Here is a 56836-nt window from a genome sequence, read left to right as displayed (position 1 = left end):
CACCCAGACGATCGTCACCGCCTCCGGCGCCGACTGGCGAGCCACCGACACCGGCCCCTACCGCACCGACGACATCTACGACGGCCAGCTCTACGACGCCCGTAAGGAACTCCCGGGCTGGACGGCGAACGGCTTCGACACCTCGGCCTGGTCGCCCGTCGAGGCTCAAGACCCCTTCCCTGAAGCCCAGTTGGTCGCCTATCCCGGCGAGAGCGCCCGCCTGATGCCCGAGTGGGACCGCAAGCCGCGCTCCGTCACCGTCTACACGGGAGTCACCGGCGTCACGGTAGTCGCGGGCGAGGAGGGCAGCGCGAACGGCAAGGGCCGTATCGTCGTCGACCCCGCCCGCACGGTCACCGATCCCACCCGGGCGTCCACCGTCTCCGTCACCCTGCACCCCGGCGACACCGCCGTCATCGACCTCGGCCAGAACCTCGTCGGCGTGCCCCGCTACACCCTGCGCGGCCCGGCGGGCGCCCAAGTCGCCTTCAGACCGGGGGAGATGCTCAACGACGACAGCGCGGGCGCCGACGGACCCGAGGGCTCGGTCTACCGCGCGAACCTCCGCACCGCCGAGGCCACCAGCACCTACATCCTGAAGGGCGACCCGGCGGGGGAGACCCACCAGGACTCGCTGACGTTCTACGGCTTCCGGTACGTCTCCGTCACCACGACCGAGACCGTCACCCTCGTCGAGCTCACCGGCAAGGTCGCCACCTCCGCCCTCCACGACATCGGCACCATCACCACCGACGACACGGACGTCAACCAGCTGATCAGCAACGTCCGTTGGGGCCAGCGCGGCAACTACCTCTGGATACCCACCGACTGCCCGCAACGCGACGAACGCCTCGGCTGGACCGGCGACACCCAGCTCTTCTCCGGTACCGGCCTGTACAACACCGACGCGGTCTCCTTCCTCAGCCACTTCCAGGACACGCTGATCGACTCGCAGCACAACTACGGTGCGGGGAAAGCCCAGTTCCCGTGGGTCGCCCCCGGCCACCGCTTCAGCCAGCCGCTCCCGGCGAGCGGTTGGTCGGACTGCGGGGTGGTCGTGCCGTGGACGGTGTGGCAGATGTCCGGCGACACCACGATCATCGACCGCAGTTGGGCGTCGATGACCAGGTACCTGGACTGGATCCGCGGTCGCACCGGCGACACCTACGCGGGCCAGGGTGCGATCTTCGGCGACTGGCTCGCCTTCCAGATCACCAGCACCCAGCTCATCAGCGACGTCTACTACGGCTACAGCGCCCACCTCATGGCGGACATGGCCCGCGCCACCGGCCGCACCGCCGAAGCAGCCACCTACGAGCGGCTGTTCACCCACATCAAACGGGCCTTCATCGCCAAGTACTTCGCCACCGACGCCCTCACCGGGCAACTGACCGTCCGCTCCAGCCTCGGCGACCCACCGCCCCACACCCCCGGCAACAGCACCGGCAAGACCGAGGACGACACCCAGACCGCCCTGCTCTGGATCCTCAAACTCGGCTTCTACGACACGGAGTCGCAGCACCGCCAACTGGTCACCCTGCTCACCGACAACATCGGCAACAGCCCGGCCTACAAGGCGGCCCGCCCCGACAGCACCCGCGCGGAGTACCCGGAGAACACCCTCGCCGTGGGCTTCCTCGGCGTGAACGTCATCGCCCCCGTCCTCACCGACGAGGGCCGCGCCGACCTCGCGTACCGCCTCCTCCACCAGAACGCGATGCCGTCCTGGCTGTACTCGGTGGCCAACGGCGCCACCACGGTCTGGGAGCGCTGGAATTCGTACTCGAAGCGGGACGGTTTCGGCCCGGTCGACATGAACTCCTTCAACCACTACTCCTACGGCGCGATCATGGAGTGGATGTACGAGAGCATGGCCGGCATCGCCAAGGCCCCCCAACACCCGGGCTTCCAGCACTTCTTCCTCCGGCCGCACATCGACCCGACCGGCCGGATCACGAAGGTGCGCGGCTCACACGTCTCTCCCTACGGCGAGATCGTCAGCGAATGGACCGCGCGGGACGGGAAGTTGACGTACCGGGCGGTCGTCCCCGCGAACAGCACGGCGACCCTGCGCATCCCCACCACCGATCCGTCGACCGTCCACGAGGCCGGGCAACCCCTGGCCGAGGCGCTGGGCGTGGACTTCCTCGGCTTCACGGACGGCACCGCCTCCTACCAACTGCCGTCCGGCACCTACGAGTTGACCTCCACGCTCGCCTGACCGCTCACGAGAACCACCTCAAGGGTGCGCGGACCGTGCACCCCCTCGACCCGGTCCAGCTCGATGTCGCTGGTCGCGGAGGGACCGGAGATCCAGGTCAACGGCCGTGCGGGATCCAGGCGTTGGAGCGCCTGCGGGACCGAGGACACCACCTGGTCCGGCACCCGTACGACACAGATGTGATGGTCGGGGACGAGCGTGATCCGGCGACGGCCCTGGTCCGGGCCGCCGCCCAGGACGATGGTGCCGGTCTCGGCGACGGCCACCGCACACGCCGTGACCACACTGTCGACCCGGTCCAGCTCGGCGGGGGTGCTCTCGGCCCGGTCCGCGACCTGTTCGGCGTCGGCCGCAGCGAGCCAAGAGGGCTCTAGCCCCGGCGGTACGACGACGGTCTTCGAGCCCCGATCGGCGAGCAACCCGGCGATCACGGCGGCCAGTTCGGTCTCCGTGCACCGGTGCACGAGCGCCCGGTAGTCGGCGAGATTCTCGGCGAGCAGCTCCACCGTCTGCTCGACACTCTGGTCCCCGTGCTCGCGCAGATAACCGCGCTCGAAGGTCTGGTCGTAGGGCGTGTCGTCCTTCGGCGCATCCGCGAGCGCGCGCTCCACGCGGCCCAGGATCCGTTCCCTGCTGCTCACTTGGCCTCGTCCTTTCCACCGTGCGTGCGCTGCCACCAGTCGCGGAACGGCTCCGCCGGTACGGCGGGCAGGTCCCGGGTGCCGCTCCACGCTTTGCCGGGTCCCGGCAGGGTCCGTGGATGGAAGCGCCGGGTGCGGGACGCGAGCCGTTGGCCGGTGCGCAGGGCGCCGGGGTGGGTGAACGTCCAGCGGGCCGCCCGCATGGCCGCGCGCTCGGCGGCATGCCCCTTGGCGGGTTGCAGGACGACCTTGTTGCCCTCGCGGGTCACCGGCCCGCCCTCCACGATCCGTTCCCGCAGATGCACCAGCACCTCGGGGATGTCGATGGCGACCGGGCACACCTCGTAGCAGGCACCGCACAGGGAGGACGCGTACGGCAGTGAGGCGTCGATCTCGCTTGCCGTGCCACGGAGTTGGGGGCTGAGGATCGCGCCGATCGGGCCCGGGTAGACCGAGCCGTAGGCGTGACCGCCGGCCCGCTCGTACACCGGGCAGACGTTCAGGCAGGCCGAGCAGCGGATGCAGCGCAGGGCCTGCCGGCCGACCTCGTCGGCGAGGGTGTCGGTACGGCCGTTGTCGAGCAGGACCAGGTGGAAGGCGCGCGGCCCGTCGCCGTCGGTCGTGCCCGTCCAGGTGCTGGTGTACGGGTTCATGCGCTCGGCGGTCGAGGAGCGGGGGAGGGTCTGCAGGAACACCTCCAGGTCCTGCCAGGTGGGCACGATCTTCTCGATGCCGACGACCGAGATCAGCGTCTCGGGGAGAGTGAGGCACATCCGGCCGTTGCCCTCTGACTCGACGACGACGAGTGTGCCGGTGTCCGCGACCATGAAGTTGGCGCCGGAGACGCCGACTTTGGCCCGCAGGAACTTCTCCCTCAGATGCAGGCGGGCGGCCTCGGCGAGTTCGGCGGGCGTGTCGGTCAGCCCGTCCGGGGCCGGGCGGCCCCACTCGCTCATCTCGCGGGCGAAGATCTCCCGGATCTCCCCGCGGTTGCGATGGATCGCCGGGACCAGGATGTGCGAGGGCCGGTCCTTGCCCAACTGCACGATCAGCTCGGCGAGATCGGTCTCGTAGGCGCGGATGCCCGCCGCCTCCAAGGCTTCGTTGAGCCCGATCTCCTGCGTGGCCATCGACTTGACCTTCACGACCTCCGACTCGCCCGTCTCCTGGACGAGACGCGTCACGATCCGGTTGGCCTCGTCCGCGTCTGCGGCCCAGTGGACGATGCCACCGGCGGCCGTCACCGACTCCTCCAACTGGACCAGATACCGGTCGAGATGTCGGAGCGTGTGGTCCTTGATCTGCTTGCCGGCCTCGCGCAGGGCCGCCCAGTCCGACAGCTCCGCCACGGCCTTGGCCCGTTTGGCGCGGATCGTGTGGGTGGCGTGGCGCAGATTTCCGCGCAGGGTCTGGTTGTTGACGGCTTCGTGGGCCGCTACCGGGAAGGCCGGGAACGCCGGCATCCCGACGAACGTCTCGCTCATGCGCCCGCCTCCTCTTCCGTCTCCGTCGCGGCCAGGATCTCGGCGATGTGCACGGGCCGCATGTCGGTGTGCAGCCGGGCCATCGTGCCCCCGATGTGCATGAGGCAGGAGTTGTCCGCAGCGCACAGCACCTCGGCGCCCGTCGACTCGGCGTTGCGCACCTTGTCGGCACCCATCGCGGCCGAGACATCGGCGTTCTTCACGGCGAACGTCCCGCCGAACCCGCAGCACTCATCGGCACCCGGCAACTCGACCAACTCCAGCCCCTTGACGGCCTGGAGGAGCTTGAGCGGCCGGTCACCGAGCCCGAGGCTGCGCAGCCCGTGACAGGTGGGATGGTAGGTCACCTTGTGCGGGTAGTAGGCGCCTACGTCCGTCACGCCAAGCACGTCCACGAGGAACTCGGTCAGCTCGTACGTCTTCGGCACCACCGGCGCCAACGTGGCCGCGAGGGTGTCCCCGCGCCCCTCGGCCCGCGCCCTTTCCCCCATCCGCGGATACAGCTCCCGCACCATCGCCCCGCACGACCCGGACGGCGTGACGATCGCCTCGTACTCCCCGAAGACATCGGAGAAATGCCGGGCGAGCGGCTCGGCCTCATGGCGGTAACCGGTGTTGTAGTGCGCCTGCCCGCAGCACGTCTGCGCCATCGGGAAGTCGACCTCGACGCCCAGCCTGGTCAGCAGTTTCACCACGGCGCGCCCGGTGTCCGGATAGAGCGTGTCGTTGACGCAAGTCAGGAACAGAGCGACACGCATCGCGGCTCCTTAGTGGTCGATCATCGGATGGATGCAGCGTAGTCGGAGGTCACCGTCTCGGGGAGCCCCTGGTTCACAGCGCGGCGATCCGGGCGTCCGAGCCGGAAGTCAGGTCCCGGGTTGTCGCGCGGCGAGCCGGGCCTCCGCCGCCCGCCACCGGGCGGTGTCGCCCTGAGGCTCGTAACGGGTCGACGGCTGGGTACGGGCGAGCAGCCTCCGCATCCCGGCGAGGTCACCCACCAGCCCGTGGGCCCGCGCCTGAACGAGCACGTTTCCCAGCGCGGCCGCCTCCGTGGGCCCCGCCACCACCGGCAACCCGCAAGCATCGGCGGTCAGTTGGCACAACAGCGCGTTGCGGGTACCGCCCCCGACGATGTGCACGACATCGACCGGCTGCCCGGCGAGTTCCTGGGCGTCGCCGACCGCCCGCCGATGGGCGAGCGCTAGGGAGTCGAGAATGCAGCGCGTGATCTCGGCCCGGGACTCCGGCACCGGCTGCCCGGAGCCGCGACACGCGTCGGCGATCCGCTCAGGCATCCGCCCCGGTGCCAGGAACGCAGAGTCCCCCGCGTCCACGACCGACCGCAGCGCCGGCACCCGAGCGGCCCCGCGCAGCAACTCGCCCAACTCCGGCTCGCCCCAGGCTCGTACGCACTCCTGAAGCAGCCACAGCCCCATGATGTTGCGCAGATACCGGACCGTACCGTCGAGCCCCAGCTCATTGGTGAAGTTGGCGGCACGACTGGCCTCGCTGAGCACGGGCGAGTCCAGCTCCAGCCCGGCCAGGGACCAGGTGCCGGTGCAGATATAAGCGAACCGCTCCTCAACTGCCGGAACAGCGGCGACAGCTGACGCCGTGTCATGCGACCCGACCGCAGTCACCGGCACAGGCCCTCGAAGCCCCGTCTCCTCCAGCACCTCGTCCCGCAACACCCCGGCAGGATCGCCCGGTTGCCGCAACGACGCGAACAGCCCCAGGTCGATACCGAGCCGCGAGGCGATGTCGTACGCCCAGTCGCGCGTCCGGGGATCTATGAGTTGGGTGGTGGAGGCGTTGGTCAGCTCGGTGCCCTGCTCACCGGTGAGCCAGTACGACACCAGGTCAGGGACGAGCAACAGCCGCTCAGCCCCCGCCAGTTGGGCAGAGTCGCGAGCGGCGGTCAGCTGATACAGCGTGTTGAACGGCGCGTACTGCAACCCGGTCGACGAGTACAACTCATTCACCGGCACGGTCGCCCACACCTTCTCGGCGACCCCCTCCGTGCGGGCGTCCCGATAGTGCACGGGATTGCCCAGCAAGGCCCCGTCCGCGTCCAACAGCCCGTAGTCCACGGCCCAACTGTCGATACCGACCGAGTCGAGCAGCCCGCCGGTGAGCACACCTGCGGCCCGGAGCCCGTCCAGGACACCGGCGTACAGCGAGAGGATGTCCCAGCGCAGGCCCTCAGGCGTACGAACGGGCCGGTTGGGAAAGCGATGGGCCTCCGCCAACTCCAGGGAGTCGGGCCCGACACGGCCGACCATGACGCGCCCGCTGGACGCGCCGAGGTCGACCGCGGCGTACACGTTCACGTCAGCGCTCACCGAAGGAAGGCGGCCGCAACGCCGGCGTCGACCGGGACGTGCAGCCCGGTGGTGTGGGTCAAGTCCCCACCGGTGAGGGCGAAGACGGCGTTGGCGACATGCTCCGGCAGCACCTCGCGCTTGAGGATGGTGCGCTGGGCGTAGAACTCGCCGAGCTTCTCCTCCTCGATCCCGTAGGTCGCCGCCCGCTGCGCCCCCCAACCACCCGCGAAGATGCCCGAACCACGCACGACACCGTCCGGGTTGATCCCGTTGACCCGGATACCGTGCTCACCCAACTCGGCCGCGAGCAGCCGTACTTGATGGGCCTGGTCGGCTTTGGTGGCCGAGTAGGCGATGTTGTTGGGCCCGGCGAACACGGCGTTCTTGGAAGCGATGTAGAGGATGTCGCCCCCGAGCCTCTGCGCGATCATCGCCCGGGCAGCCTCACGCGAGACCAGGAACGACCCGCGGGCCATGATGTCGTGCTGCAGGTCCCAGTCCCGGGCCGAAGTCTCCAACAGAGGCTTGGAGATGGAGATCCCCGCGTTGTTGACGACGAGATCGACCCCACCGAAGGCGAGCAGCGCGGCCTTGAAGGCAGAGGCGATCTGCTCTTCCGAAGTCACATCAACAGTGACGGCGACGGCCTTGTCAGGCCCGCCCAGTTCCTCCGAAACGGCCTGCGCACTCTCGGAGTTGAGATCGGCGACAACGACACAGGCGCCCTCATCGACCAGCCGCCGGGCGATGGCCTTCCCGATCCCGCTCCCCGCACCGGTGACGAGCGCGACCCGAGTGGCGAGCGGCTTCGGCTTGGGCATCCGCTGAAGCTTGGCTTCCTCCAACGCCCAGTACTCGATACGGAACTTCTCCGACTCCTCGATCGGCGCGTACGTGGACACGGCCTCGGCCCCACGCATCACGTTGATGGCGTTGACGTAGAACTCACCGGCCACCCGCGCCGTCTGCTTGTCCTTGCCGAAGGAGAACATGCCGACGCCCGGGATCAACACGATCGCCGGGTCGGCACCACGCATCGCGGGGGAGTCCGGCAGCGCGTGCCGCTGGTAGTAGGCGGCGTACTCCTCGCGATAGGCGGACTGCAGCTCCTTCAGCCGCGCGATGGCCTCGTCCAGCGGAGCGGTGGGCGGCAGATCGAGAACGAGCGGCCTGACCTTGGTCCGCAGAAAGTGATCGGGGCACGAGGTACCGAGCGCGGCAAGCCGGGGATGCTCGGCCCGCGCGAGAAAATCAAGCACGACCTCGGAATCGGTGAAGTGCCCCACCTGCGCCCGGTCTTGAGAGGCGACAGCACGGACGTACGGCGCGAGCGCGGCCCCCCGCTCCCGCCGCTCGGCCTCGGGCAGCGCACCGTACCCCTCGACGACGGGCCCGAAGGGCTCCGGCTTCCCGCGCTCGACGAGGAACGCCTCGGCGGTCCGGATGATGTGCAGCGAATTCCGCTCACACTCCTCGGAGCTGTCACCCCAGGCGGTGATCCCATGCCCCCCGAGCACACAGCCGATGGCCTGCGGATTGGCGGCCTTGACGGCGGCGATGTCGAGCCCCAACTGAAACCCGGGCCGCCGCCAGGGCACCCACACCACGCTGTCCCCGAAACACTCGGCGGTCAGCTTCTCCCCGTCGGCCGCACAGGCGAGCGCGATCCCGGAGTCAGGGTGCAGATGATCGACATGAGCAGCGTCCACAAGCCCATGCATGGCGGTATCGATGGAAGGCGCCGCACCCCCCTTACCGTGCAGGCAGTAGTCGAACGCGGCGACCATCTCGTCCTCGCGGTCCACACCCGGGTACACATCGACAAGCGCACGCATCCGGTCGAGCCGCAACACGGCGAGCCCACCCTCGGTGAGCGTCCCCAGGTCCCCTCCGGACCCCTTGACCCACATCAACTCGACATCCCCACCGGTGACGGGATCAGTGTCGGTGCCCTTCGCAGACGTATTCCCGCCGGCGTAGTTGGTATTACGAGGATCGGAGCCAAGCAGATTGGAACGAGCAAGCAGAGCATCAGCTGCGGGGTGCGGAGCCATGAACTTCCAGTCCTTTTCGAGAGAGGTGAGCTTTATCCCCTAGGGGCGCGGGGAACTGCGCGACCAGCCACATACGGCCCGCACCCCGCAACAAACAGAACCTGGCAGACGCTCACGCCCCCCAACCGGCCTGCTGCCCCCCAACCCGCTCAACAACAATCCGCTCCTGCCACCCGCTACCCCGATACGCCCGGACGGGATCCGCATCCAGCCCCATCTCTTCCCGCACCTCACCCAACAAAGGCCGAACATCCGTGTTGTACGCGTCCATGATCACGGCATTCGCCCCCAGCACATCCCCATCCCGCTGAGCCACACCCAACGCATCCCGGTCCACAAGCAACGCCTTCGCTGTGGCTTCCTGCACATTCATCACGGACCGAATGATCGCCGGAATCTTCGCCTCGATGTTGTGACACTGATCCAGCATGAAAGCGACATCCGCAGTGAACCCCCCACCCCGAATCACCTCATACATGATCCGGAACAACTGAAACGGATCAGCCGCCCCCACCATCAGGTCATCGTCCGCATAGAACCGGGAGTTGAAGTCGAACGCCCCGAGCTTCCCCTCCCGCAACAACGTCGCGACGATGAACTCGATATTGGTGCCAGGCGCATGATGCCCGGTGTCAACCACAACCTGAGCCTTCGGCCCGAGCTTCAGACAATGCGCGTACGCGGTACCCCAGTCCGGCACATCGGTCGCATAGAACGCCGGCTCGAAGAACTTGTACTCCAGCAACATCCGCTGCCCGTCCCCAAGCCGCTCGTACACCGCCGCGAGCGCCTCACCCAACCGGTCCTGCCGCGCGGAAAGATCATCCTGCCCCGGATAATTCGTCCCGTCGGCGAACCACAGCTTCAGATCGGCGGAGCCCGTCGCATCCATGATGTCGACACACTCCAGCAGATGATCCAGCGCCTTGCGCCGCACCGCCGCGTCGGGATGACACACACTCCCGAGCCGGTAGTCGTCGTCCTGGAACGTGTTCGAGTTGATCGCCCCGAGCTTCAGTCCGTGGTCCTCCGCGAACTTCCCCAGCGCCCCGAAGTCGTCGACCCGGTCCCACGGGATGTGCAGGGCCACGGTCGGCGCCACGCCGGTGAACTCGTGGACCTTCGCCGCGTCCTCCAGCTTCTCCTGCGGAGTCCGAGGAACGCCCTCCTGGGCGAAGACCTTGAAGCGGGTCCCCGAGTTCCCGTACGCCCACGACGGCGTCTCGACTGCCTGGGTCTTGAGAGCGGCCTTCACCGCGGCGAGATCGGTCACTTGAGGGCTCCTGTGACGTGCGACGGAACGGCGTATGTATGAAACGATTCAGGGAGCGAAGTTATGAGCCCCCCGAAGGGGTGTCAAGCCCTACGGCGAACCCTGTGGCCCGTGACTCCAATGTGACCTTTGGCTATCGAAAGTTTTTCGACGCGGACCCATTGACGTGACAAGGCTGGCGCGCCTAACGTCCCGGCAACCAAGTTGAAACCTTTCACGACGCTGTGAGGGCCCACCCGCCGGCGTCGTCGAGGAGCCCCTCATGACCCACCCGTCAGAAGCGGGTCCGGCCCCGGTGCTCGCGCTCAAGGGCATCTCCAAGTCCTTCGGCGCGGTGCGCGCCCTGCGGGACGTGTCCCTCGAACTGTTCCCCGGTGAGGTGCACGCACTCGCCGGTGAGAACGGCGCGGGCAAGTCCACCCTCATCAAGACCCTCGCCGGTGTGCACCGGCCCGACGCCGGCCAGGTGCTGCTCGACGGCGCGCCCGTCCTCTTCCACGGCCCCGGTGACGCCCGCGACGCGGGGATCGCCGTGATCTACCAGGAGCCCACGCTCTTCCCCGACCTGTCGATCGCCGAGAACATCTTCATGGGCCGCCAGCCCCGCCGCGCGCTCGGCCGTATCGACCACAAGGCCACCTACGCGGCGACCGCCGCCCTGATGAAGCGACTCGGGGTCGAGCTGGACCCCGACCGACCGGCGCGCGGACTGTCCATCGCCGACCAGCAGATCGTGGAGATCGCCAAGGCGCTCTCCTTCGACGCCCGCGTCCTGATCATGGACGAGCCGACCGCCGCCCTCACCGGCAGCGAGGTCGCCCGCCTCTTCGGCGTCGTCCGCACCCTGCGCGAACAGGGCGCCGCCGTCCTGTTCATCTCGCACCGCCTGGAGGAGATCTTCCAGATCTGCCAGCGCGTCACCACCCTGCGCGACGGCGCCCTGATCTCCAGCGAGCCGATCGAGGGGATGACCGAGGACGATCTCGTACGCCGCATGGTCGGCCGCGACCTCGACGAGCTGTACCCCAAGCAGGACGTCGAACCCGGTGAAGTCGCCCTGAGCGTCAAGCGGTTGACCCGCGAGGGTGTCTTCACGGACGTGTCCTTCGACGTGCGGCGCGGCGAGATCGTCGGACTCGCCGGGCTCGTCGGCGCCGGCCGTACCGAAGTCGCGCGGGCCGTCTTCGGCATCGACCGCTGGGACGCCGGCGGGGTCGAGGTCGACGGCAAGTCACTGACGAACGGGGCCCCTTCGACCGCGATGGCCGCGGGGCTCGCCCTCGTCCCCGAGGACCGGCGGGCCCAGGGCCTGGTGATGGACATGTCCATCGAGCGCAACATCGGCCTGACCGGGCTCCGTACGACCGTCAAGGCGGGCCTCGTCGACCGCGGCGCCGAGCGCAGCCGTTCCCTCGACTGGGCGGTGAAACTGCACGTCAAGTACGCGCGGATCGCCGACACCGTCAACACCCTGTCCGGCGGCAACCAGCAGAAGGTCGTCCTCGCCAAGTGGCTGGCCACCGGCCCGAAGGTGCTGATCGTCGACGAGCCGACCCGTGGCATCGACGTCGGCACCAAGGCCGAAGTGCACCGGCTGCTCAGCGAGTTGGCCGCCGACGGGGTCGCCGTCCTGATGATCTCCTCCGATCTGCCCGAGATCCTCGGCATGGCCGACCGCGTGCTGGTGATGCACGAGGGCCGCCTCACCGCCGAGATCCCCCGTTCCGAAGCCACCGAGGAAACCGTGATGGCCGCAGCCACCGGGAGGGCCGCCGCATGACGGTCACGGCTCCCAACCCCGCGCCCGCCGCCGAGGTGCCCGAGTCGAGCAGCACGCGGCTCGTCGACCGGGTCTTCAAGATGCGTGAACTCGCCATCCTGGTCGTCTTCTTGGTGATGATCGGCATCACCCAGGCGGGCAACAGCCAGTTCCTCTCCGAGCAGGGCATCAAGGACCTGCTCCTCAACGCGACCATCCTGGTTCTCGTCGCCACCGGTCAGTCGCTGGTCGTCATCACCCGCAACGTCGACCTGTCCGTCGGCTCCACGCTCGGCATCACCGCCTTCGCCACCGGTGACTACCTCCAGGGCGGTGGCAACGCTGTCATCGCGATCCTGCTGGCGGTCCTGCTCGGTGTCGGACTCGGCCTGGTCAACGGGCTGTTGGTCAGTCTGGGGCAGGTGCCGGCCCTGGTCGTGACGCTCGGCACGCTCTACATCATCCGGGGCGTCGACTCCATCTGGGTCGGCTCACGGCAGATCACCGCCGCCGATCTCCCGGGCGGATTCGTGGACTTCGGCTCCGGCGGTCTGTCGGCGGTGCCCTGGCTGGCGATGATCGCGCTCGCCGTACTGGTCGCCACCGCCTACTACCTCAAACACTTCGGCAGCGGACGGGAGTTGTACGCCCTCGGCTCCAACCCCGAGGCCGCCCGGCTCGCCGGCATCCCCGTCCGCAAGCGGACCCTCGCCGCGTACACCTTCTGCGGCGGACTCGCCGGACTCGCCGGCGCGATGTACCTCGCGCGCTTCGGCAACGTCGACTCCGGCACCGGCACCGGGTACGAACTCACCGTCGTCAGCGCGGTGGTTGTCGGCGGGGTGGTCTTCACCGGCGGCTCCGGCAGCGTCTACGGCGCGGCCCTCGGCGCGCTCCTGCTGACCTCCATCAACAGTGTGCTGCCCGCCCTCGGCGTCAGTTCCGTCTGGGTGCTCGCCATCAACGGCATCCTGCTCATCCTCGCCATCGCCGTCGACCGGATCGTCGCCCTGCGTGTGGCCACCGCACTGAAGAAGAGGAACGCCCGCCATGCCTGAGCCAGCGTCCTTTGCGAACCGCGCGATCCGCTGGGACACGGTCGTCGGCGCCCTCCTGATCGTCCTGCTGCTGTTCTCCTTCTCCTTCGTGGACGGCTTCGGCAACGCGCTGAACCTGTCGTTCCTGATCGGCAACACGCTCCCCATCGCGCTGATCGCCCTACCGATGACGCTGCTCGTCGTCTCCGGTGAGATCGATCTGTCGGTCGCCTCCACGGCCGGGCTGTCGGGTGCGGTGATGGGCAAGCTGTGGAACGACGGCATGACCATCGAGACGATCATCCCGATCTGCCTGCTGCTGGGCGTGGTCTGCGGGTTGGTCAACGGGCTGCTCGTCACCCGGCTCGGGCTGCCGTCCCTCGCCGTCACGATCGGCACGCTCGCCGCGTACCGGGGGATCGCGCAGATCGTGCTCGGCTCCGACGCCGTGACCGATTTCCCCACGCAGTACCTGGACTTCGCGTCCGGGCGGCTCGGGGGCACGTTCTTGCCGCAGGCGTTTCTACCCTTCCTGGTGCTGCTTGCCATCGCCGTGGTTGTGCTGCATGCCACGCCGTTCGGGCGGTCGTTGTTCGCGATCGGGGCGAATGTGGAGGCTGCGCGGTTCGCCGGTATTCGGGTCCGGCGGCAGAAGCTGATCCTGTTCACGGTGACGGGGTTGATGGCTTCGCTCACCGGGGTGTTCTGGGCCCTGCACTACGCCAGTGCTCGCTATGACAACGCGACCGGGCTCGAACTGTCCGTCGTAGCCGCGGTGTTGCTCGGCGGGATCGACTTCGACGGCGGAAAGGGGACGTTGGGAGGTGCGGTTGCCGGGGTCTTTCTGCTCGGGGCGTTGCAGAACGTGATGAGTCTGGTGAACGTTTCCGCGCAGTCTCAGATCGTTGTCACCGGTGTTCTGCTCGTGGTCTCGGTGCTGGGGCCTCGGGTTGCTCGGCAAGTCGCTGTCTCTCGGGCCGCGGCACGATCCACCTAATCGGTCGGTTGGCAGCTGCGGGTCCGTTGTGGCTGGTCGCGACCACGCGGCGGTAGCCGCAAATCGACACAGCCCCGCGCCCCTGAAGGGGCGCTATCACTCAACCTCGTATCAAAGGAACCCGTGTCATGCGTAAAACATCCCTTCGCCGTGCCCTTGCGGCCCTTGTCGCCGTCACTTCGCTCACGCTCGTCGCCACCGCTTGCGGTGGTACCACCAAGAAGGACGTGAAGGACGAGAACACCGGGTCGGCCGTCACCGGTGGCAAGGCCGATCCGAATGCAGCGCTCAAGAAGGGGCTGACCGTCGCCTTCCTGCCGAAGGCGGTCAACAACCCGTACTTCACCACGTCCGACAAGGGCGGCGAGAAGGCGCTCACCGAACTGGGCGAGAAGTACAAGGAGGTTGGCACGACGAGTGCCACCGACACCTCCGGTCAGGTCTCCTACGTCAACACGCTCACCCAGCAGCAGGTGAACGCGATCGCCGTGTCCGCGCAGGACCCGGGCGCGTTGTGCACCGCGCTCAAGCAGGCCATGAGCAACAAGATCAAGGTGGTCACCTACGACTCCGACACCAACCCGGAGTGCCGCAACGCCTTCGTCTCGCAGGCCAGCGCCGAGGACCTCGGCCGTACCGAGGTGCAGCTGCTCGCCCAGCAGATCGGCTACAAGGGCGAGATCGCGATCCTGTCGGCTGCGCAGACCGCGACGAACCAGAACACCTGGATCGGCTTCATGAGGGAGGAGCTGAAGGACCCGAAGTACAAGAACATCAAGCTGGTCAAGGTCGCCTACGGCAACGACGACGCCCAGCAGTCCTTCCAGCAGACCCAGGGTCTCCTCCAGGAGCACCCGAACCTGAAGGGGATCATCTCCCCGACCACGGTCGGCATCAAGGCCGCGGCCCAGTACCTGTCCGGCTCCAAATACAAGGGCAAGGTCAAGCTGACCGGCCTCGGCACCCCCAACGACCTGCGCAAGTACGTCAAGAACGGCACCGTCGACGGCTTCGAGCTGTGGGACCCGGCGAAGCTCGGCGCTCTCGCCGCGCAGACTGCGGTGGCGCTGGTGTCGGGGCAGATCACCGGCAAGGAGGGCGAGACCTTCAAGGCCGGCGGCACGTCGTACACCATCGGCAAGGACGGCGTGATCAACCTCGGCAAGCCGACCGTGTTCGACGCGAAGAACATCGACCAGTTCAACTTCTGATCCCCCGAAGTCCCCGAAGTCCCTTTCATTCAAGGGGTGTTGATGCAGCGCGTGTGCTTCCTGCTCAAGGTCCGGGCGGACCGCCTCGACGAGTACCGCGAGCGGCACGCCGCCGTGTGGCCCGAGATGCTCGACGCGCTCTCGGCCACCGGCTGGCACAACTACTCGCTCTTCCTGCGTGAAGACGGCCTGCTGGTCGGCTACTTGGAGACCGAGGACTTCGCCGCCGCCCAGGCCGGCATGGAAGCCACCGACATCAACTCCCGCTGGCAGGCGGAGATGGCGCCGTTCTTCGAGTCCCTGGACGGCGCCCGTCCCGACGAGGCGATGAAGCCCCTCACCGAGGTCTTCCACCTCGCGTGATCCCCCACAGGAGCCGCTCATGAGAAGACGCGCCGTGCTCACGACCGCCATACTTGCGGCCGTGGCAACGCCGGGCATCGCACGGGCGGCCGTCCCCGGCCCGTCCGTCACCAAAATGAGCACCACCCAACTCGACGCCCAGGCCGTCTACTTCGTCTCGTACGACGGCCTGGTCAACAACAACTCGTTCCAGAAGAACGGCCTGTTGACCTACAAGGGCTACCAGTACGCGGCCTGGTACACCGCCACCAAGCACGCCGTCGTCGCCCGCCGGGTCCTGGGCGCGACCACCTGGTCCACGATCACCCTCTCCCACACCCTCAAGAGCGACGACTCCCACAACGTCATCTCCATGGGCGTTTCCCGTGTCGACGGCCGTCTTCACCTCAACATGGACTCCCACAGCGACGGCTTCTTCTACGTCAAGTCGGTCGCCGGTCTGCTCGACAACCCGGCCTCCACCGCCTGGACTTCGGCCGTCCTCGGCGCCGTACAGACATCGCTGGACGGCGTGGCACTCACCACCCAGTTCACCTACCCCCAGTTCATCGCCACCCCCGAAGGCAAGCTCCAACTCAGCTACCGCGTCGGGATCTCCGGCAACGGCCGCAACGCCCTTGCGGAGTACGACGGTTCGGCCTGGACGGCGCTGGGGGAGTGGAGCAGCTCGACCGGCACCTACACCAGCGCGCACGGCTCCAGTACCGCCCGCAACATGTACCTGCACGGCATCGACTACGACGTGAACGGCCGCCTGCACTCCTTCTTCACCTGGCGCGAGCAGTCCGCCGCCGTGATGTGCAGCGGCGGCGGCATCACCAACCACGACACCGGATACGTCTACTCGACCGACCGGGGCCGCACTTGGCGCAACGACGCCGGAACTGCCGTAGGAACAACGGGCAGTTCGAACCCCGTGGCCGTCACGGACACCGGACTGGTCGTCGACCCCCTCGACCCCGACCACTCCCTGATGAACCAGGAGAGCCAGTCCACCGACTCCACCGGCCTTCCGCACGCGATCATCAGCTACGTCCCCGGCCGCTTCGGCCAGTGCACCACCAACTACGTCACCGACCGCACCGCCAACGGCCGCGCCTTCCACGTCCGCAAGAACGCGTCGGGCAGCTGGCAGAAGACCGAGATCCCCATCGCCCTCAACTCCAGCCAGCGCACCAAGCTGGTCCTGGACAAGTACGACAACGCCTATGCCGTGCTGCCCTACGGCCGGATCGCCGGTGCATCGAAGTCCTCCGGGTACACCGACTGGGCGCTGCTGTACGACGGGAGCGGGCTGAACGCGTTCGGCGAGGTCGTCGTCGACGAGCTGCGGGTGCGGGCGGACAACGTGCTGTCGTTCATGTATCAGGAGAAGTCGAGCGGTACGACCCCCTCGGCACTCCACGTCGTCGACTTCGCCCTGCCCGCGTGAGCGGCACCGTCGCAGGAGTCGGCACAGGTCATGGCGGTAATGTGAAGACCTGCCCGCCGTCCCACGTCACCCTGGAGGTCTCCGCCTGATGGCCCAGCCGGTGGGTATCAAGGACGTCGCCCGCGCCGCCGGAGTCTCCGTCGGCACGGTCTCGAACGTCATCAACCGCCCGGACACCGTCGCCACGGAGACCCGGGCCCGGGTGCTGTCCGCGATCGACCGCCTCGGTTACGTCCGCAGCGAGTCCGCGCGCCAGCTGCGCGCCGGGCGCAGCCGGATCATGGGGCTGCTCGTCCTCGACATGGGCAACCCGTTCTTCGTGGACGTGGCCCGTGGCGCCGAGCGGGCCGCGCGTGAGTCGGGGCTCGGCGTGATGGTCTGCAACAGCGCGCAGAGCCCCGTCGAGGAGGCCGACTACCTCTCGCTCTTCGCCGAACAGCGGGTGCGGGGCGTGCTGTTGACCCCGGCCGACGCGACCGGACGCAACATCGAGTCGTTCCGCCGGCACGGCATCCCCTTCGTGCTCGTCGACCGGGTCGCGGAGGGCACCACCGAGTGCTCGGTCTCCGTCGACGACGTCGCCGGCGGTGCGCTCGCCGTGCGGCACCTGGTCGACGCGGGGCACCGCTCCATCGCGTACGTCAGCGGCCCGCCCGGCTTCAACCAGGTGCGGGACCGCCGTACGGGCGCGAAGAACGCGCTCGCCGAGGCCGGGCTCGACCCCGACGCGCTGCGCGAGCTGCCCACCGACCGGCTCGACGTGGCCGCCGGGCGGGACGCCGGAGCCCGGCTGCTCGGCCTCGCCGACCGGCCGACGGCCGTCTTCTGCGCGAACGACCTTCTCGCCCTCGGTGTGCTCCAGGCCATGTACGCGGCCGGGGTCGGTGTCCCGGACGACCTCGCGATCGTCGGCTACGACGACATCGAGTTCGCGGCGGCAGCGGCCGTACCGCTCACCTCGGTCCGCCAACCGGCAGTCACCATGGGCGCGTTGGCCGCCGAGCTGCTCCTGGAGGAGACGGAGGCCGAGACCGCGGCCCGTCCGCACGAGCACCGGCGGGTCGTGCTCCAGCCGGAACTGGTCGTGCGCCGCTCGAGTCTCGCCGCCCGCTGATCGGCCGGTCAGTAGTGATCCGTAGGATTTCATGATCCAGGGGGTCGGATATCGGACGCGCATGTGCTGAGATGTGACGCGGCCCGTAAATCGTCCGTCCCAGGAGACCCGTTGTCCGTCAGCTACCGCCAGCCCGGCGTCGTCCTCACCGACCGCCACTTCACCGTGCCCCTCGATCACGAGGACCCCACGGGCGAGACCATCGAGCTCTACGCCCGTGAGGTCGTCGCGAGCGACAAGGAGCACCGCGAGGACCTGCCGTGGCTGCTCTACCTCCAGGGCGGACCCGGTTTCGGGGCGAATCGTTTCGTCGGCAGACAGGCCTGGCTCGACCGCGCGCTCGACGAGTACCGCGTGCTCCTCCTGGACCAGCGCGGCACCGGTCACTCCACCCCGCTGACCCGGCAGACGCTCCCGCTGCGCGGCGGCCCGGCCGAGCAGGCCGAGCACCTCACGCACTTCCGCGCCGACTCGATCGTCCGGGACTGCGAAGCGATCCGCCCCGCCCTCACCGGCGGCGCTCCCTGGACCGTCCTCGGCCAGAGCTTCGGCGGCTTCTGCACGGTGAACTACCTGTCCACCGCACCCGAAGGCCTCCGCGCCGCCGTCCTCACCGGCGGCCTCCCGTCCCTCGACGCCCACGCCGACGACGTCTACCGCGCCGCCTACCCGCGTATCGAGCGCAAGGTCGCCGCCCACTACGACCGCTACCCGCAGGACGTGGAACGCGCCCGCCGCATCGCCGAGTACCTGATGCGGCACGAGCCGGTCCTCCCGAACGGCTACCGGCTCACCACCGAGGCCTTCCAGTCCCTCGGCATCATGCTCGGCGGCAGCGACGGCAGCCACCGCCTCCACTTCCTCCTGGAGAACGCCTTCGTCCGCACCCCGAGCGGCCACGAGCTCTCCGACGCGTTCCAGGAAGAGGTCCAGAACTCCCTCTCCTACGCCGGCCACCCCCTCTACGCCCTCGTCCACGAGGCGTGCTACGGCCAGGACAGCCGCCCCACCGCGTGGTCGGCGGAGCGGGTCCGCGCCGAGTTCCCGCAGTTCGACGCGGCGAAGACCCTGGCCGGCGACAGCCCCCTCCTCCTCACCGGCGAGTCCATCCACCCCTGGATGTTCGACTGCGACCCCGCCCTGCGCCCGCTCCGCGACACCGCCGAACTCCTCGCCGCCCACACCGACTGGCGGCCCCTCTACGACCCCGCGCGCCTCGCCGCCAACGAGGTTCCGGTCGCCGCGGCGGTCTACCACGACGACATGTACGTCGACGCGACCCACTCCCTGCAGACCGCCCGCGCGATCCGCGGTCTGCGCACCTGGGTCACCGACGAGTTCGAGCACGACGGGGTACGGGCGGGCGGGCCGCGGGTCCTGGACCGGCTGATCGCCCTCACGCGGGACGAGGTCTGAGGGAGGGTCCACCGGGTGGCCGCCGAGGACATGCCGCGTCGAAAATTCCGGCATAGGGTTCATTTCGATGAATACCAAGTCACTTCGCCGGGCCCGCCCGGCCGCCCTGGTCCTCGCCGTCGTAGCGGCGAGCACGGTCGCGCTGGTGTCGTGCGGCGACGACAACGACAGCTCCGGGAGCAGCAGCTCGCAGCCTTCGGCCCCGGACACGGCCTCCTTCTCGGGCATGACACCGTCGGCCCTGAAGTCGGCCGCGTCCTCGGCGGTCGCGTCGGCCCGCGCACAGGCCTCGGCGGCAGCGTCCTCCGCATCGGCGGCCGCGTCCTCCTTCGAGGCCTCCGTGTCGTCCGCGGTGGCCCGCGCGAGCAAGGACGCCCAGAACGAACTGAAGGACGTCAAGGGCCAGGGCAACGCGATGTCGGACGTGGCCATGACCGGCAAGCCGCGCGCCCAGACCAGCGGGCTGCTCGCCGTCGTCGTCACCATCACCAACAAGACCGACAAGAAGGCGTCCTACGCCGTCCAGGTCGACTTCCTCGACTCCTCGGGGAAGGTGGTGGAGACCCGTTACGTCGGCGCCGAGAACCTCGCCCCCGGCGCGAAGGCCCAGCCGGTCGCCATCAGCGCCAAGCCGCCGGAGCCGGTGCTGACCCCCAAGTTGGCGAAGGCGCAACGGTATTGAGAATCCGGTGCCTCGACGCGGCACCGGATTCCCCTTCCGGGCTAGAAGGCCGCCGTCCGGTCCTCGCTGCGCGGGTCGGTCACCCGGTGCTCGGCGTAGACGCCCGCGCGTGCCTCACGACGCCAGGGACGGCCGTAGGTCACCGCGTCGGCGGCGGCCTCCGAGCTGTCGTCGAGGTTCGCGACGGCCACCGACGGCGAGTCGTCCGACGGGCACCGCGCGAGCCAGTGGCCGTTGGGAGCGACGATCCCCGACGGTGCGGTGCCGCTGTGCTGCGAGGGCACCGACAGGCTGACCCAGTAGCTGTTGACCGCGGCATGGCCCTGGGCCTGGGCGGCGATGTTGCCCGGAGTGCCGCTGGTCGAGAACAGGACGCAGTCGACGTCCAACTCCTCGTACTCCGCGAACAGTTCCGGGTAGTGGATCTCCATCCCGAGCAGACAGCCGAAGCGCACCCCGTCGACCTCGAAGGTCACCGGTGAGACGCCCGGCGAGTACATGTACGACACCTTCGTCTTCGACAGCAGGCGCTCGTCGTAGCGCGTGACGACCTCGCCGCGGTCGGAGATGACGTAGAGGCTGTTGTGCGGACGGTTCGGGTCCGTCAGGCGGTGCACCGACGCGACGACCGTCCACAACCGCAGCTCGCCGGCCAACTCGGCGATCGCCGCCAACTCCGCCTGGATCACCGGCCATTGGCACCGGTCCCAGTCCGCCGGGCCGACCGCGTTCGGGCCGTCGACGGACATGACGTACTTGTTGGGGAAGCAGATCGCGCCTTCCGGGAAGTGCACGATCCGCGTTCCCCGAGCACCGGCCTCGCGCATCAGCGCACGGACCTCACGCCCGCTCTCGCGCAGCGCTTCGATGTCCCGGGGGTCTTCGCGTACGGGTGTCTGCGCCACGGCAAGCCGCACGCGCTTGGGGTTCCTTGCTTCCGGCATGACGTCTCCTGAGGGAGTCGGACGGAAGTGCCGGAGGGCGGTCGTATAGGACTCGCCGGTCTTGGCGGCGCGGGCGCGCACCTGGCGCTTGAAGTTCCTACGGGCTGTCATCGCGGCCTTCCACGCCCTGAGCGACGGCTCCCCGGCAACCCCGCCCGAGGCGATCGGGCTGCGACAACGACCTGAGACACTGGTCCCTTTGCCTCCGCTGGGAGACCGTGCCGGGGACGGTCGTGGGAGGTTTGGCGTAGGCCACGCAGTCGGTCATGATGCCGTTGCGCGCGGGCTCCGTCAACATCCTTCGACACCACGGGGACGGTATGAACGACGAGGAACTCCTGGCGGACCGCTTCGAGGAACACCGGAGTCGGCTCCGCGCGGTCGCCTACCGCATGCTCGGCTCGGTGCCCGAGGCGGAGGACGCCGTCCAGGAGACCTGGCTGAAGCTCAGCCGGACCGACGCGGACGACATCAGGAACCTCGGCGGCTGGCTGACCACGGTCGTCGGCCGGGTCTGCCTCGACCTGCTGCGCTCCCGTACGTCACGCCGCGAGGACCCGATCGACGAGGCCTTCGCCGGGACCTTCGTCCCCGACCCCCTCATCAGACCCCTCACAGAACTCGACCCGGAGGAGGAAGTACTCCACGCCGACTCCGTGGGCCTCGCCCTCCTCGTCGTCCTGGAGACGCTGGAACCCGCCGAACGCCTCGCGTTCGTTCTGCACGACCTGTTCGCGGTGCCCTTCGACGACATCTCCCCGATCGTGGAACGCAGTTCGGCCGCGACTCGCCAACTGGCTAGTAGAGCCCGCCGCAGAGTTCAGGGTGCGAGCCCCTCGACGGCCCCCGACCTCGCCCGCCAGCGTGAGATCGTCGAGGCCTTCCTCGCCGCCGCCCGCGAGGGCGACTTCGACGCCCTCGTCGCCCTCCTCCACCCGGACGTGGCCCTGCGCGCCGACTCCGGAGCCCTCGTACGGGGCGCGGCCGCCTCCAAGGCGATGCGCGGCGCACGCGCGGTCGCCGAACAGGCGCTCATGTTCGCCCCGTTCGCCCGCCACGCCCAACTCGCCCTGGTCAACGGCTCGGTGGGCGTCGTCAACGCCCCCGAGGGACAGGTCCTCTCGGTCATGGGCGTCACCGTCGTCGACGGCCGGATCACCGAGATGTACATCCTGTCGGACCCTGACCGGCTGGCGCGCCTCGATGCGAGCGCCCTGGGGAAGTGAGCGCCGCCTCGTGCAACGAGGCCAGCAGGTCCAGCGGGCGGCGGTCCGGGAACTCCGCGCGGGTCAGGTTCATCGTGTACGAGAACCCGATCCGCTCGCCGGGCCAGGCGCCGTGCCGTGAGCCTCCCGCTCCGGCATGGCCGAAGGTGTCCGGCGGCGGGCCGAACAGGGCCAGCCCGGTGCGGAGTTCGAACCCGGCGCCGTACGCCATGGGAGTGCCCCACAGGGCCGAGACACCCCGGCGCAGTTCCCGCCGCCCGAGCCGTACGGTCGCCTCGTCGAGCACCCGGACGCCGTCCAACTCGCCGCCCCGGGCGAGGCAGGCGTAGAAGCGGGCCATCGAACGGGCCGTCACATATGCGCCCACCGCGGGGAGTTGGGCCCGCCTGAAAGCGGCGGAGTTCCACAGGGCGGGTGCGTCGGGAGCCAGGAGGGGGTTGCGGGTCAGGACCCGCAAGGAGTCCATCTCCTCGCCCTCGCCCTCGTCCTCCGGGAGCAGCACACCGGGTCCCGCGATCGTCGTCGCGACCCGGTGGTGCTCCGTGTCCGGCAGACCCAGCCAGATGTCCAGGCCGAGCGGGCCCGCGAACTCGTCGGCGAACAGGGCGCCCACGGTCCGCCCGTCGACCCGGCGTACCAGTTCCCCGGTCAGCCAGCCCCAGGTCAGCGCGTGGTACGTGAACGCGGCCCGCGGATCGGTCGAGGGGGCCTGCGCCGCGAGGAGCCCCGCCATGTGCTCCGGGGCCAGCAACTCCTCGGCGCCGACCGGCTGTTGCACGCCCGGCAGCCGCGCCTGGTGGGACAGGATCTCGCCGACCGTGATCCGCTCCTTGCCGGCCGCGGCGAACTCCGGCCAGTAGCGGGCGGCCGGTGCGTCCAGTTCCAGCAGGCCGCGCTCGACCAGCAGCAACACGCACGCGGACGTCAGGCCCTTGGCCCCGGAGAAGACGAGCTGGAGCGTGTCCGCGCGCCACGGGTGCCCGGTTGCGGGGTCGGTCACCCCGGCCCACAGGTCCACGACGGGTTCGTCGTCCCGGTACGCGGCGAAGGCGGCGCCCACCTCGCCGTACCGCTCGAAGTTGGCGGCGAAGACCTCCGTGACCTGCTCGAAGCCGGGTGCTGTGCGGCCCTGGACGTCCATCACGCCTCCTGCGCGGACAGCAGGGCGAGAGCCGCGAGTTTGGCGTCCTCGGCGGCTCGGCCGGCCGGGTCGTGGTGGTCGGCCACGACCGTGGCGCCCTCCAGGAGGATCAGCAACTGCCGTCCCAGGAGGGCGGGTTCGCGGGCGCCGGCGCGTTCGGCGATACCGGTGAGCAGCTCGCCGTAGCGGGCCAGATGGCGGTCGGCCAGTGTGCGCGCGGGCGGAGCGTGCCGCTGCGTCGCCGCGTTGACGATCGCGCAGCCCCGGAAGCCGGGTTGCCGGTACCAGCCGCCCAACACGTCGAAGAGCGCGGTCAGTTGGGCGCGCGGGTCGGGGCCCGCCGCCTCCGCCGCCTCCGTCAGCCAGCGCACCACCCGGTCGCTCCGGGCCTCCAGCACCGCCTCGACCAGGCCGTCCTTCGAACCGAAGTGCCGGTACAGCGTCTCCTTGGAGGCACCGACAGTCCGGCACAGCTCGGCCACGCCGACGCCGTCCAGTCCCCGTTCGTAGAGGATCTCCGTCGCGGAGGCGAGGAGCGTCGCGCGGGTGCGGTCGGGGTCCAGGGCCGTTCCTTTGGGTACGGGCATGGAGGAGATGGTACCGATCGGTTCTATGTGGTCCAGGGTGCTGGCGCGGATCAGTAGGCTGGACGTCATGGAAGATCACATAGCGGACCGATCCGACCTCCGCGGCGACTGCGCGCGCTGCTTCGGCCTGTGCTGTGTGGCGCTGCCCTTCGCCGTCTCGGCCGACTTCGCGCTCGACAAGGCCGCCGGGACGCCGTGCCCGAACCTCCAGGGCGACCACCGCTGCGGAATCCACGCGAAGCTCCGGACCGGTGGCTTCACCGGCTGCACGGTCTACGACTGCTTCGGCGCCGGGCAAAAGGTCTCCCAGGTCACCTTCGCCGGACAGGACTGGCGCACGGCTCCCCGGGAGCAGGCCCGGCGGATGTTCGATGTGTTTCCCGTCGTACGGCAGCTCCATGAACTGCTCTGGTACCTGACCGAGGCGCTCACCCTCCCCGCCGCCGGCCCGGTCCACCCCGACCTGCGCCGGACCCTCGCCCGTACCGAGGAACTCACGCGCGGCACCCCCGAAGAGCTCGGCGCGCTCGACGTGGGCGCGCACCGGCAGGAGGTCAACGAACTCCTGCTGCGGACCAGCGAGTTGGTGCGGGCCGGAGTGCGCGGCAAGAAGAAGGAGCGGCGGGGCGCCGACCTCATGGGTGCCCGGCTCAGGGGTGCCGATCTGAGCCGGGCCAATCTGCGCGGTGCCTACCTCATCGCCGCCGATCTCACCGGGGCCGACCTGCGCGGCGCGGATCTGATCGGTGCCGATCTGCGGGACGCCGATCTCACGGACGCTGATCTGACCGGCGCGTTCTTCCTCACCCAGCCGCAGGTCAACGCGGCCCGGGGGAGTGCTGGGACGAAGTTGCCGGAGTCAGTCGTCCGTCCCGTGCACTGGACAGCGGGGCTCTGAGCGGACCTCCTCGGGGACCGCGACCGGTGCGGGGGCCGCCGGCGCGGTGCGGCGGTCGAGGTGCAGGCGCAGGCCCTGCGGCATCAGCGTCAGGCGCTCGGTCACGCGCAGGCGGTACGCGGGGTCGGGGCGCAGCTCGTAGCGGCGCAGCAGCAGGCCCAGGACCAACGTCGCCTCGTGCAGGGCGAATTGGCGGCCGATGCACGCCCGCGCCCCCGTCCCGAACGGCTTGAAGGTGTGCGGGGCGCGGGAGCGTACGGCCTTGGCGTCGAAGCGGTCCGGGTCGAACTCCTCGGCGTCCACGCCCCACACCTCGGGGTCGCGGTGCAGCATCGGCGTGAGGATCAGCGCCCAGGCGCCCCGGCGCATCGGGTGGACCCTGGTCAACTCGGTGTCCTGCGTGGCTTCTCGGGCGTACGCGGGGGCCGTCGGCCAGAGCCGTAGCGACTCGTCGAGGACCCGGCGGACGTAGCGCAGCTTGGCGACCTGCTCGTAGCCCGGGGTCCGTGTGTCGCCCCAGACCTGGTCCACCTCGGCGCGGGCGCGGGCCGCGATCTCCGGGTGGCGGGCGAGGTAGTGCAGGGCGAAGGAGAGGGAGCCCGAGGTCGTCTCGTGGCCGGCGACCAGGAAGGTGATGACCTGGCGGCGGACGTTCTCCGGGGAGAGGCGTTCGCCGGTGTCGGGGTGGGTGGTGTCGAGCATGCGGTCCAGCAGGTCGCCGTCGCCGCCCCCGCTCTCGCGGCGGGCCTGCACCATGTCGTCGACCGTGCGGTTGAGGTAGGCGATGTCCGCCTCGTTGCGGCGAGTTGCGGTGCGCAGGAGGAGCGGGGCCAGAGGCGACGGTACGGAGTTGAGGCGCTGGGCGTAGCTGAGCGTGCCCACCATCGACGTCACGAAGGGGTGCGGGCGGTCGCGTTCGAAGGAGCCGAAGTCGTGGCCGAAGCCGGTGCGCGAGATCGTCTCCAGGGTCAGCTTGGTCATGTCGCCGGGGACGTCCACCGCGCGTCCGGCCGCCAGTTCGCGGTCCCAGTGGTCGGTGAGGCGCTCGGCCACGGACAGCATCATCGGGTGGTAGCCCGCCATCGCCTCGCGGCTGAAGCCGGGGGCCAACACATCATGCGCCAACTGCCAGTTGGGCTCGTGGTTGTACGCCGTGAACAGGCCGTCCCCGGCGACCGGCCGCAAATTCGCGACGCCCAGGCCGACATGCTTGGCGAACCGTGACTCGTCCGCCATGTCGGCGACCAGGTCCGCGCCCCACACGAACACGAACTCCTTGCCGAAGGCCTTCCGCCGGAAGATCGGGCCCAGTTGGCGGGCGAAGCGCAGGGAGTCCTGGAGGGGAGTGCGGCGGTCGGCGCCGAGGACGTCGCCGAGCAGCGGGACCCGGCGCGGGGGATGCGGGATGCGGTCGAGGTGGGGCCAGCCCTGCTCGGCGTCCCGGAATCCCTTCGGCAGCGCGGTCGGCGTCGCCGTCGTCGTCTCCGCCATGACGCGATCTCCCTTGATCCTGCGGCAGGTTGAGCCTGTTGTACGTGGGTTCAATAACGGGTTTCAGTCTGATCCCGTTGTTGAACCGACGTCAAGTAAAGTGCGGGAATGGCCGCCAATCAGGGTGAGCGCACGCGCCGCCGGCTCAGCACCGAGGAGCGCCGGGAGCAACTCCTCACGGTGGGCGCGCGGTTGTTCTCGGAGGATCCCTACGACGACGTGTGGATCGAGCAGGTCGCCGAGATCGCCGGGGTCTCCCGCGGGCTGCTCTACCACTACTTCCCGACCAAGCGGGACTTCTTCGCGGCCGTCGTGGAGCGCGAGAGCGAACGGATGCTGCGGATGACGGCGGCGGTCCCGGGCGTGCCCGCCCGTGAGCAGCTCGCCGTCGCTCTCGACACGTATCTGGAGTACGTGCACACCCACGCGCACGGCTACCGCGCCTTCCACCGCGCCGACGCGGCGGGCGATCAGACCGTACGGCGGGTCTACCAGCGGGCGTTGGCCGCGCAGGAGCGGCAGATCCTGGCCGCGCTCGCCGCGGATCCCGAGTTCGGGCTGACCGTGGCGGAGCGGCCCGACGCGAAGCTCGCGGTGCGCGGATGGCTGGCCTTCACCACCGCCGTCTGTCTGGAGTGGCTGCGGGGGCCCGAGTTGAGCCGGGAACAGGTGCGCGATCTGTGCGCGCGGGCGCTGTTGGGCGTCATCTCGCCCTGAACTCGTCCCGGGTGACTTGGTGGAGTTATTGCGTGGCGTGGTTGGCGTGCGCCCCGATCTTCGGTAAGTTAGGCAAGGCTTACCTAAGGAGGTTCAGGGATGGGTGACAGCCAGACGTGGACGGCCGTGCCTGCCGCGGCCGAGCGGGCCCGCTCGGTGCTCGCCGCCGCATGGTCCTGCGCGGTGACCGCGGAGGGCGGTCGCGAGGAGTTCGTCGGAGCGCACAGCGTGGACGACGACGGCCGGGTACTTCTGCAAGTGCCCGAGGGCAGCTCCCTGTTGGCGGCCGCCATCTGCGCGCCCCGCGGAGAGCCGTCCGCCGTCCTGGAGTTCGCGGACGTCGCACCCGTCCCCGTGCGCAACCGTATCCGGTCCCGGCTGTGGCTGGCCGGGTGGTTCGTGCCCGAGGAGGGTCAACTCGCCTTCCGGCCAACGCGCGTGGTGCTGCGCCCGCCGACCGGCGCGGTCGTCATCGACCTCGACGAGTTCGCCGCCGCCGAACCCGACCCGCTGGCCCTGGCCGAGGCCCAGCTGCTGACCCACCTCGCCGACTGCCACTCCGACGCGGTCGAGCGGCTCACCCGGCTCGTCGAACCCGACAGCCTGCACGGGGCGGTTCGCGTCCAGCCTCTCGCCGTCGACCGGCACGGGCTGACCCTGCGCATCGAGCGCGCCCGCGCCCACGGCGACGTACGGCTGCCGTTCCACGCGCCCGCCGACACGGTCTCCCACCTCACCGAGCGCATGCACGTGCTGCTCACCCAGGCCAGCGCCGCGTCCTGCCCGCGCCCCCTACAGCGGCAGCGCACAGACGGCGACCGGTGACGCGAACGGCTCGCCCGCGAGGGCGAGTTGACCCGTGCTGTCGTCCACGTGGAACACGCTGACCGTGCTGGACTTCTGGTTCGCGGTGAACAGCAGGGTCCCGTCCGGCGAGAGGGCGATCTGCCGCGGGAAGTCACCGGACACCGGCACCGTGCCGAGCAGCCTGAGCCGGGCGCCGTCCGCCTCGACGGCGTACCGGGCAAGGGTGTTGTCGCCCCGGTTGGCGAGATAGGCGAAGGCGCCGTTCGGCGTCACCAGGATCTGCGCCGGGTAGTTGGTGGTGCTGCCCGTGCTGCCGCTGGACTGCGGGGCGCCGATCGAGAGGGCGCCCGTGGCCGGGTCGTAGGCGCAGACCGCGATGGTGTCGTCGACCTCGTCGGCCAGGTAGGCGTACCGGCCGCCGGGGTGGAAGGTCAGGCTGCGCGGACCCGCGCCCGCGTGGGTTTGCGCCTGCGAGACCTCGGCGAGCGTGCCCTTCGTGGTGTCCAGGCGGTAGGTGTAGACCGTGTCGGTGCCCAGGTCGACGGCGAGGACATGGTCGCCGTCGGGACTGGTCACGAACTGGTGCGCGTGCGGGCCGTCCTGGCCGGGGCCCGGCTGCGGACTGGAGTGCTTGGCCAGCGCGGTCCGCTCGCCGAGCGCGCCCGAGTCGTCGATCGGGTGCACGGCCACACTGCCGGACGTGTAGTTGGCGCTCAGCAGCCAACGCCCGCTCGGATGCACCGACAGATGGCAGGGGCCCGCGCCGCCGGTGCTCCGCGCGCCGAGGATCTTGCGGTCGGCCAGGCGTACGGCGGTCACGGCGCCGGCCGTCTGCTCGTCGACCGCGTACAGCGTGCGGCCGTCGGGGTGCAGGGCCAGGTACGACGGGTCGGCTACCCCGGTGAGCGTGCCCGCGCCGGTGATCCGGCCGGTCGACGCGTCGTAGGTGGCAAGGCCGATGCCTTTGCCACCGCCGTCGACCGAGGTGTACGTGCCGATGTACAGGGGGCGGGGGCCGGATGCCTTGGCCTTGCGGTGTGTGCCGGGTGCCGGTGCGGTCGTGGAGCCGGTCGGCGGGGCGGATTCGGGATCCGCCGGTGCCGAGGCCGGGGCGGGTACCGCGACCACCGCCGCCGCTCCGCCCAGGGCGCCGATGAAACGGCGCCTGCTCCAGCCCTCGCGTGACGCCTCCGCATCACTCGTCATGCCCACACCCTCAGGTCGTCGCTCGCCCCGGTCGTCACAGCAACCTTGGCGTGCGGGGCCTGTTGAGCGCAAGACCGGCAACGCGCGTTGCATTCTGTGCAATGGGCGCCGGGTGCGCGACCTGCCCGGTCGACTGCCCGGTGAGCGGCTTACCAGTCGCCGTCCTCCACCGGCTTGCCCTGCGCGTCCTTGAGGGGCTGCACCTGGCCGGGGGTGGGCTCCTGCCAGGGCTCGTGGTCGTCGCCCAGCCAGTCGCCGACCGGCTGTACCGCGCCCAGGGTGTCGGTGGGGGCGAGATCCTCGGCGTCCTGGTCGTAGTAGTCGAACCAGGGGAGCCCCGCCCGGGTGTACGCGGCCCGGTCCACCGGCGACGGCGGAGGCGCCTCGCCGGTGATGCGGCGCCACTCCGGGGGCGTCACCAGGTGCACGAAGACCCGCCCGGCGGGCTCCTCGGCCCAGGACTTCAGCGGGCGGTCGTCCTCGTAGACCTCCTGGTGCATCGAACCGCCGACGCCGAGTCCCATGGCGGTGGCCCGGGGGCTCGGTGCCGGGGGTGCGCCGGGCGCGGACATCATCGGCATGGCGGGCATGCCGTAGCCACCGGTCGGCAGGCCCGTCGCACGCGCGCGTGACTGCTGCGAGCGGCGTCGCTCCGCCTCGCGCCACTTGGCCAACTCCCGCTCGCCGAGCGGGAAGGACTGGAGCTGGACGCCGCCCCACACCTCCTCGCCCGTGACCTGCCCCTCGACGGTCGCGCCGAGGCCGAGCGGGACCGCGACGAACTGGCGGACCGTGCCCTTGCCGGAGTTGATGCCGTCGAGCCAGGGCTGGCGGGGCAGCACCACGTAGTTCTGCGGGTTCCGGGACAGCCGGTCGCTCCACGGCTCGCCCGAGACCGCGCACACCTTGCCCACCCCGACCTGCAGCGCGGCCGGCTCCCGCGTGCCCGCGAAGCTCAGCCACATCGCCTCGCGCAGATACACCGGCAGCATCACCCCGCCCCGCGCCCGCCACTCCTCGGGCACCGTGTCCGGGAAGTCCGCGACCCGCCGGACCGGGAACTCGCCGAGCCCCGGCGGCAACGGATGCGTGCCCGTCTCCGGCAGCCGCAGCGTGCGGATGAACCGCACCGCCACCCCACCGGGCAACCGCAGGGTGTTCCCGTCGATCCGTACGGTGCTGTCGGTCATGCGCCCGCCCCCCTCGTTCCACTGCGGGAGACCGGTCGGCCCGCCCCCAGGTGACTTCGTCACCTAGAACGATCGGCGCCCCCGCCCCGGTTCCTGCGCAGCCGGTCCGGCACGCCGACCCGCTCCCGCAGCCAGGTCAGCCACGGCAGGCGTTCCCGCTGCTCGGCGGCGCACCGGTCGAGTTCCTCAAGGAGCCGGCGCGAGCGGTGCTCGGTGTCCAGCTCGTCCAGCATGCGGTTGACCTCGGTCAGCATCGCGCCCAGCAGCTGCCACTGGGCCGCGTCGCGCTGGACCTCCTCCAGGAGCAGCTGGGCCAGCTTGTCCCGGGTCGCGGCGGCCGTGTGCAGCTCGGCGGTGAGCCGTGACTCCGCGGACTCGGCGCTCACCGTCACATCGGTGGTCACCAGCACCGCGAAACTGACCACGGCGTCCCCGATCTCGGACAGCAGCTGTTCTACGGCGGCCCCGGTCGGCGGTGCGAACAGCGGCTCGGGGTCGCGCTGTTTCGCCAGGTCGGTGAAGGTGCGGGCGAGGACGCGGAGCACGACCGTGCAGATCTCCAGGGTGTCCAGGCCGGTGCGCAGCACGACCCGGTGCAGCAGCCCCTCCCGTACGCGCGGATTGAGCCGCAGGCTGTCCTCGGCCTGCCGCAGGGCCGCATCCACCTCGACGATGTCGTGGTCGAGCCGGCGCGCCTCGTGCAGCCGCGCGGTGGCGTGGTCGACGGGCGTACGGCCCGCCGCCTCCTCGCCCATGCGCCGCATCAGCCGCCGTAGCCGACGGGCCAGGCCCTCGATCGACTCGCCGGCCTCGTCGACCCACACCGGGGGAGCGAGCAGCAGATTGCAGCCGAGCCCGACGACCGCGCCGATCAGTGTCTCCACGACCCGCGCCCAGGCCGTGTTCCCGACCGTGGTCACGCCGAGGACCAGCATCGCGCTGATCGCCACCTCGGGCACGTACTCGTCGACCTTCACCAGCCGCCCCACCACCAGCGCGGCCACGATCAGCAGCGCCAGGCTCCACCAGGTCAGCCCGACCAGCAGACTGAAGGCGATGGCGACGAGCACGCCCGCGACCACGGCGTTCACACGGCGGATGCCGTTGGTGAGGGTGGCGTAGAGCGTGACCTGGACGACGAGGAGCGCGGTCAGGGGAGCGGTCAGCGGCGCGGGCTCCGGGCTCAGCCGCAGCGCGACGACGTACGCGACCGTCGCCGCGGTCGCCGACCGCAGCGTCTGGACGACCACCGGGTCCCGGTGCCGCCCCACGAACCGCACCAGCGGCGCCGTCCACTCCCGGACATCTCGCATCCTTGGCCTATTCCCTCTCACCAGATGCCCCGAACGTTTCTCTTGAGGACAGTAACTGTCCGCAAGCCGTCCTAGATTGTCGGTACCGGACAGAGCAACGGGGAGGGGAACGTTCATGACGAACATCCAGGGCATCGAGGTACTGACCCGCTCGCACGACTATCTGCGCGAGGTGGTCGCCGCCGTGCCCGAGGCGGCCTGGGCGGCGCCGACGCCGTGCACCGAGTGGACGGTACGGCAGGTCCTCAACCACGCGCGCATCGACCAGCAGGCCTACGGCCTCGTCCTCACCGGCGACCGGCCCGACTCCGACCCCTTCCACCCCGCGGACACCCTCGCCGGTGACCCGGCCGCCGAGCTCGACAAGGTGCTCCGCATGGTGGCGGACGCGTACGCCCAGCTGCCCGCCGACGCCGAGCAGGTGTCGACTCCGCTGGGCCCGCTGCCCCTCCCGATCGCCGCGGCGACGGCCGCCATGGACGCGGCCGTGCACGCCTGGGACATCGCGGCGGCCACCGGCCAGAACCGGCCACTGGACACGGACCTCGCCGAGGGGATCTGGCCGGCCGCGGACCGGCTCGTCGACCAACTCCGGGATTCCTACCGGGTGTTCGCGCCCGCGCTGGAGGTGAGGGACGAGTACGACCGGGCCGAGAGGCTCCTCGCCTTCCTCGGCCGGGACCCGCACTGGACACCCGCCGCCTCCTGAGGGAAACCCCACCCCACCACGGAGGACCGCCGGATGGTCCCGGGCCTCGGGGCCACGAAACCCTCGGACGATGAGACGGCATCGAACCGGACTGATCCTGACCCTGCTCATCAGCCTCGGCACCCTGGCGGCCGGCGTCCCGTCCGCTACGGCGGCACCAACTCCCGCTACCTCGGACGTGGTCGTGGCTCTCGACCGCGCCGCCCACCCCCTCCGCACCGTCGAACCGGGCGGCGCCACCGACGACTTACGCCCGCTCGACGGGATGATCGGCGCCGCCCGCGTCGTCGGCCTCGGCGAGGCCACCCACAGTTCCCACGACTTCTTCGCCCTCAAGGACCGCGTCTTCCGCCACCTCGTGGAGAAGAAGGGCTTCCGCACCTTCGCCCTGGAGGGCGCCTGGAGCACCGGCCTGCGTCTCAACGACTATGTCCTGTACGGCAAAGGGGACCCGCGGCGCATCTTCCGCGAGGAGTTCCAGCGCGACTACCTGTGGTGGAACAACACCGACTATCTGAAGCTCGTCGAGTGGATGCGCGCGTACAACGTCCGGCATCCCGGCGACCCCGTGCGTTTCATGGGCGACGACATCGGCTGGGCCGGACCCGAACTCTACGACTCGGTCTGCGCCCATGTGGCCGCCACTCACCCCGAGTTGAGCGCCCGCCTGGCCGAGTTGTACCGAGGGCTGCGGCCCACTGTCCCGGTCGGGACATACATCGAGCAGTACCTGGACAAGCCGTACGCCGAACGGAAGGAGATGGCCCAACGCACCGGCCAGGCACTGGAGTTGCTGAAGCGGCAGTCACCGGAGAAGGACCGCGAGGCGTACGACTGGGCCGTGCGGAACGCGGCCGTCGTCGACCAGGTGGCCCGGCAGTACGACTTCGACTTCGACGACCCCGCGCAGATCGCCGCGGCCATGCGCTACCGGGACGAGACGATGGCCGCCAACGTCGTCTGGTGGCAACGGCACACCGGCACCAAGGTGTTGCTGTCCGCGCACGACGCCCACATCGGCTATGTCCCGTCCGACCCGGCCAACTACCCCAAGATGCAAGGGGCGTTCCTGCGCGACCGGCTCGGCTCCGGGTATCGCAGCGTGGGCCTGACCTTCGGCCGGGGCTCGTTCAACGCCACCGGCCCGGACGACGCGATCCACCGCTGGACACTGGGACCTGCCGGAGCGGGCAGCAACGAACAGACCCTGGACCAGGTGCGGTTCACCGACTACCTGGTCGATCTGCGCACGGTGGGATCAGCGGCCCGGACCTGGCTGGAGACGGCGCGGCCGACCCGGAGCATCGGCACGGACTACCCGGAGGACCCGCACGACATCGCGCTGGCCCGCAGTTACGACGCCCTGATCCATCTTCACTCGGTCACGGCGGCCCGGCTGCGCGACCGATAACCCGCGATCTTCGCGAGGTTGCCGCAGCGGTCCATCGAGCACCAACGGCGGCGGCGGGCCTGGGAGTCGTCGAGGAACAGTAGTGAACACTCCGGGTTCTCGCACTCCTTGACCCGCTCCAGCAGTGAACTGCCCACCAGCAGTACGCCGTCCCGGGCCACCGTCGCCAGCGCCGCGCGCGCCGGATGCGCCGACTTCCAGCGCTGGTCGCCCAGTTGGGGCGCGAGATCCGGCCGTGCGGCGGCCTCGTTGACCCGGTCGACATCGGCCGCCGCCGGTTCCCGGCCGGCCATCGCGTCCCGTACGACCCGGTAGAGCGCCTCGCGCAGAGTGCGCGCGTCCGCCAGCTCGCGGGGCGTGACCCGCACCGGCTCGGCGCCCACCGACAGCTCCGCCTCCGTGATCCAGCCGGCCAGGGCCGCCGGGTCGGGAAGCCGCTCCACGGGCGTGCCGTGCCGTTTGCCGAGGGTCGCCACGAAGTTCAGGCACGGGCGTCCGCCGATGAACGGAAAGACGGGCGGGTTGGTCATGGCAGCGAGCTTACCTCGCGTACACCGGTTCATGCGGTGTACGCGAGGGGTGGGTCGGCGACGGGTCGACGGCGGCCGACGGCATCCGACAAGCCTTGACACCGGTTCGTGCGGTGTCGCATGGTGACACCAGTTCAACTGGTGTCAGGCGGATCGGCCCGGATTCGGTGGCCGTGACAGGGAGCAGGTGCGGTATGCGTGCGGTACGGATCGACGAGTTCGGCGGGCCCGAGGTGCTGGTACCGGTCGAGGTGCCCGACCCCGTCGCGGGCCCCGGGCAGGTCCTGGTGCGGGTCGCCGCGGCGGGCGTGAACCGGGCGGACGCCCTGATCAGGTCCGGGAACTACCACCGGGCCGGAAAGCCGCCGCTGATCCCGGGAGTCGAGGGAGCCGGGACGGTCGCCGCGCTGGGGGAGGGCGTCACCGGATTCGCGGTCGGGCAACGGGTCGTGGCCCTCGACGGCGTCAACTCGCCTGGTTTCTATGCCGAGTTGGCGGCCGTACCCGCAACGCAGGTCGCCGCCCTCCCAGACGGGATCGACCTCGCGCACGCGGCCGCGCTACCCGTCGCCTGGCTGTCGGCCTGGTACTGCCTGCGGCACCTCGCCCGCGTCACCAAGGAGGACACGGTGGTCGTGAAGGCCGCCGCGAGCGGGGTCGGCAGCGCAGCCGTACAGATCGCGGCCGAGACCGGCGCCCGGGTCATCGCCCTCGCCGGATCACCCGAAAAGGCCGCGTGGGCAGGGGAGTTCGGCGCCCAGGCCACCCTCGACACGTCCTCCCACCAGGACGACGCCGAGGTCGACGAGGTGCTACGGCTCACCGGCGGGCGGGGTGCGGACGTCGTCCTCGACACCGTCGGAGGTCCGGCCTTCGGGCGCAGCCTCCGCGAGATCGGGCACGGCGGCCGGGTCGTCGCCCTCGCCAATGTCGCCCTGGAGCCGAGCACCGTCGACACCCGCGACTTCTACCCGAAGAACGCCTCGATCCTCGGCTTCCAGCTCACCAACCTCCAGATCCACGGGGGCTACGACCCTCGCCCAGACCTGCGTGAACTCGCCGAGCGGGTGGCCGCGGGCACGTACCGGGTGCCGATCGAGACCGTCGTACCGCTGGCCGGGGCGCGGGCCGCCCACGAGCGGCTGGAGCGGCGGGACAACCGGGGGAAGATCGTGATCGCGGTACCGGGGGACTGATCTCAGACGTACAGCTTGTCCAGGAACGCGGTCAGATGGCCCACCGTCCGGTCGATCTGCTGCTCCACGGTCAGGCTCTCCTCGATGCGGATGCCCGACTCGGGGATCTTCCTGCCGCGCACGTAGAGGGAACAGGCGAGGTCGGTGCACATGTACAGGCCGACCGAGTTGCCCTCGCGGCCCGCCGGGCCCGCCTTGCGCGCGGTCATCAGGGAGACGCCGCCCCCCGGGTGGGTCGTCACGCACAGCGAACACATGCTCCGGTGCAGGAAGCCGCGCCGTGCGGACGGGAAGCGGAGCGTGACGCCGATCAGTCCGTCGGCGCGCTCGGCGACGAGGTAGCTGCGGTCCGGTGCCCCGGGATCTCGCCAGCCCAGGAAGTCCAGGTCGGCCCAGGGGCGGGTGTCGAGATCGCGGGGGATCGCGAGCCGCTTCGCCTCGCCCTTCGAGCAGTTGATGAAGGAGTCGCGGATGTCCTGCTCGGTGAGTGATCTCATGGGGGAGTCTCCTGGGCGGTACTTGTTCCGAAACCTAGGGGGTCTAGGTTTCGGTCCAGGGTAGTGAGGCGAGCGGTGGAGGAGCCAATGGATTTCGGGGGCGTCGGTGCGCGGCAGGCACGGGCACTGCGGCATGTGGCCGAGGGCTCCTCGGGTCCGCCCGTCGACCCACGCCTCCGCATCACGCTCAACTTCCACCCCGACCGTACGGCGACGGCGACCGGCCGCCCCATCCTCGACGCGCTGGCCCAAGACGGCACGTACCACTCGCAGTTCGTGACCGGCACCAGCAACGGCGGCCTCACCGCCCGTCCCGGCGGCGACCGTTGGCGCTGGGAGAGCCGGATCTTCGCCGGTGCCTACGACGACGCGCCCGCACCCGAGCGACCGGTGTACGGCGCGCTGGACTTCCGGCGCCAAGTCGTCGGCGCCGCCCCGCGGTTCGGCTCCTCGCACTTCCGGCTGCGCGGTACGACCCTCGCCCGCGCGACCTTCTGCTATCCGGACAGCGCGGCCGAACCGACCGACTTCGGCGTCGCCTCCGGCATGAACCTGATCGCACTCGCCGAGGCAGACGAAGACGAACAGGACGCCCTGAACGACTACATCGAGACACAGGTGCACGGCGGTGTCGTCCTCGCCCGGGACGTGGAGGCCCTTGTCCTGGACGGGAGTTACCGAGGCACCCCGGTCGAGACCGCGGCCCGCCGCCTGCCCTGTCCCGTCGAATGGCACCCCGGATACCGGCTCACCGTGCGGGAGTTGCACCGGCACGCGGACTACCGGGGGCAGGAGTACGCCGATCTCGGCGGCCTTGTCGCCGAGCGCGGTGTCATCGACCCGAGGGTCATCGGCGACGCGGCCCGTACCGGTCGCTATGAACTCCAGGACCTGAAGATGGTGTGGCACACGCTTGCCCGTTTCGGGGCGCCGGAGGGAGCGGGTACGGCTTACCGTTCGTCGGTATCCGTGACGGGCACCGGCGGCCAGACCCCTGGCGCCAGTACCCCAACTGCATAGGCGCGGGCGACCAGTTCGGTGCGGTTCGCCGCGTCCCACCGGGCCGACAGGCGCCGTAGGTGATAGGTCACGCCGTCCGTCGTGAGGCCGGTCTCGCGGGCCGCGCGGGCGGTGGTGGCGCCGCCTGCCAGCAGCGCCAGGATGCGGGCCTCGATCGGGGTGACGTGCGCGGGGGTGGCTTCGTCGGGCTTGCCGTCGCCGGGGCCGCCCTCGCCCTGTACGCGGAGCATGACCAGCAGTGCCGGTGTCTCCTCGACCGTGTCGCTGACCGGGTCGGCCGTCAACTCCCCATAGCGCTCGGTGCCGTTCGGGGCCTGCCACCGTACCGACACCTGGTAGCGCGACCGGTGTCGCAGCCGCAGCGCCTGCGCGATCCGGTCCACCTGTCCCGACTCCTGCGGCCGGAACAGGTCGAGCACGTCCCGGCCGCGCAGCCGCCCCGGCGTCGTACCGCACTCCGCCGCCATCGCCGGATTCGCCGCCTGCACCGAGCCGTACACGTCACACACCGCGACCGGCACCGCCACCCGGTCGAAGAGCATCAGGGCACGGTTGCGCCACACCACGCCCTCCCGACGGTCCCAGTCCACGCGTACCTCCTGGCATGTCCTCGCGCACTACATCATCATGCGGTTCAGTCGCAGGTCCCGCTGCCGCTGTAACAGGGCGAGTAGCCGGCGCGCGGCGTGGGCGCGGGGGCGGGATGAGTGCGGTGGTAGTCGTGCTGAGCGGTCACGAGCAGCACGGCGACGATGCCGGCGACAACGAGTTGCGACGCCATCGTCCAGGGCGTGCGGGACAGCAGCGCGAGCGCGGCGAAGGCGAGCGTGACGCAGAGGAAGCCTTCCATCCAGGCGATGTCCGCGAGCTTCGCCGCGTCCTGCGCGGCCGGGTACCTCTGTGCGGCCAACCCCTCCAGGCCGTAGGCGAACGTCATCCCCATGAAGACGGCGGCCTCGCCGATGAACAAGAAGACGGCGACGGCGATGTCCGCGCCGCGGGACGTCCTGCTGGACCATGGCCGTCCGCGGCGCAGAGGCGGATGTTCGGGAACTACGTGTGTCATGACCACATCCTGCCGGGCCGGTCGCAAGATGCGCATGAGTACGCCCACTCATTAGCCGGACGGAGTTCTCGGCGCAAGCCGCCATCGGTGATTCCCGCTACAGGATCATGTAGTCCCGTGGCGCGGGCCGCCGGGGCGGGGCGAGCACGCTGGAACGCAGTACTTCCGTACCGCGAAAGGCAGTTGTCGCGCCATGCCCCCCACCGCGCCGCACCCCCAGCCCGTCGACACGCTCCCCGGCGTGCCCGTCGTCGACATCACCGCGACCGGCCCCGGCCGCACCCCGATGCAGCAGATCATGGAGCTGATGCGCCGTCACGGACCCGTGTTCGTACGGCGGTTGCACGGTCGGGACACGCTGTTCGTCAGCGATCTCGGCCTGGTGACCGAACTCGCCGACGAGCGGCGGTTCGCCAAGCACGTCGGGCCCGCCCTGGAGAACGTCCGGGCCTTCACCGCCGACGGACTCTTCACGGCGTACAACGACGAGCCCAACTGGGCCAAGGCGCACGACATCCTGATGCCCGCCTTCGCGCTCGGCTCGATGCGGACCTACCACCCCGTGATGCTGAAGGTGGCCCGCAGGCTCGTCGAGGCCTGGGACCGGGGCGCCCGTGACGGGCAACCCGTCGACGTGCCCGACGACATGACCCGGATGACCCTCGACACCATCGGACTCGCCGGATTCGACTACGACTTCGGGTCGTTCGAGCGCGACGAGCCGCACCCCTTCGTCGAGTCCATGGTCCGCTGCCTGGAGTGGAGCATGACCCGGCTGGCCCGCGTCCCGGGCGAGGACCACTCGGCGGCCGACGCGGCGTTCCGCGCCGACGCCGACTACCTCGCCCAGGTCGTCGACGAGGTCATCGCCGCCCGCACCGGCACGGATCAGGGTGACGCCGAGGACCTCCTCGAGCTCATGCTCAGCGCCGAACACCCGCTGGACGGCACGACGTTGGACACCGCCAACATCCGCAACCAGGTGATCACCTTCCTGATCGCGGGCCACGAGACGACGTCCGGCGCGATGTCGTTCGCGCTGTACTACCTGGCCAAGCACCCGGCCGTGCTCCAGCTCGTGCAGCGCGAGGTGGACGCGCTGTGGGGCGACACGGCCGACCCGGAACCGACGTACGACGAGGTCGGCCGGCTCACCTACACCCGCCAAGTCCTCAACGAGGCACTGCGGTTGTGGCCCACGGCCGCCGCGTTCAGCCGGCACGCGCTGGAGGACACGGTGCTCGGCGAGCGCATTCCGCTCCGTGCCGGGCAGGCCGTCACCGTGATCGCCCCGATGCTGCACCGGCAGCCCGGCTGGGGTGACAACCCCGAGCTGTTCGACCCCTCGCGCTTCACGCCCGAGGCGGAGGCGGAGCGTTCCGTGCACGCCTTCAAGCCCTTCGGCACCGGTGAACGCGCCTGTATCGGGCGGCAGTTCGCGCTGCACGAGGCGACCATGCTGCTCGCGATGCTCGTCCACCGCTACCGGCTGCACGACCACGCGGACTACGAACTCACGGTGAAGGAGACCCTCACCCTCAAGCCCGACGGCTTCACCCTCACCCTCACCCCGCGCACCCCAGCCGACCGCGTGCACACTCCGCTGCCGGGTGCCGTCGAGGCCGCCGCGACTTCTACGACCGACACGTCCGCCCTGCCCGCACGCGTGCGCCCCGGCACCTCGGCGCTCTTCCTGCACGGCAGCAACTACGGCACCTGCCGCGAGTTCGCCGCCCAACTGGCCGACGAGGCAGCCATGTTGGGATGCTCGGTGGAGGTCGCGTCGCTGGACGCGTACGCCGACGGACTGCCCACCGACCGGCCCGTCGTCATCACCTCCGCCTCCTACAACGGCCGCCCCACCGACGACGCTCTCGCCTTCGCCGCCTGGCTGGAGGAGACCCACGACCTCGACGGTGTGACCTACGCCGTCCTCGGCGTCGGCGACCGCAACTGGGCCGCCACCTACCAGCACATGCCGACCCGCGTCGACGCCCGCCTCGCCGAACTCGGCGCCACCCGCCTGACCGTCCGCGCCGCGGCCGACGCCTCAGGCGATCTCACCGGCGCCGTACGGGAGTTCACGGCCCGGCTGCGCACGGCACTCCTGGAGGCGTACGGCGATCCGGACGCCACGGACGCCGAACCCGTGGAGCAGATCGCCGCCTACGAGGTCCGCACCATCACCGGCGGCCACTTGGACGCCCTCGCCGAACGGCACGGCCTCGTCCCCATGACCGTCACCGAAGCCCACGACCTCACCGCCCCTGGCCTCCCGCGCCGCAAGCGCTTCGTCCGCGTCGCCCTGCCGGACGGGACCGCCTACCGCACCGCCGACCATCTCACCGTCTTGCCCGCGAACGCCCCGGCCCTCGTCGAACGCGCGGCCGCGGCCCTCGGCGTCGACCTCGACACCGTGCTCGACATCCGCCCGGCCCGCCCGCGCCGCGACGGCCTCGCGGTCGACCGACCCGTGACCGTACGTCAACTGCTCACCCACCACGTCGAGTTGCAGGAGCGCCCGACCGCCGACCAACTGGTCGCGCTGGCCGCCGCCAACCCCTGCCCGCCCGAGCGCACCGCCCTGGCCGCTCTCACCGACGACCCGCGCACCTTCGTCGAACTCGTCGAGGACCACCCGGCGTTGCGTGGCGCCCTGGACTGGCCCACGCTCCTCGAACTCCTCACCCCGCTGCGCCCGCGGCATTACTCCATCTCGTCCTCGCCCGCCGTCGACCCCGGTCACGCTGACCTCATGGTCTCCCTGTTGGAGGCGCCGTCCCGTTCCGGCAAGGGCGTCTACCGGGGCACGGGCTCCGGTCACCTCAACACGGTCGCGCCGGGCGACACGGTCTACGCGCGCGTCCAGCCGTGCCGCGAGGCCTTCCGGATCGACGAATCCACCCCGGTCGTGATGATCGCGGCGGGCACCGGCCTCGCCCCCTTCCGCGGCACCATCGCCGACCGTACGGCAGCCCTCACCACCGGAGCCCAACTCGCCCCGGCCCTCTGCTACTTCGGCTGTGACGCCCCGGACGCCGACTATCTCCACGCCGACGAACTCCGCACCGCCGAGAGCGCCGGAGCCGTCTCGCTCCGCCCCGCCTTCAGCGCGGCCCCGGAGGGCGCAGTGTCCTTCGTCCAGCACCGCATCGCCGCCGAGGCCGATGAGGTGTGGGCCCTGCTGGACGCGGGCGCCCGGGTGTTCGTCTGCGGCGACGGCTCGCGCATGGCACCGGGCGTGCGGGAGGCGTTCCGTACCCTGTACCGGGACCGCACGCCCGGCGCCGACGACGAGGCCGCCGAGCAGTGGCTCAATACGCTGATGGCGGAAGGGCGTTACGTCGAAGACGTGTACGCCGCCGGCTGACCGAGAGGAAGAGGTGGGCGTACGGTGACGGACTCCGCGGAGCGAGCCCGACAGGTACTCCGGGCGGCGGGCATCCCGCCCGGCGACCTCGCCCACCTCCGCCCCCTCGGCGGCGGCACCTACAACACCGTCGAGGAACTCACCCTCACCGACGGCGGCCGCTACGTCCTCAAGACCGCGCCCACCGCCCCGGGTCTGTCCCACGAGCGCCAACTCCTCATCTCCGAGGCCGACTTCTACGCTGCCGCCGCCAAGGCTGGGGTGGCGGCACCGCGCGTCGTGGTCCTCGACGGCGACACCCTGCTGATGACGCTCTGCCCCGGCGAACCCTGGGACGACACCCTCACCGGCCCCGAAGTCACCGACCTGCGCACGGAGTTGGGCCGTCAGCTGGCCCGCCTGCACGAGATCACCGGCCCCGGCTTCGGCTACCCCTCCGGCGCCCTCGGCCCCCTCGCCCCCGACTGGCGCACCGCGTTCACCACCCTCTACGACGCCGTCCTCGACGACACCCGCCGCTACGCGTCCTGGCTGCCGCTCCCCGCCGACGACATCGCCCGCACAGCCCGGTCCGCCTACGACGCCCTGGACGAGGTCACCGTCCCCAGCGCCGTCCACTTCGACCTGTGGCAGGGCAACATCCTGGTCGACCGCACGACCGGAACGCCCCGGATCGGCGGCCTCATCGACGGCGAGCGCATGTTCTGGGGCGACCCGCTGGCCGACTTCGTCTCCCTGGCGCTGCTCGGCGACATCAGGAAGGACGAGGCGCTCCTCGCGGGCTACCGGGAGGCGGGCGGACGGGCCGAGTTCGACCGGTCGGCCACCCTCCGCTACGCCCTGTACCGCAGCTACCTCTACCTGATCATGCTCGCCGAGACGGTCCCGAGGGAGTTCGGTGAGGAAGACAACCGCTGGCGGCGGGAGCGGGTCGCCCCTGAGCTGCTCGGCGCACTGGGAGAGATCGACGCGACGGCTTCCGCCACGTAGTGTGCACTCCATCGCCCCTTAGTTCAGGGCGTGAATTAAGCGGGTGCGGGGTTCGGAGGGAGCCACATGGCGGGGCGGAACGGGCGCACGGTACGCGACCTCAGGCGGGCCAACCGCACGGCCGTGCTGCAACGGCTGTACTTCGACGGACCCCTCAGCCGCTTCGAACTGGGCCCGGCGACTGGGCTCAGCTCCGGTTCGGTGAGCAACGTCGTCGCGGATCTCGTGGCCGACGGTCTGGTCGAGGAGGCCGGCAGCGTCGACTCCGACGGCGGCCGCCCGCGCACCCTGCTCCAAGTCGCCCCGCACAGCGGCCACATGATCGGCGTCGACGTCGGCGAGACCCGCGTGCGCGTCGAGCTGTTCGACCTCACCCTCACCGAACTCGCCCGCGCCGAACGCCCGTTGGAGCAGCAGCGCTACGAGGTCGAGGTCATCGTCGGCCACATCCGCGACGGCATAGCCGAGGTCCTCGCCGCCGCCGCCATCGCACCGGAACAGCTCCTCGGCGTCGGCATCGGCGTCCCCGGCATAGTCGAGCACACCCCGGACCACGGCGCCGTCGTGCACGGCCAGACGATCGGCTGGGACGCGGTCCCCCTCGAGGAACTGCTCCGCTCCACGTCCCAACTCCCGGACGCCGTCCCGTACTTCATCGACAACGGCGCCAAGACCCTCGGCCAGGCCGAGATGTGGTTCGGCGGTGGTCGCGGCGCGCGCAACGCGATCGTCGTCCTCTTCGGCTCCGGCGTCGGCGCCTGCCTGGTGACCCCCGAGGTGGAGCACGGCCGGGCCGTCGAGTGGGGGCATCTGACCGTACGGGTCCGCGGCCGCCGCTGCCGCTGCGGCGCCCTCGGCTGTCTGGAGGCGTACGCGGGGGCCGAGTCGCTCCTCGACCGCTGGCGCGAGCAGGGCGGACGCCCGCCCGAGGGCACCGACGAGGAGACCGCGATGACCGCCCTGCTGGTCGCCGCCTATCCGCCCGAGGGCACCGAGGCCGACCCCGTCGCGCTCGCCGTCCTGGAGGAGACCGCCGAGTACCTCGGCGCCGGATTGTCCGACCTGATCAACCTCTTCCAGCCCGAGCGCATCCTCATCGGCGGCTGGGCCGGACTCCAGCTCGGCTCCCGCTTCCTGCCCGCCGTACGCCACCACGCCACCGCCTACGCGCTGCGCCACCCCGCCGGACGCGTGACCATCGAACTCGGCCGCCTCGGCCCAGACGCTGTGACCGTCGGCGCCGCGATCCTTCCCCTCGCCGACTTCTTCGCCCGCGGCGGCCGCCGGGCCGAACCCGAACCCGAGGGCCCGCCGCCCGCCTGGCGCACGGCACTTGAGGAACGGGCCCCGCACTGAGCTGACGGGCACGTGGGGGATGATCACTCCATGAGCGAGATCATCCTGATGTCCGACGCCCGGGTCTCCGCCATCCCCGTCGAGGAGTGCGGGGAGCCCCTCGTCGATGTGAGCGGCGCCCTGCTGGTCGACGACCGCAAGAAGGACAGCGGTGCCGAACTCCACCTGCGCCAGGGCGTGTTGGACCGACTTGTCGAAGCGGAAGCCCTGCTGCCCGACGGCCTGCGCCTGCTGTTCGTCGAGGGATACCGGCCGCCGGCTCTCCAGCGCCGCTACTTCGAGGGCTACGGCGACGAGCTGCGCGCCGCCAACCCGGGCTGGTCCGCCGACCGCATCCGGTCCGCCGCCAGCCGGTACGTGTCCCCGCCCGAGATCGCCCCGCACTCCGCCGGAGCGGCCGTAGACCTGACCCTCGCGGACGCCGACGGCCGCGAACTCGACATGGGCACGCCGATGAACGCCAACCCGGAGGAGAGCGACGGGGCTTGCTACACCGGCGCCGACAACATCACCGCCGAGGCCGGGGCCAACCGCGCCGTGCTGGGCAAGGCGCTCGGTGCGGTCGGCCTGGTCAACTATCCGACGGAGTGGTGGCATTGGTCGTACGGAGACCGCTACTGGGCCTTGATGATCGGCGGGCCCGCCGCCCTGTACGGGCCGAAGGATCTCGACCTTTCGTGAGGCTGTGCCCGGAACTATCCGGCAAACGCGTCCACACCGGTTAGGTCGGCGGACAGCTTCCACAGCCGGGCGGCCTGCTCGGGGTCGATCGCCCACTGCTTGACGCCGGTGCGCTCGCCGTCGGCGGGGGCCGGCTCGGCGATGTCGCAGTCCTCCAGGTAGACGCCGCCGAGGCCGTCCAGCTGGGGCGAGGTCGCTGCCCAGACCTGGGTGGCCGCGCCCTGCTCCGGGGTCTTGAAGAGCTCCGGGTGCAGCATGTTGCCGTCCTCGTCGATCCAGCCGCGCTCCACCATCTCCTCCGTGGCCAGGTGGCGCTGGAGCGGCGTGAGGATGCCACCCGGGTGGAGCGCGAAGGCCCGTACGCCGTGCTCGGCGCCCAGCCTGTCGAGGTGGACGGCGAACAGGACGTTCGCGGTCTTCGCCTGCCCGTAGGCCTCCCACTTGTCGTAGTCGTGGCTCCAGTGGATGTCGTCCCAGCGGATCCCGGAGGCGTGGTGGCCGGTCGAGGACACCGAGACCACCCGAGCGCCGCCGGCCGCGATGGCCGGCCACAGCCGGTTGACGAGGGCGAAGTGGCCGAGGTGGTTGGTGGCGAACTGCGCCTCCCAGCCGGGCCCGACCCGGGTCTCCGGGCAGGCCATGATGCCGGCGCTGTCGATCACGAGGTCCACGGTGCGGCCGGAGGCGAGGAAGCGGTCGGCGAAGCCGCGCACGCTCTCCAGTTCGCCGAGATCCAGCTCGTCCAGCTCGACGCCGTCGATCCCGGCCACGGCCTCGCGCGCGGTGTCGGGACGGCGGGCGGGGACGACGACCCGGGCACCCGCCTTGGTGAGGGCGCGGGTGGTCTCCAGGCCGATGCCCGAGTAGCCGCCCGTGACGACGGCGAGCTTGCCGGTGAGGTCGATGCCCTTCAGGACGTCGTCGGCGGTGCTCTTCGCGCCGAAACCGGAACCGATCTTGTGCTGTGCAGTGGTCATACTGGAACGCTACGAATTGAAGTGCGCTCCAAGTCAAGGAGAAGCCCCGGCCGTAACGGGGGAATCACGGCCGGGGCGGTCAGGTGGTGGGCACGGAAGGCGGTCGCCTCGCGGCGAAAGGCTCCACAGGGCTTCAGCCGAACGATCTTCCCTGTGGGCGGAGGTTGAGGCCCGGGGACACTGTTCCCTCCGCACCCACGGTCTGTTCAACGGAGAACCGGCTGTGAGTGTTCCGGCGGGTGCCGCGGCACCCGGTGATGTGCATCACTTGCCAGAGGTCCAGTCCAGTAGCTCCTCCGCCGTCCGGGTCGTGACCACCCGTTCGGCGGGCACTCCGCACTCCTCCGCCCGCGCGCAGCCGTTGATCTGCCAGTCGAGCTGTCCGGGCGCGTGCGCGTCGGTGTCGATCGAGAACAGCACCCCGGCGTCCACGGCCTTCCGCAGCAGCCGCCTCGGCGGGTCGAGACGCTCCGGACGGCTGTTGATCTCCACGGCCGTACCCGACTCGGCACACGCGGCGAACACCTCGTCCGCGTCGAAGGCGGACTCAGGCCGCGCGGCACCCCCGTTCCGCCCGATCAGCAGCCGCCCGGTGCAGTGCCCCAGGATGTCCGCGTGCGGATTCCGTACGGCGGCCACCATACGCCGGGTCATGGCGCGGGCCTCCATGCGCAGCTTCGAGTGCACGGAGACCACGACGACGTCGAGCCGCTCCAGCAGCTCCTCCTCCTGGTCCAGCGAGCCGTCGTCGAGGATGTCGCACTCGATGCCGGTGAGGAGCCGGAAGGGCGCCCAGGTCTCGTTCAGCGCCGCCACCACGTCCAGCTGCTCGCGCAGCCGCTCCGGGGAGAGCCCGCGGGCCACGGTCAGCCGGGGGGAGTGGTCGGTCAGCACCGCCCACTCGTGGCCGAGCCGGGCCGCCGTACGGCCCATCTCCTCGATCGGGCTGCCACCGTCCGACCAGTCGGAGTGGAGGTGGCAGTCGCCGCGCAGCAGGGCGCGCAGTTTCTCGCCGCCGGGGCCGGACGGGGCGGGGGCCTCCGCCTCCAGCTGCTCCAGATAGGCGGGCACCCGCCCGTCCAGGGCCTCGCGGGCCACCTGGGCGGTCTTGGGGCCGATGCCCTTGAGGGACTCCAGCGTCCCGGCGGTCGCGCGTTCGGCGACCTCGCCCTCGGGGAGCGCCGCGAGGATCCTGGCCGCCGTACGGAAGGCGCGTACGCGGTACGTGGGGGCCAGGGAGCGTTCCAGCAGGAAGGCGATCCGGTCCAGTGCCTGCACGGGATCCATCGAGCCTCCTCCCGCGAGCGGTCCCCGGTCGGGAACCGTGGACCACTCGCGTCCGCGTGATGCGTTCTAGGCTCTATTGCATGACCGAAATGTCCAGCCCGCACATCTCCAGCCCGCGGATCATGGTGCTCAAGGTGCAGCCCGGTACCCCGCCGTTCCGCATCGTGGAGATCGACGGGGAGATGGTCGCCGAGGCCACCGGGATCACGGACGTGCTCCAGGTCGCGGCCGTGTGCGGCATCACGGTCCGCGACCTGGACGACCCGGACGTGGTCCGCTGGGTCGGTGGGGACAAGTTCACCTGGTTGCCGCACTAGGCCCTACGGAGTCAGCCGACGGTCCACTTCTGGTTGGCGCCGCCCGAGCAGGTCCAGATCTGGAGCGGGGTGCCGTTGGCGGAGGTGTTGCCGGTGACGTCCAGGCACTTGTTGGCCTGCGGGTTGACGATGTCGTTCGCCGAGCTGACGGCCCATTTCTGGGCGGCGCTGCCGTTGCAGTCGTAGAGCTGCACCTTGGTGCCGTCCGCGGTGCCGCCGCTGGCCACGTCCAGGCACTTGCCGAGCGCGCGGATCGTGCCGTCGGAGCCGACCGTCCACTGCTGGGCGGCCGAGCCGTTGCAGTCGTAGAGCTGTACGGCCGTCCCGTTGGCGGAGTTCGCCCCGTTGACATCGACGCACTTGCCGGCCAGGCCCTTGATGGCCACGCCGGCGGCCGTGTCGCTCGTGGTCACCGAGACCGAGTCCACCACCAGCTGGGCCGGGAAGGCCGTGGCGCTGTTCGGGTCGCCCGGCCAGTCGCCGCCGACCGCCAGGTTGAGGATCAGGAAGAACGGCTTGTTGAACGCCCAGGTGTTGCCGCCCACGTCGGCGGGGGTGCGGGTCTCGTAGACGACCCCGTCGACCGACCACTTGATCGAGTTGGGCGCCCAGTCGACGGCGAAGGTGTGGAAGGCGTCCGCGAAGGCCGCGCCGTTCGCCAGCGTGTAGGCGGCGCCGATCCCGTTGGCGCCGGAGTAGCCGGGGCCGTGGATGGTGCCGTGGACCGTGGAGGGCTCGAAGCCGACGTTCTCCATGACGTCGATCTCACCGGAGTTGGGCCAGCCGACCGACCCGATGTCGGTGCCGAGCATCCAGAACGCGGGCCACATGCCCTGCCCGCGCGGGATCTTCATCCGGGCCTCGACATGCCCGTACTGCGCGCTGAACTTCCCGGAGGTGTTCATCCGCGCCGAGGTGTACTGGCAAGTCCCGTACCAGCACTGGTAGTTGGCCGGGTTCTCCTTCTTGGCCGTGATCACCAGATGGCCCTGGCCGTCCAGGGACGCGTTGTTGGTGCCGGACGTGTAGTACTCGCGCTCGTGGTTGTTGACGTTGTCGCCGGTCTCCTGCGTCCACTTCGAGGAGTTGACCGCCGAACCGGCGGCCCCGTCGAAGGTGTCGGAGAACGTGACGGCGTCGGCCTGGTCGGCCGACGTGGAAGCCGCCCGCGCCGGACCGATCGCGGCGGACGCGACCAGTGCGGCGGACAGGGCGGCGAAAAGACATCTGCGGAGCATGCGTGGGGAGGCCACGGCATTCCCTTCTGTACGGCGGACGTGGGGACCGACACGCCGACTGAGGTGGGGGGTGAAAGCGTCGCCTCTTGATTTAAGGGATGAGATAAGGGGAGCGTCAATACCTTGGTACGGACCAGTAGTTGAATGTTACGGACCGGTAGTCCAAGGTCATGACGTGGCCTTCGGCGCTTTGGACGCCTTCGATGCCTTTGGTGTCCTCGCCGCCTTCTCGACGGGCTTCCGCGCGTGCACCGCCCGGCCCAGCCTGCGCCCCAGCAGGACCCAACCGATCAGTGCGCCCGAGGTGTTGAGGATGACGTCGTCGATGTCGAAGGCCCGCCCGGTGATCAGCGCGCCCTGCGCGAACTCCACCAGGAGCATGACGGTCGCCGTCAGCAGCAGCACCTTCAGGATGCCGCGTGCCCGCGGCGCGAACACGGGCACCAGCACGCCGAAGGGGATGCCGAGGACGACGTTCCCGCCGATCTGCTTGATCGCGTCCCGCATGGCCGGCTGGTCGAGATAGGCCTTCAGGGAGCGGCCCGGGTGCAGATTGGTGTGCACGAGGGCCTTGGACGCGGGGGACGGCTCCAGCGTGAGCTTGGCCAGTACGACGGCGAATCCCACCATGAGGACGAACCCGATCAGCATCGCCAACAGCCGCACGGGCAGGGACATTCGATGGCGTCCGCGGTCGGGTCGGGCCGGCTGCGGCTCGGGCTCCGCCTTGGCCTTCTTGGTGGTGCGCAGGCGCGGGACGGTACGGGCCATGCGGTGGGCCTCCAGCTTTCGATGGTTCAGCAGCGCCCGGTCAGGCGCTGTAGGAGATGTTCACGGTCTTGAAGCCGAGCGAACCGAGGAGACCCTTGAGCATGCTGGTGGTGTTCGTCTCGGCACGCGTGGTCAGCCCGCTGGTCTTCGCCGCCTCGGCGATGTGCTTGGAGGCGAGCTTCTGCACGGCCTGCTCGCTGTTGGGGTTGTCGGAGAAGATGTCGCCCAGGCGGTCCAGCAGGCCCCGCTGCTTGGAGACCGTGTAGGAGTGGTCCGGGTCGAGAGCCGGCTTGCCGAGCGTCGCCTTCGGCAGCTTGATGCTGGCCGTCGTGCGGTCGGCGTTGACCGTCACGTCCTGCTTACCGAGCTTGCCGAGGTCGACATAGCCCTCCACGGTGCCCGCGCCGACGTACAGCGTGCGGGTGCCGCGGATCGCGTCGGGCAGGAACTTCGCGTCCTTCTCCAGGTCCACGACCACCTGGAAGTTGCCGGAGGCCGCGTCGTAACGGCTCATGTCCTGGATGGACTTGAGCAGCGCCGGACCCGAGTTGTCGTGGGTCTCGGTGCCGAAGATGTCCCGCAGGCCCGGGAGCACGGCCAGCCGGAGCCCGGCGAACAGCACGGCGATCACAACGACGACGGCGGTGAGCACCTTCGCCCAGCCCGGCATCCGCCGGGGTATACGGCTGATGGAAGTCGTCATGGGGACGGCCCTCCCTTCCTCGGTATGCGCATGCCCCCCAAATGCCCTGTCAGACAGACCTGTTGGTCGATTGGTCCATCTGACGGGGGCACGGAGGGCGCACAGGGGTGAAAAGTCACGGTTCAGGCCCGCCGGGAGTCCCGGCCGGCCGCAGACAGCATTTCCCGGCCACGTCACCCCATGCGTCCCGTGACCTTTCCGGAGCACGGTCCGTTCCGTGTTGTGACACTGGCCGGTAACACCCTTCAGCGCGGTCGTAGTTCACGGTCTCCCGAGGGCCGTGACCACCACATTCCCTCCCCGTGCGTGAGCCCGGGCAGGGCCAGTTCCACGTCCCGCACGCGGCGGGCCGGCAACTCGCCGGTGATCAGCCAGGAGCCGACACCGCCCGTCGTCCCGGCGAACTCGGCACGGCAGGAAGCGAGATGAGCGGTCACCGGGGCGAGCGCGTCCAGCGGGACCTCCGTCTCGAAGGTGACGTACGGCTCGTACAGCCGCGTCCGCGCGAGCCCCAGCGCCCGGCGCAGCACGATCGGGGTGAGCCCGCGGAAGTCCGCCGCCGTACTGAGCGGGGCCGCGTACCCGGAGCGGATCAGGGTGACCCGGTAGTCCGTCACGGGTGCGCCGTGCAGGCCGCTGAGCAGGGTCGCGTGGACCGTGTCCTCGATGGCCTGGTGGAACGCCCTTGGCAGCGCGCCGAGTTCGGTCTCGTAGCCGAAGAGCCCGCCGGAACCGCGCTCCGCCGGTTCGACGCGCAGCCCGATCGTCGCCCAGTAGTGGGTGTGGTCGTGCCACGGGAACTCGTCGCAGGCCTCGCCGGTCCCGGCCGGGCGCTCCAGGAACCGCACCCGGCTCGGCTCGAAATCGGCCTCGATTCCGAAGTCCTGCACCAGAGTTGCCGCGAGGACCTCCTTCTGGACCTCCCCGTACAGGAGCAGCACGGTCGCCCCGGAGGTGGCCGGCCGCGCGTGCAGCAACGGGTCCTGGTCGGCCAGCGCGAGCAGCGCCGAGCGCAGCGCCGCCGCCTGCTCGGGCCGCCGCGCCCGTACGACCGTCTCCAGCGTCGGCGGCGCGAACTGCGGTGCCCGCTCGGTGAGTTGGCCGAGCCGGTCGCCGACCCGGATGTCCTTCGGGCCGGTCAGCGCCCCGATGTTCCCGGCGGTGAGCGGACCGGACCGGCCGACGACCTCAAGCCGCGTCACGCGTCCGGAGACCTCGACGGTCCGGCCGTCGGCTCCATGGCGGCGGAACGTGAGCCGCTGCTGCGGGGCCACCTCACCGTCGTAGAGCCGCAGATACGCGGTCCGTTCGCGGCCGGGGCCGGGGCGTACCGCGAAGACCGTGCCCCTCGCGGTGCCTGAGCCGGTGGCCGAGGGTGGGATCAACTGGACGAGGCCGTCGACGAGTTCGGGGATTCCCTGGCCGCCGAGGGCCGAGCCGAACAGGAGCGGGTGGATCGAGCCGTCGGCGGTGTGGGTGGCCAGGGACTTGCGCAGGTCGTCCGGGGTGGGGCGGGGACCGTCCACGACCGCCGCGAGGACGGACGGGTCGACGTCGGCGAGCGCCTCGGCCAGGTCCGGGTCGGCGGGTGGGCGTGGCCGTACGCGGGCCGCGGGTGTGCCGAGGGCCGTCACGTCCGTCAGCGGGACGACGTGCGGGGTCAGCCTGCGGCGGATGTCCGCGACCAGGTCCTCGGCGCGGGCGCCCGCGCGGTCGATCTTGTTGACGAAGACGAGCGTGGGCAGTCGTAGCCGGCGCAGGGTCCGCATCAGGACGCGGGTCTGCGCCTGGACGCCCTCCACGGCGGAGAGGAGCAGGACCGCGCCGTCGAGCACCTCCAGGGCGCGCTCGACCTCCGCGATGAAGTCCGAGTGGCCCGGGGTGTCGATCAGGTTGACCTGGGTGTCGCCGGCCGTGAACGCGGCGACGGCCGAGCGGATGGTGATCCCGCGCTGCCGCTCGATCGCGCCGTCGTCCGTACGGGTGTCACCCGCGTCGACGCTGCCGAGCCGGTCGATCGCGCCGTGGTCGAACAGCAGCCGCTCGGTGAGGCTGGTCTTACCGGCGTCGACGTGGGCCAGAATTCCGATGTTCAGGGTCTGCATGCGTGGTCGAGTCCTCGAGAACCGTCGTCCAGTGGGGAGGCTGGTGGATTCCGAGGAGTCGGCGCATCTGGGGCTCCTGACAGGCGGGGGAGTACGGGCGCGGCCATCATGGCTCACGGGAGTGGGCGGTACGCAAGCCGTTTTCGCGGGTCAGTAGCATGAGGCACGGCCGGGAATGATCATGCGAGGAGCAGATCGTGCGAGACATCGCCGTGTTCAGCGGGAGTGCCCATCCCGAGTTGGCCAGGGAGGTCTGCGCGCATCTCGATGTTCCGCTCAGCCCCACCCGGGTCAGCCGGTTCGCCAACGACTGCCTGGAGGTACAGCTCCAGGCCAACTGCCGGGAACGGGACGTCTTTCTGATCCAGCCCCTGGTCAAGCCGGTCCAGGAGAACCTCGTAGAGCTGCTGTTGATGTGCGACGCGGCACGCGGTGCCTCCGCCGGACGCATCACCGTCGTCATGCCGCACTACTCGTACGCCCGCTCCGACAAGAAGGACGCCCCGCGCATCTCGCTCGGCGGCCGGCTCGTCGCCGACCTGATGGTGGCGGCGGGCGCGAGCCGCGTCCTGGCCATGACCCTGCACTCGCCTCAGGTGCACGGCTTCTTCTCGGTGCCGGTCGACCATCTGCACGCGCTGCGCGAACTGGCCGCGCACTTCCGGCAGTACGACCTCTCGCGCACCACCGTGGTCTCCCCGGACCTCGGCAACGCCAAGGAGGCCGCCGCGTTCGCGCGACTGATCGGCGCCCAGGTGGCCGCCGGCGCCAAGCAGCGGTACGCGGACGACCGGGTCGTCATCAGCTCCGTGATCGGTGACATCGCCGACCGGGACGTCATCGTGCTGGACGACGAGATCGCCAAGGGCAGCACCGTCCTCGAACTCCTGGACCGGCTGCGGGACTTGGGGCCGCGCTCGATCCGGGTCGCCTGCACCCACGGCCTGTTCGCGGCGGGCGCGCTCAAGCGGATCGGGGAGCAGCCCGACGTGCTGGAGATCGTGTGCACCAACACGGTGCCGGTGCCCGAGGAGGAGCGCACCGAGAAGCTGCGCATCCTGTCCATCGCCCCGGCGCTCGCCGAGGCCGTACGCCGCATTCACAACGGCGAGTCCGTCAGCGCCCTGTTCGACGCGCCGCCGAACGAATAGACAGGAGGGGACGGAGCAACGCTCGGCAGCACCGAGGTGATCAGGAGGACTCGCCGTGGCGAAGGCGAAGTTCGAGCGGACGAAACCCCACGTGAACGTCGGCACCATCGGTCACATCGACCACGGCAAGACCACCCTCACAGCGGCCATCACGAAGGTGCTGCACGACCGGTTCCCCGACCTCAACCCCTTCACGCCGTTCGACCAGATCGACAAGGCGCCTGAGGAACGGCAGCGCGGCATCACGATCTCGATCGCGCACGTCGAGTACCAGACGGAACACCGGCACTACGCCCACGTCGACTGCCCCGGGCACGCCGACTACATCAAGAACATGATCACCGGCGCCGCCCAGATGGACGGCGCGATCCTGGTCGTCGCGGCCACCGACGGACCCATGCCGCAGACCAAGGAACACGTGCTGCTGGCCCGGCAGGTCGGGGTGCCGTACATCGTCGTCGCCCTGAACAAGACGGACATGGTCGACGACGAGGAGATCCTGGAACTGGTCGAGCTGGAGGTGCGGGAACTGCTCACCGAGTACGAGTTCCCCGGCGACGACCTCCCGGTGGTCAAGGTGTCCGCGCTCCGGGCCCTCGAAGGGGACCCCGAGTGGACCGCCTCGGTGCTCGAACTCCTCGCCGCCGTCGACGAGTTCGTGCCCCAGCCGGTACGGGACGTCGACCGGCCGTTCCTGCTGCCGATCGAGGACGTCTTCACCATCACCGGGCGCGGCACGGTCGTCACCGGCCGGATCGAGCGCGGGATCCTGAAGGTCAACAACGAGGTGGAGATCATCGGCATCCACCCGCAGAAGACCCGGACGACCGTCACCGGCATCGAGATGTTCCGCAAGCTCCTCGACGAGGGCCGGGCCGGCGAGAACGTCGGCCTGCTGCTGCGGGGCGTGAAGCGCGAGGACGTGGAGCGCGGCCAGGTCGTCATCAAGCCCGGATCGGTCACCCCGCACGTGGAGTTCGAGGCCCGCGCCTACATCCTGTCCAAGGACGAGGGCGGCCGGCACACGCCCTTCTTCCACAACTACCGCCCGCAGTTCTACTTCCGCACGACGGACGTGACCGGTGTGGTGACCCTGCCGAAGGGCACCGAGATGGTCATGCCGGGCGACAACACGACCATGCACGTCGAGCTGATCCAACCCATCGCGATGGAGGAGGGGTTGAAGTTCGCGATCCGTGAGGGCGGGCGCACGGTGGGGGCCGGTCAGGTCACCAAGATCCTCAAGTAGCGCTGCCCGCGCGGGAGTTCGTGTAAGGGCGCGGCTCATAACGTGCCGGACGTGGCCTCGGGCTGTCCCAGGGCCGCGTCCAGCGTCGGCTGCGGCGGCAGCAGTCGGCCCAGCCCGGTGACCCGCAGGATGCGCAGGGTCAGCGGGTGGGTGCAGACGAGATGCAGCCGCCCGTCCCGCTCCAGCACCCGCTGCCGGGCCCGGAACAGCAGGCGCAGCCCCGAGCAGTCGAAGAACTCGACCTGCCTCAGGTCGATCACGATCCGCGCGCGGGGCCGCGCCGTCACCCGGTCCAGATACGGCAGGATCTCCGTCGCCGAGGCGATGTCGATCTCCCCGCGGAACTCCAGGACCGTGAACCCGCGGTCCCGGTGGACCCGCAGATACCGGGTCAGCGGCGCGGGTTCCTGCTGCACGTCCACATCGCCTCCAACCGGCCCTCGGTGAAGCGGGGTTGAGCGTAGAAGCGCTCCCCGCCCTGCAAGTTACCCTCGATGGAGTGAATTTGAGCATGTTCGATTGACATATGTCTTCGAATCTAGCCAGAGCTTTCTGTGATGTGCGCGGCAGCCACGGACCGGCGCACGCCCGGGCTCACGACAGTGCGTGCCAGGCCTTGGACAGTGCCTGCCGGAACTGCTCGCTCTGATGTGCCGTGAGCTGCGCGACCATCCGATCCTCCAGCTCCCGTACCGGCCCGGCGCACCCTGTCAGCAGCGCGCGCCCCTCCCCGGTCAGCAGGATCAGCAGCTCGCGGCGGTTCCGCGGATTGCGCTCCCGGCGGATCAGCCCGCGCCCCTCCAGTGAGCGCACGAGATCGGCGATCGACTGCGCGGTGACGAAGGAGTCCCGGGCGAGCTGCGCCGCGGACAGGCCGTCGTGTCGCTCCAGGACCGTGAGCGCGGTGTACTGGAGTGCGGTGATCCCGTACGGCCTGACCAGCTCGTCCAGGCGTGAGCGCACGACCAGCTCCACCTGCTTGACCATGTACAGCAAGGACGGGGGTGCCTTTGTCGCGTGGGCGCCAACCAGGGATTCAGCCATGGATTCACCCTAGAGCATTGACAGGAAACCTGTCTGTAATGAGACTGCGGACCAGAGGGGAAACCAACAGGAATCCTGTTGGTTGAAATCTTGGCAACGATAGTCCTGGCAACGATGCTGAGGAGTGGCGATGACCGCCTTCGAGATCGAACCCGGCCGCCTGTTCGTCGGCGGGCAGTGGCGCGAGGCCGCCGACGGAGCGCGCACCGAGGTGGTCGACCCGTCCCGGGGCCGGGTCGTCACCACGGTCGCGGAGGCGGGCCCCGCCGACGTGGACGCCGCCGTCCGCGCCGCCCGCGAGGCCTTCGACAACGGCCACTGGTCCGGGCTCAGCGGCCGCGAACGCGGCCGGATCCTGCACCGCGTCGCCGAGCTGATCCGCGAGAACGCCGACGAACTGGCCCGGTTGGAGAGCCTGGACGTAGGCAAACCCATCACCCTGTGCCACGCCGTCGACGTGACCAACGCGGCCAACGACTACGAGCACTACGCCGCCCTCGCCTTCTCCCTGGACGGCGCGACCCGCGACACCCCGCTCAACGCGCTCGCCTACACCAAGCGCGAGCCGCTCGGCGTGGTGGCCGCGATCACCCCCTTCAACTTCCCGCTGATTCTGGCCGGTTCGAAACTCGCCCCCGCCCTCGCGGCCGGCAACACCGTGGTCCACAAGCCCGCCGACGAGACTCCGCTCAGCGCCCTCTACATGGCCCGCCTGCTCCAGCGGGCCGGCGTCCCGGACGGCGTCGTCAACGTCGTCACGGGCGCGGGCCCGGTCGCCGGCGAGGCCCTCCTTCGGCACGCCGGCGTCGACAAGATCGCCTTCACCGGCTCCACCGCCGTCGGCCGACACGCCGCGAGCGTCGCCGGCGAGAACCTCACGCCCGTGACCATGGAACTCGGCGGCAACGCGGCCCACCTCGTCTTCGAGGACGCCGACCTGGAGAAGGCCGTCGGCGCGGTCATCAAGGGATTCGTCTTCAACACAGGCCAGTTCTGCATGGGCGGCCCCCGCCTGCTGGTCGCGCGCCCGGTCTACAGCACCCTCCTCAACATCCTCGCCGACGCCGTCCCCGGCGTACCGCTCGGCGACCCCCGGCTGCCCGAGACCGTCGTAGGACCGATGGCGGGGGAGCGGCACCTGCGGAAGGTCGAGGAGTACGTCGACCTCGCCCGCAAGGAGGGCGCCCGCATCGTCTGCGGCGGCGAACGGCTCGACCTGGACGGGGGCTACTACTACAAGCCCACCGTCATCGCCGACCTCGCCAACGACTCCCGGGTGATCCAGGAGGAGATCTTCGGCCCGGTGCTCACCGTGCAGCCCTTCGACACCGAGGACGAGGCCGTCCAACTCGCCAACTCCACGCCCTACGGCCTGGCTTCGGGCATCCAGACCGGCAACCTCGCCCGCGCCCACCGCATCGCCGACCGGCTCCAGGCGGGCATCGTCTGGATCAACGACTGGGCGATGCTCGACCCCAACGTCCCCTTCGGCGGCGTCAAGGACTCCGGCTTCGGCCGCGAGTACGGCCCCGAGGGCCTCGCCGCGTACACCCGGACCAAGTCCGTCGTCGTCTCCCTCGACTGACCTCTCCCACCTAGGAGTTCGTACGATGTCCACCACCACGCGCGCGGCCGTCGTC

Annotated in this window: 52 protein-coding genes (2 of these 52 running past the window's edge); 27 read left to right on the top strand and 25 right to left on the bottom strand. The window is 70.3% G+C overall.

The window, feature by feature from the left end; translation table 11 throughout:
* Positions 1 to 2221 carry the 3' portion of an alpha-L-rhamnosidase gene (locus OO69_RS03870; RefSeq protein ID WP_033278955.1) on the top strand. It extends 917 nt beyond the left edge of the window, so only the last 2221 of its 3138 coding nucleotides appear in the window; its start codon lies beyond the left edge, outside the window; its stop codon occupies positions 2219 to 2221.
* Here OO69_RS03870 and OO69_RS03865 read toward each other — a convergent pair.
* The 6 genes from OO69_RS03865 to rhaI all read right to left on the bottom strand — a co-directional run bounded on the left by OO69_RS03865 (position 2194) and on the right by rhaI (position 9997).
* Complete coding sequence (locus OO69_RS03865; RefSeq protein ID WP_033278954.1) at positions 2194 to 2862, bottom strand: LutC/YkgG family protein; 669 nt, start codon at positions 2860 to 2862, stop codon at positions 2194 to 2196. The two genes, OO69_RS03870 and OO69_RS03865, sit on opposite strands and share 28 nt — an antisense overlap.
* Positions 2859 to 4346 carry a LutB/LldF family L-lactate oxidation iron-sulfur protein gene (locus tag OO69_RS03860; protein ID WP_033278953.1) on the bottom strand — a complete coding sequence of 496 codons (1488 nt, stop codon included), beginning with the start codon at positions 4344 to 4346 and terminating at the stop codon, positions 2859 to 2861. Before OO69_RS03860 ends, OO69_RS03865 begins: the two co-directional genes overlap by 4 nt.
* Positions 4343 to 5104, bottom strand: a complete 762-nt coding sequence (locus OO69_RS03855; protein ID WP_033278952.1) for a (Fe-S)-binding protein — start codon at positions 5102 to 5104, stop codon at positions 4343 to 4345. The genes OO69_RS03860 and OO69_RS03855 overlap by 4 nt, the downstream gene beginning before the upstream one ends.
* Positions 5105 to 5212: 108 nt before the next feature.
* Positions 5213 to 6676, bottom strand: coding sequence for a rhamnulokinase (locus tag OO69_RS03850; protein WP_199810884.1), 1464 nt, complete (start codon positions 6674 to 6676; stop codon positions 5213 to 5215).
* 8 nt (positions 6677 to 6684) lie between these two features.
* Positions 6685 to 8724 (bottom strand): bifunctional rhamnulose-1-phosphate aldolase/short-chain dehydrogenase, encoded by a 2040-nt coding sequence (locus OO69_RS03845; RefSeq protein ID WP_033278950.1) that lies wholly within the window; start codon positions 8722 to 8724, stop codon positions 6685 to 6687.
* A 112-nt stretch (positions 8725 to 8836) separates the two neighbouring features.
* Positions 8837 to 9997: an L-rhamnose isomerase gene (gene rhaI, locus OO69_RS03840; RefSeq protein ID WP_033278949.1), complete on the bottom strand. Its 1161-nt coding sequence runs from the start codon at positions 9995 to 9997 to the stop codon at positions 8837 to 8839.
* A gap of 262 nt (positions 9998 to 10259) precedes the next feature.
* Between rhaI and OO69_RS03835 the strand changes: the two genes are divergently transcribed.
* The 9 genes from OO69_RS03835 to OO69_RS03795 all read left to right on the top strand — a co-directional run bounded on the left by OO69_RS03835 (position 10260) and on the right by OO69_RS03795 (position 20008).
* Positions 10260 to 11777, top strand: coding sequence for a sugar ABC transporter ATP-binding protein (locus OO69_RS03835; RefSeq protein WP_033278948.1), 1518 nt, complete (start codon positions 10260 to 10262; stop codon positions 11775 to 11777).
* Positions 11774 to 12814, top strand: coding sequence for an ABC transporter permease (locus OO69_RS03830; RefSeq protein WP_033278947.1), 1041 nt, complete (start codon positions 11774 to 11776; stop codon positions 12812 to 12814). Before OO69_RS03835 ends, OO69_RS03830 begins: the two co-directional genes overlap by 4 nt.
* Positions 12807 to 13790, top strand: a complete 984-nt coding sequence (locus OO69_RS03825; RefSeq protein ID WP_033278946.1) for an ABC transporter permease — start codon at positions 12807 to 12809, stop codon at positions 13788 to 13790. Before OO69_RS03830 ends, OO69_RS03825 begins: the two co-directional genes overlap by 8 nt.
* Positions 13791 to 13918: 128 nt before the next feature.
* Entirely contained in the window at positions 13919 to 15001 is a 1083-nt protein-coding gene (gene rhaS, locus OO69_RS03820) for a rhamnose ABC transporter substrate-binding protein (protein ID WP_033278945.1), read from the top strand.
* 42 nt (positions 15002 to 15043) lie between these two features.
* Positions 15044 to 15364 (top strand): L-rhamnose mutarotase, encoded by a 321-nt coding sequence (locus OO69_RS03815; RefSeq protein ID WP_033278944.1) that lies wholly within the window; start codon positions 15044 to 15046, stop codon positions 15362 to 15364.
* 19 nt (positions 15365 to 15383) lie between these two features.
* Positions 15384 to 16796 (top strand): BNR repeat-containing protein, encoded by a 1413-nt coding sequence (locus OO69_RS03810; protein ID WP_033278943.1) that lies wholly within the window; start codon positions 15384 to 15386, stop codon positions 16794 to 16796.
* Between the two features lie 88 nt (positions 16797 to 16884).
* The gene (locus OO69_RS03805) at positions 16885 to 17910 is read left to right on the top strand and encodes a LacI family DNA-binding transcriptional regulator (RefSeq protein ID WP_033278942.1); all 1026 of its coding nucleotides are present in this window, start codon (positions 16885 to 16887) and stop codon (positions 17908 to 17910) included.
* Between the two features lie 111 nt (positions 17911 to 18021).
* Positions 18022 to 19326 (top strand): alpha/beta fold hydrolase, encoded by a 1305-nt coding sequence (locus tag OO69_RS03800; protein ID WP_033278941.1) that lies wholly within the window; start codon positions 18022 to 18024, stop codon positions 19324 to 19326.
* A gap of 67 nt (positions 19327 to 19393) precedes the next feature.
* Positions 19394 to 20008: an FxLYD domain-containing protein gene (locus OO69_RS03795; RefSeq protein ID WP_033278940.1), complete on the top strand. Its 615-nt coding sequence runs from the start codon at positions 19394 to 19396 to the stop codon at positions 20006 to 20008.
* A 41-nt stretch (positions 20009 to 20049) separates the two neighbouring features.
* On the opposite strand, the gene OO69_RS03790 is transcribed toward OO69_RS03795, so the two are convergent.
* Complete coding sequence (locus tag OO69_RS03790) at positions 20050 to 21063, bottom strand: carbon-nitrogen hydrolase family protein (protein WP_033278939.1); 1014 nt, start codon at positions 21061 to 21063, stop codon at positions 20050 to 20052.
* Positions 21064 to 21272: 209 nt separating this feature from the next.
* Between OO69_RS03790 and sigJ the strand changes: the two genes are divergently transcribed.
* Positions 21273 to 22178 carry an RNA polymerase sigma factor SigJ gene (gene sigJ / locus OO69_RS03785; protein ID WP_033279212.1) on the top strand — a complete coding sequence of 302 codons (906 nt, stop codon included), beginning with the start codon at positions 21273 to 21275 and terminating at the stop codon, positions 22176 to 22178.
* Here sigJ and OO69_RS03780 read toward each other — a convergent pair.
* Positions 22108 to 23319, bottom strand: coding sequence for a serine hydrolase domain-containing protein (locus tag OO69_RS03780; RefSeq protein ID WP_234444324.1), 1212 nt, complete (start codon positions 23317 to 23319; stop codon positions 22108 to 22110). The two genes, sigJ and OO69_RS03780, sit on opposite strands and share 71 nt — an antisense overlap.
* Entirely contained in the window at positions 23319 to 23906 is a 588-nt protein-coding gene (locus tag OO69_RS03775) for a TetR/AcrR family transcriptional regulator (RefSeq protein ID WP_033279210.1), read from the bottom strand. The genes OO69_RS03780 and OO69_RS03775 overlap by 1 nt, the downstream gene beginning before the upstream one ends.
* Positions 23907 to 23973: 67 nt before the next feature.
* Here OO69_RS03775 and OO69_RS03770 point away from each other — a divergent pair, with 67 nt between their 5' ends.
* A complete protein-coding gene (locus tag OO69_RS03770) occupies positions 23974 to 24804 on the top strand; it encodes a pentapeptide repeat-containing protein (protein WP_033279209.1) in 831 nt (276 codons plus the stop codon).
* On the opposite strand, the gene OO69_RS03765 is transcribed toward OO69_RS03770, so the two are convergent.
* Positions 24766 to 26295, bottom strand: coding sequence for a cytochrome P450 (locus tag OO69_RS03765; protein WP_033278938.1), 1530 nt, complete (start codon positions 26293 to 26295; stop codon positions 24766 to 24768). The genes OO69_RS03770 and OO69_RS03765 overlap by 39 nt on opposite strands.
* A gap of 108 nt (positions 26296 to 26403) precedes the next feature.
* On the opposite strand from OO69_RS03765, the gene OO69_RS03760 reads away from it, so the two are divergent.
* Positions 26404 to 27012, top strand: coding sequence for a TetR/AcrR family transcriptional regulator (locus OO69_RS03760; protein ID WP_033278937.1), 609 nt, complete (start codon positions 26404 to 26406; stop codon positions 27010 to 27012).
* A gap of 99 nt (positions 27013 to 27111) precedes the next feature.
* Positions 27112 to 27837: a DUF2470 domain-containing protein gene (locus OO69_RS03755; protein WP_033278936.1), complete on the top strand. Its 726-nt coding sequence runs from the start codon at positions 27112 to 27114 to the stop codon at positions 27835 to 27837.
* On the opposite strand, the gene OO69_RS03750 is transcribed toward OO69_RS03755, so the two are convergent.
* The 3 genes from OO69_RS03750 to OO69_RS03740 all read right to left on the bottom strand — a co-directional run bounded on the left by OO69_RS03750 (position 27805) and on the right by OO69_RS03740 (position 31528).
* A complete protein-coding gene (locus OO69_RS03750; RefSeq protein ID WP_033278935.1) occupies positions 27805 to 29025 on the bottom strand; it encodes a lactonase family protein in 1221 nt (406 codons plus the stop codon). The genes OO69_RS03755 and OO69_RS03750 overlap by 33 nt on opposite strands.
* A gap of 149 nt (positions 29026 to 29174) precedes the next feature.
* Positions 29175 to 30215, bottom strand: a complete 1041-nt coding sequence (locus OO69_RS03745) for a hypothetical protein (protein ID WP_033278934.1) — start codon at positions 30213 to 30215, stop codon at positions 29175 to 29177.
* Between the two features lie 59 nt (positions 30216 to 30274).
* Positions 30275 to 31528, bottom strand: coding sequence for an FUSC family protein (locus OO69_RS03740; RefSeq protein ID WP_033278933.1), 1254 nt, complete (start codon positions 31526 to 31528; stop codon positions 30275 to 30277).
* Between the two features lie 115 nt (positions 31529 to 31643).
* Here OO69_RS03740 and OO69_RS03735 point away from each other — a divergent pair, with 115 nt between their 5' ends.
* Together OO69_RS03735 and OO69_RS03730 are read left to right on the top strand one after the other, a co-directional pair.
* Complete coding sequence (locus OO69_RS03735; RefSeq protein ID WP_033278932.1) at positions 31644 to 32237, top strand: TIGR03086 family metal-binding protein; 594 nt, start codon at positions 31644 to 31646, stop codon at positions 32235 to 32237.
* A gap of 70 nt (positions 32238 to 32307) precedes the next feature.
* Complete coding sequence (locus OO69_RS03730) at positions 32308 to 33648, top strand: erythromycin esterase family protein (RefSeq protein WP_033278931.1); 1341 nt, start codon at positions 32308 to 32310, stop codon at positions 33646 to 33648.
* Here the strand turns inward: OO69_RS03730 and OO69_RS03725 are convergent.
* On the bottom strand, positions 33612 to 34178 hold the full coding sequence (locus OO69_RS03725) for a CGNR zinc finger domain-containing protein (RefSeq protein ID WP_033278930.1): 567 nt from the start codon (positions 34176 to 34178) through the stop codon (positions 33612 to 33614). The two genes, OO69_RS03730 and OO69_RS03725, sit on opposite strands and share 37 nt — an antisense overlap.
* Before the next feature lie 194 nt (positions 34179 to 34372).
* Here OO69_RS03725 and OO69_RS03720 point away from each other — a divergent pair, with 194 nt between their 5' ends.
* The gene (locus OO69_RS03720) at positions 34373 to 35374 is read left to right on the top strand and encodes a quinone oxidoreductase family protein (RefSeq protein WP_033278929.1); all 1002 of its coding nucleotides are present in this window, start codon (positions 34373 to 34375) and stop codon (positions 35372 to 35374) included.
* Between the two features lie 2 nt (positions 35375 to 35376).
* Here the strand turns inward: OO69_RS03720 and OO69_RS03715 are convergent, their stop codons facing one another.
* Positions 35377 to 35871 (bottom strand): FBP domain-containing protein, encoded by a 495-nt coding sequence (locus OO69_RS03715; protein ID WP_033278928.1) that lies wholly within the window; start codon positions 35869 to 35871, stop codon positions 35377 to 35379.
* Between the two features lie 87 nt (positions 35872 to 35958).
* On the opposite strand from OO69_RS03715, the gene OO69_RS03710 reads away from it, so the two are divergent.
* Positions 35959 to 36891, top strand: coding sequence for a DUF3626 domain-containing protein (locus tag OO69_RS03710; protein ID WP_033278927.1), 933 nt, complete (start codon positions 35959 to 35961; stop codon positions 36889 to 36891).
* Here the strand turns inward: OO69_RS03710 and OO69_RS03705 are convergent.
* Complete coding sequence (locus OO69_RS03705; RefSeq protein ID WP_420707849.1) at positions 36822 to 37433, bottom strand: PAS domain S-box protein; 612 nt, start codon at positions 37431 to 37433, stop codon at positions 36822 to 36824. The genes OO69_RS03710 and OO69_RS03705 overlap by 70 nt on opposite strands.
* Positions 37434 to 37525: 92 nt before the next feature.
* The gene (locus OO69_RS03700) at positions 37526 to 37957 is read right to left on the bottom strand and encodes a DUF6234 family protein (protein WP_078652295.1); all 432 of its coding nucleotides are present in this window, start codon (positions 37955 to 37957) and stop codon (positions 37526 to 37528) included.
* A gap of 193 nt (positions 37958 to 38150) precedes the next feature.
* Between OO69_RS03700 and OO69_RS03695 the strand changes: the two genes are divergently transcribed.
* The 4 genes from OO69_RS03695 to OO69_RS03680 all read left to right on the top strand — a co-directional run bounded on the left by OO69_RS03695 (position 38151) and on the right by OO69_RS03680 (position 44354).
* Complete coding sequence (locus OO69_RS03695; RefSeq protein ID WP_033278924.1) at positions 38151 to 41327, top strand: cytochrome P450; 3177 nt, start codon at positions 38151 to 38153, stop codon at positions 41325 to 41327.
* 24 nt (positions 41328 to 41351) lie between these two features.
* The gene (locus OO69_RS03690) at positions 41352 to 42317 is read left to right on the top strand and encodes a phosphotransferase family protein (protein WP_033278923.1); all 966 of its coding nucleotides are present in this window, start codon (positions 41352 to 41354) and stop codon (positions 42315 to 42317) included.
* 66 nt (positions 42318 to 42383) lie between these two features.
* Positions 42384 to 43673, top strand: coding sequence for an ROK family transcriptional regulator (locus OO69_RS03685; RefSeq protein ID WP_033278922.1), 1290 nt, complete (start codon positions 42384 to 42386; stop codon positions 43671 to 43673).
* Positions 43674 to 43703: 30 nt separating this feature from the next.
* Positions 43704 to 44354: a M15 family metallopeptidase gene (locus tag OO69_RS03680; RefSeq protein WP_033278921.1), complete on the top strand. Its 651-nt coding sequence runs from the start codon at positions 43704 to 43706 to the stop codon at positions 44352 to 44354.
* A 14-nt stretch (positions 44355 to 44368) separates the two neighbouring features.
* Here the strand turns inward: OO69_RS03680 and OO69_RS03675 are convergent, their stop codons facing one another.
* Together OO69_RS03675 and OO69_RS03670 are read right to left on the bottom strand one after the other, a co-directional pair.
* Positions 44369 to 45331: an SDR family NAD(P)-dependent oxidoreductase gene (locus OO69_RS03675; RefSeq protein WP_033278920.1), complete on the bottom strand. Its 963-nt coding sequence runs from the start codon at positions 45329 to 45331 to the stop codon at positions 44369 to 44371.
* Positions 45332 to 45595: 264 nt separating this feature from the next.
* Positions 45596 to 46618, bottom strand: a complete 1023-nt coding sequence (locus OO69_RS03670; protein ID WP_033278919.1) for a PHP domain-containing protein — start codon at positions 46616 to 46618, stop codon at positions 45596 to 45598.
* Between the two features lie 80 nt (positions 46619 to 46698).
* Here OO69_RS03670 and OO69_RS03665 point away from each other — a divergent pair, with 80 nt between their 5' ends.
* Positions 46699 to 46935 (top strand): hypothetical protein, encoded by a 237-nt coding sequence (locus OO69_RS03665; protein WP_026150538.1) that lies wholly within the window; start codon positions 46699 to 46701, stop codon positions 46933 to 46935.
* Between the two features lie 11 nt (positions 46936 to 46946).
* Here OO69_RS03665 and OO69_RS03660 read toward each other — a convergent pair whose 3' ends face one another.
* The 4 genes from OO69_RS03660 to otr(A) form a co-directional block, all read right to left on the bottom strand.
* Positions 46947 to 48188: a glycoside hydrolase family 16 protein gene (locus OO69_RS03660; RefSeq protein ID WP_033278918.1), complete on the bottom strand. Its 1242-nt coding sequence runs from the start codon at positions 48186 to 48188 to the stop codon at positions 46947 to 46949.
* A gap of 153 nt (positions 48189 to 48341) precedes the next feature.
* Positions 48342 to 48944 (bottom strand): VanZ family protein, encoded by a 603-nt coding sequence (locus OO69_RS03655; RefSeq protein ID WP_033278917.1) that lies wholly within the window; start codon positions 48942 to 48944, stop codon positions 48342 to 48344.
* 40 nt (positions 48945 to 48984) lie between these two features.
* Positions 48985 to 49647, bottom strand: a complete 663-nt coding sequence (locus OO69_RS03650) for a DUF4230 domain-containing protein (RefSeq protein WP_033278916.1) — start codon at positions 49645 to 49647, stop codon at positions 48985 to 48987.
* 245 nt (positions 49648 to 49892) lie between these two features.
* The gene (gene otr(A), locus OO69_RS03645) at positions 49893 to 51752 is read right to left on the bottom strand and encodes a tetracycline resistance ribosomal protection protein Otr(A) (RefSeq protein ID WP_033278915.1); all 1860 of its coding nucleotides are present in this window, start codon (positions 51750 to 51752) and stop codon (positions 49893 to 49895) included.
* Positions 51753 to 51949: 197 nt separating this feature from the next.
* On the opposite strand from otr(A), the gene OO69_RS03640 reads away from it, so the two are divergent.
* Positions 51950 to 52903 (top strand): ribose-phosphate diphosphokinase, encoded by a 954-nt coding sequence (locus tag OO69_RS03640; RefSeq protein ID WP_033278914.1) that lies wholly within the window; start codon positions 51950 to 51952, stop codon positions 52901 to 52903.
* Positions 52904 to 52958: 55 nt separating this feature from the next.
* Complete coding sequence (gene tuf, locus OO69_RS03635) at positions 52959 to 54152, top strand: elongation factor Tu (protein WP_033278913.1); 1194 nt, start codon at positions 52959 to 52961, stop codon at positions 54150 to 54152.
* Positions 54153 to 54187: 35 nt separating this feature from the next.
* On the opposite strand, the gene OO69_RS03630 is transcribed toward tuf, so the two are convergent.
* Together OO69_RS03630 and OO69_RS03625 are read right to left on the bottom strand one after the other, a co-directional pair.
* Positions 54188 to 54568, bottom strand: coding sequence for an anti-sigma factor antagonist (locus OO69_RS03630; RefSeq protein ID WP_033279208.1), 381 nt, complete (start codon positions 54566 to 54568; stop codon positions 54188 to 54190).
* A 178-nt stretch (positions 54569 to 54746) separates the two neighbouring features.
* Positions 54747 to 55196 (bottom strand): MarR family winged helix-turn-helix transcriptional regulator, encoded by a 450-nt coding sequence (locus tag OO69_RS03625; RefSeq protein WP_033278912.1) that lies wholly within the window; start codon positions 55194 to 55196, stop codon positions 54747 to 54749.
* Positions 55197 to 55326: 130 nt separating this feature from the next.
* Here OO69_RS03625 and OO69_RS03620 point away from each other — a divergent pair, with 130 nt between their 5' ends.
* Positions 55327 to 56781, top strand: coding sequence for an aldehyde dehydrogenase family protein (locus tag OO69_RS03620; protein WP_033278911.1), 1455 nt, complete (start codon positions 55327 to 55329; stop codon positions 56779 to 56781).
* A gap of 25 nt (positions 56782 to 56806) precedes the next feature.
* Positions 56807 to 56836, top strand: partial view of an NAD(P)-dependent alcohol dehydrogenase gene (locus OO69_RS03615; RefSeq protein WP_033278910.1) — the start only. The gene runs 1077 nt beyond the window's last position; the window shows 30 of its 1107 coding nt (coding positions 1-30); its start codon is at positions 56807 to 56809; its stop codon lies off the right edge, out of view.

The organism is Streptomyces sp. NRRL F-525 (assembly GCF_000716605.1).
Classification (GTDB): domain Bacteria; phylum Actinomycetota; class Actinomycetes; order Streptomycetales; family Streptomycetaceae; genus Streptomyces.
The sequence above is the reverse complement of the archived record's forward strand: the minus strand, read 5'-3'. Positions and strand labels throughout refer to the sequence as shown.

Excerpts from the sequence above, each read along its gene's own strand:
- OO69_RS03835 (WP_033278948.1), top strand. The coding sequence starts at position 10,260 with ATGACCCACCCGTCAGAAGCGGGTCCGGCCCCGGTGCTCGCGCTCAAG.
- OO69_RS03730 (WP_033278931.1), top strand. The coding sequence starts at position 32,308 with ATGAGACGGCATCGAACCGGACTGATCCTGACCCTGCTCATCAGCCTC.
- OO69_RS03825 (WP_033278946.1), top strand. The coding sequence starts at position 12,807 with ATGCCTGAGCCAGCGTCCTTTGCGAACCGCGCGATCCGCTGGGACACG.
- OO69_RS03810 (WP_033278943.1), top strand. The coding sequence starts at position 15,384 with ATGAGAAGACGCGCCGTGCTCACGACCGCCATACTTGCGGCCGTGGCA.
- OO69_RS03760 (WP_033278937.1), top strand. The coding sequence starts at position 26,404 with ATGGCCGCCAATCAGGGTGAGCGCACGCGCCGCCGGCTCAGCACCGAG.
- rhaS (WP_033278945.1), top strand. The coding sequence starts at position 13,919 with ATGCGTAAAACATCCCTTCGCCGTGCCCTTGCGGCCCTTGTCGCCGTC.
- OO69_RS03750 (WP_033278935.1), bottom strand. The coding sequence starts at position 29,025 with ATGACGAGTGATGCGGAGGCGTCACGCGAGGGCTGGAGCAGGCGCCGT.
- OO69_RS03695 (WP_033278924.1), top strand. The coding sequence starts at position 38,151 with ATGCCCCCCACCGCGCCGCACCCCCAGCCCGTCGACACGCTCCCCGGC.
- OO69_RS03625 (WP_033278912.1), bottom strand. The coding sequence starts at position 55,196 with ATGGCTGAATCCCTGGTTGGCGCCCACGCGACAAAGGCACCCCCGTCC.
- OO69_RS03765 (WP_033278938.1), bottom strand. The coding sequence starts at position 26,295 with ATGGCGGAGACGACGACGGCGACGCCGACCGCGCTGCCGAAGGGATTC.
- OO69_RS03755 (WP_033278936.1), top strand. The coding sequence starts at position 27,112 with ATGGGTGACAGCCAGACGTGGACGGCCGTGCCTGCCGCGGCCGAGCGG.
- OO69_RS03735 (WP_033278932.1), top strand. The coding sequence starts at position 31,644 with ATGACGAACATCCAGGGCATCGAGGTACTGACCCGCTCGCACGACTAT.
- OO69_RS03745 (WP_033278934.1), bottom strand. The coding sequence starts at position 30,215 with ATGACCGACAGCACCGTACGGATCGACGGGAACACCCTGCGGTTGCCC.
- OO69_RS03685 (WP_033278922.1), top strand. The coding sequence starts at position 42,384 with ATGGCGGGGCGGAACGGGCGCACGGTACGCGACCTCAGGCGGGCCAAC.
- OO69_RS03790 (WP_033278939.1), bottom strand. The coding sequence starts at position 21,063 with ATGACAGCCCGTAGGAACTTCAAGCGCCAGGTGCGCGCCCGCGCCGCC.
- OO69_RS03705 (WP_420707849.1), bottom strand. The coding sequence starts at position 37,433 with ATGCTCTTCGACCGGGTGGCGGTGCCGGTCGCGGTGTGTGACGTGTAC.
- OO69_RS03655 (WP_033278917.1), bottom strand. The coding sequence starts at position 48,944 with ATGGCCCGTACCGTCCCGCGCCTGCGCACCACCAAGAAGGCCAAGGCG.
- OO69_RS03855 (WP_033278952.1), bottom strand. The coding sequence starts at position 5,104 with ATGCGTGTCGCTCTGTTCCTGACTTGCGTCAACGACACGCTCTATCCG.
- OO69_RS03805 (WP_033278942.1), top strand. The coding sequence starts at position 16,885 with ATGGCCCAGCCGGTGGGTATCAAGGACGTCGCCCGCGCCGCCGGAGTC.
- OO69_RS03710 (WP_033278927.1), top strand. The coding sequence starts at position 35,959 with ATGGATTTCGGGGGCGTCGGTGCGCGGCAGGCACGGGCACTGCGGCAT.
- OO69_RS03860 (WP_033278953.1), bottom strand. The coding sequence starts at position 4,346 with ATGAGCGAGACGTTCGTCGGGATGCCGGCGTTCCCGGCCTTCCCGGTA.
- OO69_RS03675 (WP_033278920.1), bottom strand. The coding sequence starts at position 45,331 with ATGACCACTGCACAGCACAAGATCGGTTCCGGTTTCGGCGCGAAGAGC.
- OO69_RS03830 (WP_033278947.1), top strand. The coding sequence starts at position 11,774 with ATGACGGTCACGGCTCCCAACCCCGCGCCCGCCGCCGAGGTGCCCGAG.
- OO69_RS03680 (WP_033278921.1), top strand. The coding sequence starts at position 43,704 with ATGAGCGAGATCATCCTGATGTCCGACGCCCGGGTCTCCGCCATCCCC.
- OO69_RS03620 (WP_033278911.1), top strand. The coding sequence starts at position 55,327 with ATGACCGCCTTCGAGATCGAACCCGGCCGCCTGTTCGTCGGCGGGCAG.
- OO69_RS03665 (WP_026150538.1), top strand. The coding sequence starts at position 46,699 with ATGACCGAAATGTCCAGCCCGCACATCTCCAGCCCGCGGATCATGGTG.
- OO69_RS03815 (WP_033278944.1), top strand. The coding sequence starts at position 15,044 with ATGCAGCGCGTGTGCTTCCTGCTCAAGGTCCGGGCGGACCGCCTCGAC.
- OO69_RS03715 (WP_033278928.1), bottom strand. The coding sequence starts at position 35,871 with ATGAGATCACTCACCGAGCAGGACATCCGCGACTCCTTCATCAACTGC.
- OO69_RS03670 (WP_033278919.1), bottom strand. The coding sequence starts at position 46,618 with ATGGATCCCGTGCAGGCACTGGACCGGATCGCCTTCCTGCTGGAACGC.
- sigJ (WP_033279212.1), top strand. The coding sequence starts at position 21,273 with ATGAACGACGAGGAACTCCTGGCGGACCGCTTCGAGGAACACCGGAGT.
- OO69_RS03700 (WP_078652295.1), bottom strand. The coding sequence starts at position 37,957 with ATGACACACGTAGTTCCCGAACATCCGCCTCTGCGCCGCGGACGGCCA.
- OO69_RS03725 (WP_033278930.1), bottom strand. The coding sequence starts at position 34,178 with ATGACCAACCCGCCCGTCTTTCCGTTCATCGGCGGACGCCCGTGCCTG.
- OO69_RS03770 (WP_033279209.1), top strand. The coding sequence starts at position 23,974 with ATGGAAGATCACATAGCGGACCGATCCGACCTCCGCGGCGACTGCGCG.
- OO69_RS03650 (WP_033278916.1), bottom strand. The coding sequence starts at position 49,647 with ATGACGACTTCCATCAGCCGTATACCCCGGCGGATGCCGGGCTGGGCG.
- OO69_RS03740 (WP_033278933.1), bottom strand. The coding sequence starts at position 31,528 with ATGCGAGATGTCCGGGAGTGGACGGCGCCGCTGGTGCGGTTCGTGGGG.
- OO69_RS03845 (WP_033278950.1), bottom strand. The coding sequence starts at position 8,724 with ATGGCTCCGCACCCCGCAGCTGATGCTCTGCTTGCTCGTTCCAATCTG.
- OO69_RS03795 (WP_033278940.1), top strand. The coding sequence starts at position 19,394 with ATGAATACCAAGTCACTTCGCCGGGCCCGCCCGGCCGCCCTGGTCCTC.
- OO69_RS03775 (WP_033279210.1), bottom strand. The coding sequence starts at position 23,906 with ATGCCCGTACCCAAAGGAACGGCCCTGGACCCCGACCGCACCCGCGCG.
- OO69_RS03720 (WP_033278929.1), top strand. The coding sequence starts at position 34,373 with ATGCGTGCGGTACGGATCGACGAGTTCGGCGGGCCCGAGGTGCTGGTA.
- OO69_RS03780 (WP_234444324.1), bottom strand. The coding sequence starts at position 23,319 with ATGGACGTCCAGGGCCGCACAGCACCCGGCTTCGAGCAGGTCACGGAG.